Origin of the sequence: Actinokineospora guangxiensis (assembly GCF_042657845.1) — a bacterium.
GTDB classification, from domain to species: Bacteria; Actinomycetota; Actinomycetes; order Mycobacteriales; family Pseudonocardiaceae; genus Actinokineospora; species Actinokineospora guangxiensis.
Genome location: NZ_JBHSKF010000004.1, coordinates 56,475 through 110,421, shown reverse-complemented (window position 1 = coordinate 110,421; position 53,947 = coordinate 56,475). Strand labels below are relative to the sequence as shown.

Here is a 53,947-nt window from a genome sequence, read left to right as displayed (position 1 = left end):
GACCGAGCGCGCCGTTCCCTACCACTGCCCGTTCTGCGGCGAGGAAGACCTGCGCCCGCACGAGGAGCCGCACGGCTCCTGGGCCTGCATGGCGTGCAGGCGGGTCTTCACGGTGAAGTTCGCGGGCCTGTACGCGGGCGCCCCGGAGGTGACCGGATGACCAGCACGGCAGAAGACCTGCGGGCGCTGGCCGAGCAGGCCGGGCGCGACCTGGCGGACGCGAGCGCCGCCGAGGCGCTGGCGTGGACGGCGGCCACCTTCGGCGGCCGGTTCATCGTGGCCTCGAACATGCAGGACGCGGTGCTGATCGACGTGGCCTACCAGGCCGCGAAGGACTTCGACATCCTGTTCCTGGAGACCGGCTACCACTTCGCCGAGACGATCGGCGTGCGCGACGCGGTGGAGCTGGTGTACCCGGGCACGCGCATCGTGACCGCCGAGGCCGAGCAGTCGGTGGCCGAGCAGGAGGCCGAGTTCGGCCTGCTGAACAAGACCGACCCCACCCGCTGCTGCTTCCTGCGCAAGGTGGTGCCGCTGCAGCGGACGCTGGCAGGCTACGACGCGTGGGTCACCGGCGTGCGCCGGGTGGACGCGCCGACCCGGGCGGGCACGCCGATCGTGCAGTGGGACGAGCGCAACGGGCTGGTCAAGGTCAACCCGATCGCGCCGTGGACCGACGAGGAGTTCGACGCCTACATCACCGAGCGGGGCATCCTGCAGAACCCCCTGGTCGGCGAGGGCTACCTGTCCATCGGCTGCGCGCCCTGCACCACCAAGCCGCTGCCGGGGCAGGACGCCCGCAGCGGCCGGTGGGCGGGCCAGGCCAAGACCGAGTGCGGACTGCACGGGTAGGGACGGACACACATGACACTCACCGACATCCGCACCGGCGTCGCCACCGACGCCCTCGACCGCCTGGAATCCGAGGCCGTCCACATCTTCCGGGAGGTCGCGGGCGAGTTCGACCGGCCGGTGATCCTGTTCTCCGGCGGCAAGGACTCCACGGTGCTGCTGCACCTGGCGGTCAAGGCGTTCTGGCCCGCCCCGGTGCCGTTCCCGCTGCTGCACGTGGACACCGGGCACAACCTGGACGAGGTCATCGAGTTCCGCGACCGCACCGTCGAGCGCTACGGGCTGCGCCTGCACGTGGCCAGCGTGCAGGACTACATCGATGACGGTCGTCTCACCGAGCGCGCCGACGGTACCCGCAACCCGCTGCAGACGGTGCCGCTGCTGGACGCCATCACCGGCAACAAGTTCGACGCCGTCTTCGGCGGGGGCCGCCGCGACGAGGAGCGGGCCCGGGCCAAGGAGCGGATCTTCAGCCTGCGCAACGCCTTCGGCCAGTGGGAGCCGCGCCGTCAGCGCCCCGAGCTGTGGAACCTCTACAACGGACGCCACAAGCCCGGTGAGCACGTGCGCGTGTTCCCGCTGTCGAACTGGACCGAGCTGGACGTGTGGCGCTACATCGAGCGCGAGCGCATCGAGCTGCCCGACATCTACTACGCGCACCGCCGCGAGGTGTTCAAGCGCGACGGCATGTGGCTGACGCCCGGCCCGTGGTTCGGCCCGGCCGAGGGCGAGGAGCTGGTGGAGAAGACCGTGCGGTACCGCACGGTCGGCGACGGCTCGTGCACCGGAGCGGTGGAGTCCGAGGCCTCCGACATCGCCACGGTGATCGCCGAGGTCTCGGCCAGCAGGCTCACCGAGCGCGGCGCGACCCGCGCCGACGACCGGCTGTCCGAGGCGGCCATGGAAGACCGCAAGCGGGAAGGGTACTTCTGATGGGCGAGCAGCGAGACCTGCTGCGGCTGGCCACGGCGGGCAGCGTGGACGACGGCAAGTCGACGCTGGTCGGGCGCCTGCTCTACGACACCAAGTCGGTGCTGGCCGACCAGCTCGACGCGGTGCACCGCGCCAGCGTCGACAAGGGCCTGTCGACGCCGGACCTGTCGCTGCTGGTCGACGGCCTGCGCTCGGAGCGCGAGCAGGGCATCACCATCGACGTGGCCTACCGCTACTTCGCCACCCCGGCGCGCTCGTTCGTGCTGGCCGACACGCCGGGGCACGTGCAGTACACGCGCAACACCGTGACCGGCGCGTCCACGGCGCAGCTGGCGATCCTGCTGGTCGACGCGCGCAAGGGCGTCATCGAGCAGACCCGTCGCCACGCCGCGGTGCTGGCGCTGCTGGCCGTGCCCCGGCTGGTGCTGGCGGTCAACAAGATCGACCTGGTCGACTACGACGAGGACGTCTTCGCCGCCATCGCCGCGGAGTTCGAGGCGCACGCGCGCGCCCTGGGCTACCCGGCGGGGTCGGTCCGCTCGATCCCGGTCTCGGCGCTGGTGGGCGACAACGTGGTGGAGCGCTCGGCGAACATCGACTGGTACTCGGGGCCGACGCTGCTGGAGCACCTGGAGACGGTGCCGGTCGAGCCGGACCCGCACGACGCGCCGTTCCGCTTCCCGGTGCAGTACGTGATCCGCACCAACACCGCGGAGTTCCCCGACTACCGCGGCTACGCGGGCCAAGTCGCGGCGGGCACGGTCCGCCCCGGCGACGACGTCGTGGTGCTGCCGTCGGGCCGCCGCTCGGCGGTGACCGCGATCGACACCCCGGACGGGCCGCTGTCGGAGGCGGTGGCGGGCCAGTCGGTGACGCTGCTGCTGGCCGACGACATCGACATCACCCGCGGCGACCTGATCGCCCCGGCGGCCGCGGCCCCGGCGGTGGCCGACGAGTTCGACGCGACGCTGGCCTGGCTGGGCGACAAGCCGCTGCGACCGGGTGCGCGGGTGCTGCTCAAGCACGGCACGCGCACGGTCCAGGCGCTCGTCGGCGGGCTGGGCGCCCGGTTCGACGAGCAGACTTTGTCTATTGTGGATTCACCGGAGTCGCTGGAGCTGAACGAGATCGGCCGGGTCAGCCTGCGCACCGCGGAGCCGCTGCCGCTGGACGACTACGCGCAGGTGCCCCGCACGGGCGCCTTCCTGGTGATCGACCCCGCCGACGGCTCGACGCTGGCCGCGGGCCTCGTCGGCGCGGGCCTGCCCGGCCTGGTCCCCGCCTGATGCGCGTCGTGGTCGCGCTCCTCGCGCTGGTGCTGCTGGCCTCGGGGTGCACCCGGGTCCAGCGCACCGAGGCGTGGGAGCGCGGCCCGGTGCCCGACCTCGGGCCCGCGGCCCAGCTGCGGCTGGGCTACTTCCCGAACGTCACGCACGCCTCGGCGCTGGTCGGCCTGGAGAAGGGCTTCTTCGCCGGCGAGCTGGGCGGCACCGAGCTGGTGCCGACGAAGTTCACCGACGGCGCGACCGAGGTCTCGGCGTTCCTCGGCGGCTCGCTGGACGCCGGGTTCATCGGCTCCGGCCCCGCGCTCAACGCCTTCGCCCGCTCCGACGGCCGCGCGGTGCGGCTGGTGGCGGGCGCGACCTCCGGCGGCGCGCAGCTGGTCACCGCGCCGGGGATCGACTCCCCCGCCGACCTGGCCGGCCGGGTCGTGGTGACCCCGGCGCTGGGCAACACCCAGGACATCGCGCTCAAGGCGTGGCTGGCCGAGAACGGCCTGGCCGAGGCGGTGGAGGTGACCAACCGCGACCCGGCGCAGACCTTCGCCGCGTTCACCCAGGGCGAGGTGCAGGCCGCGTGGCTGCCCGAGCCCTGGGCGTCGCGGCTGGTGCTCGACGCGGGCGCGCGCGTGCTCGTCGACGAGGCGGACCTGTGGCCGGGTGGGCGCTTCCCGACCACGGTCCTGCTGGTGCGCACCCGGTTCCTCGCCGAGCACCCGCAGACGGTGCGCGCGCTGCTGCGCGGCCTGCTCGCCGCCGACGCGTGGGCCGGAGAGCACCCCGCCGAGGCCAAGGCCGCGGTGAACGCCCAGCTGGCCGAGCTGGTCGGCAAGCCGCTGAGCGGGCCGGTCATCGACCGGGCCTTCGCGGGCATCGAGCTGACCACCGACCCGATCGGGGCCGCCTTCCCGGCGCTGGCCCAGCACGCCGTCACCGCGGGCATCACCCGACGGCCGATGGACCTCACCGGGTTCATCGACCTGACCGCCCTCGACGCCGTGCTCGCCGAGGACCGCTCCACCGCACCGAACTGACCGCACCGCAACCGCTCTAGCCCGAAGAAGCCCGACCCGCACCGCGAACCCGAACACCGAGAGGCAGGACCCGATGACCGCCACGCTCGCGGCCACCCCCGCCCCCGTACCCCCCACCGCGACCGCCACGGGCACCGTCGTCGGCATGCGCGGGGTCCGCAAGGTGTTCGGCCACGGCCCGAACGCGGTCGTCGCGCTGGACGGCATCGATCTGTCGGTGGCGCCCGGTGAGTTCGTCTGCCTGCTGGGCGCTTCCGGGTGCGGCAAGACCACGGTGCTGAACCTGCTCGCCGGCCTGGACCGCCCGAGCGCGGGCGAGATCGAGCTGACCACGACCCGCCCCGCGGTGATGTTCCAGGAGGCCGCGCTGATGCCGTGGCTGACCGCCGCGCGCAACGTGGAGCTGCCGCTGCGCCTGGCCGGGGTCAAGCGCGACGCCCGCCGGGCCCGCACCCGCGAGCTGCTGGAGCTGGTGCGCCTGGGCGAGGTGGGCGACAAGCGCCCGCACGAGCTGTCCGGCGGCATGCGCCAGCGCGTCGCCCTGGCCCGCGCGCTGGCTTCGACGCTGGCGGGCAACGGCGGCGAGGCGTCCTCGCTGCTGCTCATGGACGAGCCGTTCTCGGCGCTGGACGCCATTACCCGCGACGTGCTCCAGGGCGAGCTGCTGCGCGTGTGGGAGACCACGGGCACCGCGGTCGTGTTCGTGACCCACGACGTGCGCGAAGCCGTCCGGCTCGGGCAGCGGGTGGTGCTGCTGTCCTCCAAGCCCGGCCGGGTGGTGCAGGAGTGGACGGTCGACGGGCACGACGAGGCCGCGCTGACCGACGAGGTCAACGCCCGTCTGCGTGAAGTGATCAGCAGCCATGCCGCGGCCTGACACCCTGTCGGCGGGCGGGCCGGGCACGCGGGAGGACCCCCGCGACCCCAACGACACCGTCGGGGCGGGTCTGGACGCCCTGGACACCCCGGTCGCGCCGAAGCGGCAGCGCCGCCTGCTGCGCGCGGTGCTCGCCCCGGTCGTGGCGCTGGCCGCGATCGTCGCGGTGTGGCAGTTCCTGTGGTCGCAGGCGTTCTGGCCGGAGTACCAGTTGCCCGCGCCGCTGGACGTGTGGGACCAGTTCACCGCGATCGTGGCGGGCGGGGACGTCTGGGAGTTCCTGTGGACCTCGGTGCACCGGGCGGTCATCGGCTTCCTGATCTCGGTCGCCGTGGCCACCCCGCTCGGCCTGCTGCTGGCCAAGGTGCCGATGGTGCGCGCCGCGATCGGGCCGCTGATCTCCGGCCTGCAGTCGCTGCCGTCGGTGGCCTGGGTGCCCGCCGCGGTGCTGTGGTTCGGGCTCAACGACGCGGCGATCTACACCGTCGTGCTGCTGGGCGCGGTCCCGTCGATCGCCAACGGGCTGGTCGCCGGGATCGATCAGATCCCGCCGATCCTGCCGAGGGTGGGCAAGGTGCTCGGCGCGGGGCCGCTGGACACCGCGCGCCACATCCTGCTGCCCGCCGCGCTGCCGGGCTACCTCGCCGGGCTCAAGCAGGGCTGGGCGTTCTCGTGGCGGTCGCTGATGGCCGCGGAGCTGATCGCGACCTCGCCGGCGCTGGGCTTCGGGCTCGGGCAGTACCTGCACAACGCGATGGCGCTGTCGGACATGTCGATGGTGATCACCGGCATCCTGCTGATCTTCTTCGTCGGAGTGGGCATCGAGCTGCTGGTGTTCCGTCCGCTGGAGCGCTCGGTGCTGCGGGCCCGCGGACTGGCGGGTGCGCTGTGATCCCGCTCGTCGCCGTGGCGCACGGCAGCCGCGACCCGCGCTCGGCCGCGACGGTGCGGGCGCTGGTGGACCTCGTGCGCGACCGCTCCGGCCTGGACGTGCGGGCGGCGTTCCTCGACCTGTCCGAGCCGCATCTTCTCGACGTGCTGCGGGAGCTGCACGGCGAGGGCCACCGGCGCGCGGTGGTCGCCCCGCTGTTGCTGGGCCGGGCCTTCCACGCCCGCGTCGACCTGCCCGCGCTGCTGGAGCAGGCCCGCGCCGAGCTGCCGATGTCGGTCTCGGTGGCCGACGTGCTGGGCGGCTCGCCGCTGCTGGAGGCCGCCGCGCTGCGCAGGCTCGCCGACGCGGGCGTGGAGCCGGGGATGTCCGACACCGGCGTGGTGCTGGCGGCCATCGGGTCCTCGCACGGGCCCGCCAACGACAAGGTGGTCGCCGTGGCGCGGCGCTGGGCGGGGCGCCACGGCTGGGCTGGGGTGGAGGCCGCGTTCGCGACCGCGGCGGCGCCGGACGTGCCCACGGCGGTGGCCCGGCTGCGGGCGCGCGGCGCGCGGCGGATCGCCGTGGCCTCGTGGTTCCTGGCGCCGGGTCTGCTGCCGGACCGGGTCACCGCGCTCGCCACGGCCGCCGACGAGCGCGCGATCATCGCCCCGCCGATGGGCGCCGCGGTGGAGATCGCGGACCTGGTGCTCCAGCGCTACACGGCCGCGCTCGACCTCGCCAAGATCGCCTGAAAGATCCTGACAAGTCCTGACAAGTCCTGGCAAGTACTGACAAGTACTGTGGCCAGTGTTGTGCGGTTGCGCACAGAACGGGGGCGGCCCTCTGCCCCCACCCCTAACCTACTAGGCAGTAGGTAATCGTGGGAGGGGCGCATGGCCGTGCTGGACGGGATGCTGGCCGCCGCGGGCAACGCGGCGCACCGGGTGCTCGGCGGCGGGTTCGCCGACCTGACCCCGTGGCCGAGGGAACTCGTCGACTCCGGCCGCGCCCGTCGCCTCTACCACTGCGACTCGGCCGAGACCGGCGCGCCGGTGCTGCTGGTGCCCCCGCTCGGCGTCCCCGACTCCCCCTATGACCTGCGCCGAGGGTGCAGCCTGGTCGAACACCTCGCGCCCCAGCGGCCGACCTACCTCCTCGACTACGGCCCCATGGGCTTCGCCGAGCGCGGCCTCGGCCTGGAGCACTGGGTGGACGAGGTCCTGCCCGCCGCCGTCGACGCGGTGCGCGAGCGCACCGGGCAGGCGCCGCACCTCGTCGGCTGGTGCTTCGGCGGCATCCTGTCGGTGCTGGCCGCCGCCCGGCTCGACGTCGACGCGATCGCGTCGCTGACCGTCGTGGCGAGCCCGTTCGACTTCACCAAAGTCCCGCTGCTGATGCCGCTGCGCCCAGTCGTGGCCGCCACCGGGGGCCACGTGTTCACCCCGGTCTACCGCGCCCTCGGCACGATCCCCGCGCCGCTGGTGCGCGCGGTGTTCCAGATCTCGGCGCTGGACCGGCAGCTGACCAAGCCCTTCGCCGTCGCCGCGCACCTGCACGACCGCGACTACCTCGCCCAGATCGAGGCCGTCGAGCGCTTCACCGCGACCATGACCGCCTACCCCGGCCGCACGATCGCCCAGATCTACCACCGCTTCTACCGCGAGAACGCCCTCGCCCAGGGCTCCATCGAGATCGGCGGCACGCGCGTGGACCTGGCCGCGGCCAAGCAGCGCACCCTGCTGATCGCGGGCCGCTCGGACACCATCGCCCCGCGCCGCTCGGTCGCCGCGCTCCTCGACGTGCTGCCCGACGCCGAGGTCGAGTTCACCACCGCCAAGGGCGGGCACCTGGGCGTGCTGACCGGCCGAGCGGCCAGGACCGAGGTCTGGCCGCTCATCGACCGGCACATCAGCGGGTGAAGACGATCTTTCCCGCGGTCTCGCCCGCCTGCATCGCCTCGAACCCCGCGCGCGCCTCCGCCATCGCCAGCTCGGTCCCGATGCGCGGCCTGATGCCCGCGGTGGCGCAGAAGGAGAGCAGGTCGGCCAGCTCGTCGCGGGTGCCCATGGTGGAGCCGATCACGCTGATCTGCAGGAAGAACAGCCGCTGCAGGTCGGCGCTGGGGTCGGGGCCGCTGGTCGAGCCGGACACCACGATCACGCCGCCGGGCTTGAGCGCGCGCATCGAGTGCGCCCAGGTCGCCTTGCCGACGGTCTCGAACACGCCGTCGACCTTCTCCGGCAGCCGCGCGCCGGACTCGAAGACCGCGTGCGCGCCCAGCTCGGTGGCCAGCGCCCGCTTCTCCTCGGTCCGCCCGGTCACCCACACCCGCAGGCCCGCCGCCCGGCCCAGCTCGATCAGCGCCGTCGACACCCCGCCGGAAGCGCCCTGCACCAGCATGGTCTGCCCCGGGCGCAGCCCGGACTTCACGAACAGCATGCGGTAGGCCGTCAGCCAGGCCGTGCCCATGCACGCGGCCTCGGCGAAGGACAGGTCGGCGGGCTTGGGCAGCACGTTGCGCGCGGGCACGACGACGGTGTCGGCGAAGGTGCCCTGGTGCAGCTCGGTGAGCAGCGTGCGCTTGGGGTCCAGGGTGTCGTCGCCGGTCCAGGCCGGGTCGGTGATGACCGAGTGCAGCACGACCTCGGTGCCGTCGGCGAGCACGCCCGCGCCGTCGCAGCCGAGGATCATCGGGAAGCGCTCGGCCTTGATGCCGACGCCCTTGAGCGTCCACAGGTCGTGCATGTTGAGGCTGGCGGCGCGCACCGAGACCGACACCCAGCCGTCGGGGGCCACCGGGTCGGGGCGCTCGCCCACGGTGAGGGCGGCCAGCGGATCGTCCGGGTTCGGCCCGGCGGCGTAGACGGCGAACATGTCCAGCAACATAGCCACGCTCGCGGCCGCCCGCCCCACGGAAGTGGCCGAGGTCTAGTCTCGGGACCGTGCAGGGGTTGACCGACTGGTGGAACGACGTCGAGCTGTGGCTGGCGACGACGCCCTTCGCACTGCAGTTCACCCTGGTGATGGTGGTGCTCCTGCCGCTGTGCCTGGGCGTGGCCTGGCTGATCGACCGCGCGGTCGACTACGCCTCGGCCCGCTTCGGCTCCCGGCACGAGCCCCCGATCGACGCGGAGTAGGCCGGTGGGTTCCCGCAAGCGCATCACGGTCGCGCTGATCTCCCTCGTCGCGCTCGTCGTCGTGGGCTGGCTGGTCGGCGATCTGGGCACGTCGTCAGAGCCGACGCCCCCGCCGGGCCAGAGCACCTACGCCCCGCGCAGCGACCTTCCGGTGGAGGCGCTGTCCGGGCTTCCCGCCGAGGCGGCCGACACCTGGGAGCTGGTCAAAGCGGGCGGCCCGTTCCCCCACCCCGACCGCGACGGCACCACCTTCCAGAACCGCGAGGGCCTGCTTCCCGACGAGGAACGCGGCTACTACAAGGAGTACACCGTGCCGACCCCCGGCAGCCGCGACCGCGGCGCGCGCCGGTTGGTGACGGGCGCGGAGTCCGAGGTGTACTACACCGCCGACCACTACGAGACCTTCGTCGAGGTGGACACGTCCCGATGACCGGAGCGCCGATGATCGACCACGCGATGGACGGCACCCGCGTGCGGACCAAGCCGGACTTCTACGAGGCCGTCGCCGAGGTCATGTCCTTCCCGGACTGGTTCGGCCACAACCTCGACGCGCTCTACGACTGCCTGACCGACCTGTCGTGGCTGCCGCCGGGCAAGCACGTGCTGGTGTGGTTCCGCCCCGACGTGCTCGCCGACGCCGACCCGGCGGGCTACCGCGCGGTGCAGGGCGTGCTGGCCGACGCCGTCGCCGACTTCACCGATCCCGAACGCGGCTTCTCCGTGGTCCTGATCGAGCCCTAGCTAGGGTGCCTGTCATGGCAGACGAGCTGGTGCACTACGAGATCTCGCGCGGCGTGGCGCGGATCACCCTGGACTCCCCGCACAACCGCAACGCGCTCTCGGCGCAGCTGCGCCGCGAACTGCGCGCGCACCTGGCTTCCGCGGTGGAGGACGACGCGGTCAGGGTGATCGTGCTCGACCACACCGGGCCGGTGTTCTGCGCGGGCATGGACCTCAAGGAGGCCGGTGGCGCCTCGGCCACCGAGCAGGGGGTCAACGAGTTCCCCGCGATCCTGGAGCAGATCTGGACCAGTCCCAAGCCGGTGGTGGCCAAGCTCGGCGGCCCGGCCCGCGCGGGCGGTGTCGGGATCGTCGCCGCCGCCGACATCGCGGTGGCCGCCGAGGACGCGACCTTCGCCTTCACCGAGGTCCGCATCGGCGTGGTCCCGGCCATCATCTCGGTGACCGTGCTGCCGCGGCTGCTGCCGCGCGCCGCGCACGAGCTGTTCCTGACCGGGGAGAAGTTCGACGCGCACCGCGCGGTGGAGATCGGCCTGCTCAACGCGGCGGTGCCCGCCAACAAGCTCGACGACCAGGTCGAGTACTACACCGACATGCTGGCTCTCGGCGGCCCGAACGCGCTGTCGGCGACCAAGGCGATGCTGCGCAGGCAGCGCCCGTCGGACATGTCCAGCGACTTCGCCGACATGCTCGCCCTGTCCGCGCGGCACTTCGCCAGCGAGGAGGGGCAGGAGGGCATCAGCTCCTTCGCCGAGAAGCGTCCCGCGCGATGGGTTCCCACCGACTGAGCAGTCCGGGGTCGGCCTCGGCGATCCGCTCGCGCATCGGCCTGCGGTCGAGCGCGGCGATCATCTCGTCCACCAGGGCGCTCAGCGGCCCCGACAGCTCGGCCTCCAGCTCCCGCGCCGCCGACGCGGTCGCCGCCCACTCCGCGTGCAGGACGGGCAGCAGCCGCTCGGCGGCCGGGGTGAGGGCGGCGATGCGCTCCCGCGCGTCCTGGCCGGGCTCCAGGGAGACCAGCCCGTCGCGGACCATGAGGGCGACGGTCTGGCTGGCCGCGGAGTGGGTCACCCCGACGGCCGTGGCCAGATCCTTGATGGAGCGCGGGCCGTCGGCGAGCACCCGCAGGTAGGCGGTGAAGCGGATGCGGAACCACTCCAGCCCGAGGTCGTCGTAGACGCCCGCGACGGCGGTGTCGAGGCGGTCGAGCAGGCTGCGCAGCCGGGTGCCGAGCAGCTCAGGCCCGTAACCCGGTGTCCCCGGAGACATCACCGCGCTACTGTAACAGCGCTAATACAACAGCACTGATACAACAGCGCTGACACAACGGCGCTGCCGCTTCCTGGGAGGACACCGCCATGCTGGACGTTTACCCGCCGATCGAGCCGCACGAGACCGGGATGCTCGATGTCGGGGACGGCAACCGGATCTACTGGGAAGCGGTCGGCAACCCCGACGGCAAGCCGCTGGTCTACCTGCACGGCGGCCCCGGCTCGGGCTGCTCGGTCGGCCAGCGCCGCTGGTTCGACCCGGAGAAGTTCCGGGCGGTCCTGTTCGACCAGCGCAACTGCGGCCGCAGCACGCCCAGCGCCGCCGACCCGGCCACGGACCTCTCGACCAACACCACCCAGCACCTCATCGCCGACATCGAGGCGCTGCGCGAGCACCTGGGGATCGAGCGCTGGCTGGTCAGCGGGGCGTCGTGGGGCGCGACGCTGGCCCAGGCCTACGCCCAGGCCCACCCGTCGCGGGTGACCGGGATGGTGCTGATCGCGGTGACCAGCACCCGGCTGAAGGAACTGGAGTGGCTCTACCGGGGCGTCGGGGACTTCTTCCCCGACCGCTGGCCGGACTTCCACGCCCCGGTCGCCGCCGAGGTCGCCGCGGACGCGCCGATCACCGAGATCATCCAGGCCTACTCGCGGCTGCTCGCCGACCCGGACGAGTCGGTCAGGGAAGCCGCGGCCAGGGCCTGGCTGCGCTGGGAGGACACCGCCGTGTCCCTGGAGCCCAGCGGCGTCAAGGACGCCTACAGCACCCGCCTCGACCTTCAGGCGGTCTGTTTCGTGCGCGTCTGCGCGCACTACTTCGGCAACGCGGGCTTCCTGGAGGACGGCGTCCTGGTGCGCGAGGCGGCCCGGCTCGCCGACATCCCCGCGGTGCTCATCCACGGCAGGCACGATCTGAGCGGACCCGCCATCACCGCCTGGGAGCTGGCCCAGAAGTGGACGAGCGCGCGGCTGGAGATCATCGAGGACAGCGGGCACACGGGGAGCCCGGCGTCGCGGCACGCGCTGCTGAGCGCCTTGGCCGAGTTCGCCTGACGGTCCCGCGCGGGAAGCCCGCGCGGGACCTCTCCCAGGGAGGGTCAGGCGATGGTGGTCGTGGTGATCACCGGGTTGGGGTCGGGGAAGCACTTGGTGGCGACGTTGATGTTGCCCAGGAACGAGGAGACGACAGCGGTGAAGGTCAGGCCGGGGTCGCTGTAGCTGGTCCCGGACAGCTTCGTCTCGATCGTGCCGGAGCTGCCCGCAGTGAGGTTCACCGTCACCGTGGGCAGCTCGAAGGCGGCGCCGCCGTTGATCGGGCCGCTGGCGGTGACGGTGGCGACCCCGCCGCTGACGCTGATGTTCGTCGTGCCCACATTGGACCCGCCCGCCAGGGAGGCGGAGACGTAGGTGGAGTTGGCCGGGATCGGCAGCTTCAGCGCGAAGGTCTGCACCCGCCGCACGGTGTAGCCGTTGACCGAGCCCGGGATCGTGTTGGGCGCGGGGTCGATCACCACGGTCAGCGCGCCGCCCGGGGCGACCGTGGCGGGCGCGGTGACCTCGGCGGCCTGGGCGAAGGCGAAGTTCTGCGGGCCGAGCGGAGTGCTGCCCTGACAGGCGAAGTTGACGTTCGCGGGCACGGCGGCGGCCGTCGGGGCGAAGGCGAGCAGGGCGGCGGCGGTGACCGCCATAACCGACAAGGACTTCATCAGGGACACCTCGGGTCGCTTGGGGGGACAGGGAGAGCGCCGCGGCGACCTGATCGTTACTTCCGAGTACCTTTCACGTCAATTGTTGCCGGAATGTGCCGGTCTTCCGGTTGGATACTGCCGGACACACTCGGTCGTGTTGATCATCCCGGGTTGCGCCTGACCGGTGAACGTCCCGCTCAACCACCCGGCCGACCGTTCTCGCCCGGTCGGCGGCCGAGCCGCGGATGACTCCGCACGGGTGGTTGTGTGTTACCCCCGTTTACCCCATAACTGTCTACTTGAGACGGTCTTGGAGTGCCGCCGCCGCCGTCCTGGCCTCCGAGTGCAGCCTCTCCAGCACCGCCGCGACCGGGTCGGCCGAGGCCAGGGCGTAGGACTGGCCCGCCCACAGCGACATCACCTCGGGGTCGCCCGCCGCGCGCACCGGGCGGGTCAGGTGGTGGATCTGCGGGTAGGCCGAGGGCGCCGAGGGGTTCTCGACCAGGAACCGGTTGACCAGCCCCCGCGCGGGCCTGCCGCTGAACGCCCTGGTCAGCGCGGTCTGCCTGCCCCCGGCGGCGAGCGCGGCGCGATGGGCCTCGGCGGTTCCGGCCTCCGGGCACCGCAGGAACGCCGTGCCGAGCTGCGCCGCCACCGCCCCGGCGGCGAGCACCGCGGCCACGTCCGCCCCGTGCACGAGCCCGCCCGCGGCGATGAGCGGCAGCCCGAGCCCGGCCATGAGGCGCAGGGCGGGCAGCAGGTCGTAGAGGGGCGCGCCACCGGGGTGCGCGGTGTCGTCGGCGAAGGTCCCTCGGTGTCCCCCCGCCGCGGCACCCTGCACGCACAGGGCGTCCACCCCGGCCGCGGTGGCCGCCTCGGCCTCGGCGGGCGTGGTGACGGTGGCGATCAGGTGGCTGCCGACCTCGCGAAGGCGGGTCAGCACATCGGCGGCGGGCAGGCCGAAGGTGAACGACACCGCCGGGACCGGGTCCTTGACCAGCAGGTCGACCTTGTCGGCGAACCGGTCGTCATCCCACACCGGCCGACCCGGTTGCACGCCCAGCCTGCGCGCCTCGGCCGCGACGGCGGCCGCGTGGCCGCCGAGCAGCACCTCGGTCCTCGGCCCGGGGACGAACAGGTTGACCCCGAACGCCCCGCCGGTCAGCTCCCGCACGGCCTCGATCCGGCCCGCGAGCGCGGCGGGCGAGAGGTACCCCGCCGCCAGGAACCCCGTCGCCCCCGCGTTGACCGCGGCGGCCACCAGTTCCGGAGTGCTCACGCCACCGGCCATGGGCGCGACGACAACGGGAATCCGCAGCTCGTTGAACACGGACCCACCCTAGGACCCGGCCCTGACGCGCCCGCGCCCAGCCGGAGCCGGGGTCTGTCAGCCGCCCCCGCCGCACCCGCCGCAGCCGCCCCCGCCGCCACCGCACGAACTGCCGCCGCCGCTGTCCCCGCCGGACCCGCCGGACCCGCTGTCCCCGCTGCTCGACGAGCTCGTCGCCCGCTCGTGCTCGGCGAACGCCTGGCTCATCTCCGGGTCCGGGTAGGCCACCAGCCCGGTGAAGGCCACCGGCAGCAGCACAGCCGCCCCTACCGCCATCCCCGCCCGGTGACCGCCGCGAGCGCGGACGTGGGCGAGGGACTCCCGGCCCCGGGGAGTCGGCTTCGGGGTGCGCCCGGCCGAGGCGATCCACGGCACGATGATGAACCAGGCGACCAGGGTGGCCACGAGCGAGCCGACGAGGTAGCCGACCGGGCGGTCGTTGGCGATGCCGGTGATCAGGCGCACGACGCCCGCGACGAGGATCAGGAAGAACACCCAGCCGAGCTTCTTGCCCCGGCGCGCGCGCTCCGGCCTGTGGACCAGGCCCGCGTCGGCCATCCGGCGGTGCAGGTCGAGGGCGGCCGGGCTGGTGGCCATGGCCGGGTAGGTCGTTCGCCTGCGGCCGCGCAGCTCCTGCAGGACGGCGTCCTCGAAGCCGTCGGCGGGCCGGGCCGTCGCGACCGGGGTGTAGCCGCTGGAGCGGCTGACGCGCACCTGTCCGCGCGATGCCAAGCCGGCCAGGGCCGTGTCGCCGACGCGCTTCCAGCCGCCGGAGAGCAGTGCGACGCCGTAGAGGTCGAGGTCGAGCGGGGGTCCGCTCGGGGACCTGCGCACCCAGATGATGAGCGCGATCCCGACGGCGATCGTCAACCCCAGCGCCGACCAGTACAGGGCCAGGAACTGCGGACCGGTCATGGCGGCCTCCTCCACGGTGGATCACCAACGTCGATCACCCGACGTCGAGCACCCGACGTCGGGCACAGTGTGCCGCACCGGCTCCCGCCTGCGAGGCACTTCCGTGGGCTTGGACGCGCGGATCAGGCCTGGCGTTCATCCAGGAGGGCGACGAGTTTCTTCGGCGCCACCGTCCGGTAGGCCTCCTGGACGATCTCGGCGATCTCGTCCCAGTCGACGTCCCCGTCGAGGTACACCCCGAGCCAGCCCCGGTGCCCGACGTAGGGCGGCCGGAAGAACCGGTCGGGGTCCTCGGCGACCATCTCCTCCTGCGCCCCCGGCGGGGCGGCGCACCAGAGGCCCAGCCGCGCCCCGTGGTGCTCGCCGACGAACATCACGAACGTCTTGCGGACGAACCACGTGGGCGAGCCGTGGCTGAGCTTCTCCGTCACCTCCGGGAAGGCGGTGCAGAGCGCGCGCAGCCGCGGCAGCGGGTCGGCCACTACTTCTTCTTCTTGTCCGAGGACTCGTCGGTGGACAGCGCGGCGACGAAGGCTTCCTGGGGGACCTCGACGCGGCCCACCATCTTCATCCGCTTCTTGCCTTCCTTCTGCTTCTCCAGCAGCTTGCGCTTGCGGGTGATGTCGCCGCCGTAGCACTTGGCGAGGACGTCCTTGCGGATGGCGCGGATGGTCTCGCGGGCGATGACGCGCGAGCCGATCGCGGCCTGGATGGGCACCTCGAACTGCTGGCGCGGGATCAGCTCGCGCAGCTTGGTGGCCATCCGGGTGCCGTAGCCGTAGGCGGACTCGCGGTGCACGATCGCGCTGAACGCGTCGACCGCCTCGCCCTGGAGCAGGATGTCGACCTTGACCAGCTCGGACTCCTGCTCGCCGGACTCCTCGTAGTCCAGCGAGGCGTAGCCGCGGGTGCGCGACTTCAGCGCGTCGAAGAAGTCGAAGATGATCTCGCCGAGCGGCATGGTGTAGCGCAGCTCGACGCGGTCCTCGGACAGGTAGTCCATGCCGAGCAGCTGCCCGCGCTTGCCCTGGCACAGCTCCATGATCGTGCCGATGTAGTCGGTCGGGGAGATGATCGTGCACTTGGTGACCGGCTCGAACACGCTGTCGATCTTGCCGACCGGCCAGTCCGACGGGTTGGTGACCGTCAGCTCCTTGCGGTCGTCGGTGATCACCCGGTAGACGACGTTCGGCGCGGTGGAGATCAGGTCGAGGCCGGACTCGCGCTCCAGCCGGTCGCGGGTGATCTCCAGGTGCAGCAGGCCGAGGAAGCCGCAGCGGAAGCCGAAGCCCAGCGCCGCGGAGGTCTCCGGCTCGAAGGTCAGCGCGGCGTCGTTGAGCTGGAGCTTCTCCAGGGCCTCGCGCAGGTCGGGGTAGTCCGAGCCGTCGACCGGGTAGAGTCCTGAGTAGACCATCGGCTGCGGCTCGCGGAAGCCCGCCAGCGGATCGGTCGCGCCCTTGCGCTCGGCGGTCACGGTGTCGCCGACCTTGGACTGGCGGACGTCCTTCACCCCGGTGATCAGGTAGCCGACCTCGCCGACGCCGAGGCCCTTGCACGGCTTGGGCTCGGGGGAGATGATCCCGACCTCCAGCAGCTCGTGCGTGGCGCCGGTGGACATCATCTTGATCCGCTCGCGCGGGGTGATCTTGCCGTCGACCACGCGGATGTAGGTGACCACGCCGCGGTAGGTGTCGTACACCGAGTCGAAGATCATCGCCCGGGACGGCGCGTCGGCCTGTCCGACCGGCGCGGGCACCTGCTTGACGACCTCGTCCAGCAGCTCCTTGACCCCGACGCCGGTCTTGGCCGAGACCCGCAGCACGTCGGTGGGCTCGCAGCCGATGATGTTCGCCAGCTCGGCGGAGTACTTCTCCGGGTCGGCGGCGGGCAGGTCGATCTTGTTCAGCACCGGGACGATGTGCAGGTCGCGGTCGAGGGCCATGTAGAGGTTGGCCAGCGTCTGCGCCTCGATGCCCTGGGCGGCGTCGACCAGCAGGATCGCGCCCTCGCAGGCGTCCAGGGCCCGGGAGACCTCGTAGGTGAAGTCCACGTGGCCCGGGGTGTCGATCATGTGGAGAACGTGGTCGGAGCCGTCGACCTGCCAGGGCAGGCGCACGTTCTGCGCCTTGATGGTGATGCCGCGCTCGCGCTCGATGTCCATGCGGTCGAGGTACTGGGCACGCATGGCGCGCTCCTCGACCACGCCGGTGATCTGCAGCATCCGGTCGGCCAGGGTCGACTTGCCGTGGTCGATGTGGGCGATGATGCAGAAGTTGCGGATCTGCTCCGGCGCCGTGAAGGTCGTGTCCGCGAACGTAGCCACTCAGGTCCCTCGCATGGTCAATGGGTCGTCCCTATCGTCCCATGCGGCCCGATACCGCATGTCACGGGACTTGGAGAGGGCCCCTGGCGACGAGCCCCCCTCCAAGCCCGCGGCGTGGAGCCGATCAGTCGACCCGGGCCACGAAGGCGTGCCACGAGGTGGCCGGGAAGCTCAACTCGCCACTCACAGGGCTCTTGGAATCCCGCACCCCAGCCTCGACAACCCCTAGCGCCACCTCGACGCACGCTTGATTCTCGTTGCTACGAGTGCTCTTACGCCAGCGCCGGGATGCGGCGTTACGTGCAGCCATATTCAGCTCCTCTGCTTCCAGGTGCTCGCGATCTCAGCGATCAGGCGAGCTGACGCCTCAGGATTGAGCGCAATATCAGTCAAGCGGTCGAAGTGGGAGCTGTACACCGCTAGCTCGGCCTCGTCCTCGACATAGGTCCCGTTCTCGATCCCTTCTTCGTAGGCGGCTCCAGGAGCGTCGTCGGTGAAGCTCATCAGGTGATATGCGGCTCCGATCCCTGAGAACTCGCCGAGGGACGACGGCAGAATCCGCACTGTGACGTTGTCTTGCTTGCCGCGCCGGATGAGATGGTCAAGCTGATCGGCCATTACCGCAGCTCCACCGATGGGTAGGTGCAGCGAGGGCTCATGCAGGATCGCGTGCAGGCGAAGCGGGGAGCCGATCTCGTCAAGGCGCGCTTGGCGGCGAAGCCGCAGAGCGCGGCGCTCGGTGATCACGTCTTGCGCCACACCGCGACGAGCCACCCCGAGCAGCGCATCCGCGTATCCTTCGGTCTGAAGCAGGCCGGTCACCAGGACCGTCTCCACCGTCCGGACCTCGCTGGCATCCGCCTCGGTCTCGACGAAATCCTTGAAGTTCCCTCGAAGGCTCTCCGGACCGAACGACCCGAGCAGGTCCTGGCCGGCAGTCGCGGAGATCGCCCAGCGGACAACCTCATCCCGCTCGTCGTCGCCGACGCCCAGGACCACGGCCAGCGCGATGATCTCGGCGGGCCCCACGACCGCGTCCGCGCGTTCGATCCGGCTCACCTTCGCGTCCGACCACCGCAGGCGCTTCGCCACGTCCTCCTGCGTGAGCTTGCGGTCGGTGCGCCACCGCCTGATGACGCGGGCCACCCGACGCTGACGAACGTTCGGGCCGTCCTTCTTGGGCACCAGTCCTCCTGGCCTTTCTGATCAACAGGACATATGGCAGTCGAACCCTAACCCGCAACCAATGCACCGTTCGGGTGAACCTGAGAATTCTCACCGGCTCGACTTGCTTTGAGCAAAGCTCTCACGCACGCTGACCATTGTAGCTTAGAGTGACGGTTGATCCTGCGATCCGACACCCCTGGAGCGAACCGCAGAAATCGGCTCTGAGCAGCAGATTCATAAAGGAAAAAGGGAGTCGCTTACCCGTCACGCAGACTGCCGGTCATCTGGCTTACCAGTACTGACAGTAACGATCGTGAGGAAAGAGCATGAATGTCACAGCAGACGACTTCCCGGCTGTCCCGTTCAACGAGGACGGCGAGCGGTTGCCGTTCAGCGAGCCGGAGATCGATCGGCTGGTTCCGCTCATGACCGAGCACTACGCGCCGAGAAGGTTCGCGTTGTGCCAGATCGATCGGGACGACGAGGGGCGGCCGTTCGACGTGTGCGTGATCGCCTGGGGGCTTCAGGTCGGGCAAGACGACGACTCGGTGGTGGTCTTCGGCTACCCGGACGGGAGCGACCGGGCAATGCACGGGACGTTCCAGTCCGCCGACAACGCCTTGCGCATCCTGCGTGGGCGCGACGACGTCCGCCTCGCCTGGGCGGACCCGGAGACCGCGTGAGGGCTCCGGTCGGTGTCAGGCCAGCCTGGTCACCTCGACGGTCACCTCGATCGCCGAGGCCGCTCCCCCGCTGTAGGTGCCCTTGACCGGGGAGACGTCGGCGTAGTCGCGGCCGATGGCCACCCAGATGTGGCGGGGGCCGATCTCGATGTCGTTGGTGGGGTCGAAGCCCCACCAGCCGCCGGTCCACGCCTCGATCCAGGCGTGGCTCTCGCCGGTGATCGTCTCGCCGATGCGGCCGTCGGGCTTGGGGTAGAGGTAGCCGGAGACGTAGCGGGCCGGGATGCCGATCGCGCGCAGCATCGCCAGGGTGACGTGGGCGTAATCCTGGCAGACGCCCTCGCCGTTGCGCCAGGCGTCGACCGCCGAGCTGCTCACCCCGGTGGTGCCGCGCTGGTAGGTCATGCGGTCGTGCACGGTCTCGGCGATGGCCAGGACCGCCTCGTGGGGCTTGCGGGTCTTGCGCAGCGAGGTGGCCAGCCTGGTCAGCTCGGTGTGCTTGGGGACGTAGCCGGTCCACTCCAGGTACTCGGCGTAGCGGTCGAGCACCGCGTCGCTCTTGAGGTCGGCCCAGGTGGCGGCGTCGACGGGCTCGACGACGTCGCCGGTCTCGACCACCGACGACGAGGTGATCTTCAGCTCGGTGTGCGGGGCGTGCAGGTCGAAGGAGGTGACCTCGGTGCCCCAGTAGTCGGTGTAGCGGTAGGAGCGGGTGGGCGGGGAGGTCTCGATGCGGCTGACCACGAGGTTCTGCCAGCGGTCGCTGCGCGGGGTGAGGCGGGCCTCGTTGTAGGACTGCACCACCGGGGCCCCGTACCGGTATCCGGTCGTGTGCACGACCCTGATCCGCCACGCCTGCTGGCCCGTCGACTCGCTCACAGGGAGACCTCCGCGTTCGTCCAGGCCACCCACGGCACCGAGTGGAAGTACTGCTGGGACACCGCCTCGCCGACCTCGCGGACCGTGGCCTGCAGGGTCAGCAGGCGGTCGGTGAGGTGCTCCAGGAGTTCGTCGGGGCGCAGGAACTCCAGGTCGGAGCGGGCCTTGCCGAGCAGCCGGATGGCCTCGGCCTTGGTGCCCACGCGCGCGGACGGGCGGTGGTCGAGCTGTTCCAGGCACGACTCGGCCTGGCGCAGCGCGTGGAACACCGAGCGCGGGAACAGCCGGTCCAGCAGCAGGAACTGCACGACCCGCCGGGCGTCGAGCGCGCCGCGGTAGGTGCGCAGGTAGGTGTCGTGCGCGCCCGCCGAGCGCAGGACCGTCACCCAGCCGGGAGAGGACGGCTTGTCGTTGACCCGCGACATCAGCAGCCGCACGATCATGTCGACGCGCTCGACGGAGCGGCCCAGGACCAGGAATCGCCAGCCGTCGTCGCGGCTCATGGTCGAGTCGGCCAAGCCCGCGAACATGGCGGCGCGCTCCTCCACGAAGGAGAAGAACGAGTGCGGGCCGGTGCGCTTGGCCTGCTTCTGCCGGTCCGGCAGCGCGTTCCACATCGCGTTGACGCACTCCCACAGCTCGGTGGAGACCACCTCGCGGGCGACGCGGGCGTTCTCCCTGGCGCTGGAGATCGAGGAGACGATCGAGCCGGAGTGCTCGCGGGAGAAGGCGACCAGGTCGGTCAGCGGGCGCACGTCGAGCAGGCCGCCGTCGGGGGCGGCCATGCCCAGCACGGCCAGCAGCTGGCGGCTGGTCGCGTCGGCGTCGACGGTCGCGTCCTCCAGCAGGTGGTGCACCGAGACGTCGAGGATGCGCGCGGTGTCGTCGGCGCGTTCGACGTAGCGGCCGATCCAGTACAGCGACTCGGCGTTGCGGGCCAGCATCGCGCCTCCCCTACTGCTGCTGTTGCTGCTGTTGCTGGGATGAGGTCAGCTCCGGGCCGCGCTCGGGCGCCAGCTCCTCGGCGGGCGCGCCCGCCAGGCCCGCGCCGCTGAGTTCGGCGTCCTCGCCCGAGGAGCGCGCGGCGAGCACCCAGGTGTCCTTGGAGCCGCCGCCCTGCGAGGAGTTGACGACCAGGCTGCCCTCCGGCAGCGCGACCCTGGTCAGGCCGCCGGGCAGCACGAACACCGACTTGCCGTCGTTGACCGCGAAGGGCCGCAGGTCGACGTGGCGGGGCTTGAGCCGCTGGCCGACCTTCGTCGGCACGGTCGAGAGCTGCACGACCGGCTGGGCGATCCACCCGCGCGGGTTGGCCCGCACGCGCTTGCGCAGCGCGGCCAGCTCCTTGGCCGTGCTGCTGGGCCCGAACACGATGCCGTAGCCTCCCGAGCCCTCCACCGGCTTGACGACCAGCTCCGCGATGCGGTCGAGCACCTGCTCCTGCTCATCGGGCAGCCAACACCGGAAGGTGTCCACATTGGGCAACAGCGGTGTTTCGCCCAGGTAATACTTGAGGATCTCGGGCAGGTAGGCGTAGACGAGCTTGTCGTCGCCGACGCCGTTGCCGACGGCGTTGGCGATGACGACGTTCCCCGCGCGGGCGGCGTTGAGCACGCCCGCGATGCCCAGCACCGAGTCCGGCCGGAACTGCACGGGGTCGAGGAACTCGTCATCGATGCGCCGGTAGATGACGTCGACCGGCCGCTCGCCCTCGGTGGTCCGCAGGTAGACGACGTTGTCGCGGCAGAACAGGTCGCGGCCCTCGACCAGCTCCACGCCCATCTGGCGGGCCAGCAGCGAGTGCTCGAAGTAGGCCGAGTTGTGCACGCCCGGGGTCAGCACCACGACGTTCGGATCGGCCACATTGGACGCCGCCGCGTCGCGCAGCGAGCGCAGCAGGTGCACGGCGTAGTCGCCGACCGCGCGCACCCGGTGCTTGGCGAAGAGGTCGGGGAAGACCCTGGCCATCGTGCGCCGGTTCTCCATCACGTACGACACGCCCGAGGGGTTGCGCAGGTTGTCCTCCAGCACCCGGAAGGTGCCCTCCTCGTCGCGCACGACGTCGATGCCGGAGACGTGGATGCGCACGCCGTTGGGCGGGACGATGCCCGCGGCCGAGCGGTGGAAGTGGTCGCAGGAGGTGATCAGCCGCCGGGGCAGCACCCCGTCGCGGATGATCTGCTGGTCGCCGTAGATGTCGGCGAGGAACGCCTCCAGCGCGCGGACCCGCTGCACGATGCCGCGCTCCAGGCGCACCCACTCGGCGGCGGCGATCACCCTCGGCACGAGGTCGAGCGGGAAGGGGCGCTCCTGGCCGGACAGCGAGAACGTGATGCCCTGGTCGACCAGCGCGCGGTCGAGCGCCTCGGAGCGGGCGGTCAGGTCGCCCGGCTGGAGTGTCCCCAGGTGCTCGCGCAGCCTGCGGTAGGCCGAGCGGACGCCGGAGTCGGCGGCGAACATCTCGTCGTAGGCGCCCGCGTGCGGGCGCCGGGGATCAAGGTAGCCGTCGAACAGCTCCCCGAGGTCCGGTCCGGTGTCCCTGCGCCCGCGTCGCTCCATCGTGGCATCTTCACCCACCGGGGCGGCGGCTGTCACGACGCATGGGGTGCTCGGCCGGGATCTCCACGAGCACGACCTTGATCCCGTCCGGGTCGGCCAGCCAGGATTCCCGCAGGCCCCAGGGCTCCAGCCGGGGCTCGCGGTCGATGGCCGCGCCCCGCTCGCGCAGCTGCGCGACGGCGGCGTCGAGGTCGCGCACCTGCAGCCAGATCGCCACGTCCGGGGCTGGTGGGCCATGCCCCCGGCCGGAGACCTCCAAGTGGCCGTTGCCCGCGAAGAACACGGTGCCGCCGGGGAACTCCCGGTAGACGGCCAGGCCGAGGACATCGCGGTAGAAGGCCAGCGACCGCTCCCGGTCGCGCGGGCGGACGATCAGCCTGCTGCTCAGGAACTCCATGTCCTCCGTCCTACCGGACCGGGCGCGCGACTACTGTCCGAGGGCATGCTGACTTCGGACGACCCGCGTCCCGCCCGCGGCGCGGTCTGGCAGGTGCCGACCGCCGACCGGCCCGACGCCATCGAGTACTCCCCCCGCCTCGACGGCGACGCCGACCCCGGCGAGATCGTCTGGGCCTGGGTGCCCTACGAGGACGACCCGACCCGGGGCAAGGACCGCCCGCTGCTGGTCGTCGGCCGGGCCGGGCACACCCTGCGGGCGCTACAGCTCACCTCGAAGGAGCCGCGCCGCGTCGACATCGACGACTGGGTGGAGCTGGGCTCGGGCGGCTGGGACCGCGACGGGCGGGTCTCCTGGGTGCGCGTCGACCGGCTCTTCGAGCTGGGCGAGGACGACATCCGCCGGGAGGGCGCCGTGCTGCCCCAGGACCGCTTCGCCGTGGTGGCGGCGGCGCTGCGGGAGCGCTACGGCTGGCGCTGACTCTGGAAAATGTGATATCACTTTGCTAGGCATCAGCTAGCAGAGGGGGTTCCCATGTCCACCGACACGGTTCCGGCCGTCCCACCACCGCACGTGCGGGAGAGGGTCGCGCTGACCACAGCGGGCATGCCGATGGTGGGCGTCGGCACGGTGCTCGCCCTCGGCGGGCTGGCGCTGATCGGCCTCGGCATCGCGGGGTTCGCGGGCGGCGTCTCCATGGCCAACGGGCTGGCCGGGACGGTCGTGGTGCTGGGGGTGGTGGCGGTCGTCGGCGCCGCGCTCGTCTTCGGCGGACTGACCATGGTCAACCCGAACGAGGCCAGGGTGCTGCAGTTCCTCGGCCGCTACACCGGCACGCTGCGCCTGGACGGGCTGCGCTGGGTGAACCCGTTCACCACGCGCAGGCGGGTCTCCACCCGCATCCGCAACCACGAGACCGCGGTCATGAAGGTCAACGACGCCGAGGGCAACCCGATCGAGATCGCCGCGGTCGTGGTCTGGCAGGTCGAGGACACCGCGCGCGCGGTCTTCGAGGTGGACGACTTCATCGAGTTCGTCGGCATCCAGACCGAGACGGCGGTGCGCCACATCGCCACGTCCTACCCCTACGACGAGCACAGCGACATCAACCGGCTCTCCTTGCGGGAGAACGCCGACGAGATCACCCACAAGCTCTCCGCCGAGGTCTCGGCCAGGGTGGAGGCCGCGGGCGTACACATCATCGAGTCGCGGATCACCCACCTCGCCTACGCTCCGGAGATCGCCATGGCCATGCTGCGCCGCCAGCAGGCGGGCGCCGTGGTCGCGGCGCGGGCGCGGATCGTGGAGGGCGCGGTGGGCATGGTGCAGATGGCCCTGGACGAGTTGGCCGCGCAGGACGTGGTCGAGCTGGACGAGGAGCGCAAGGCGGCGATGGTGTCCAACCTCCTGGTGGTCCTGTGCAGTGACCACGACGCACAGCCCGTGGTGAACACGGGGTCGCTCTACACCTGATGGCCGAGCGCAAGAAGGTCCTGCTCCGCCTGGACCCCGCGATCCACGACGCGGTGGCCCGGTGGGCCGGGGACGAGCTGCGCAGCGTCAACGCCCAGATCGAGTTCCTGCTGCGCCGGGCGCTGGCCGACGCGGGCCGCCTGCCCACCGACGCGGGCGGCCCACCCCGCCGGGGCCGACCGCCGAAGGCCGACTGACCCCTGCTAACCTGGCTCTTCGCGTCGTACGGCACTCCGCAGTGGAGGAGAACCGGGTCTCACCCGGAGCCACCTGATGTGCGCCGCGACACACCACACCGCGAAGGAAGGCGTCAGCCATGGCCAACATCAAGAGCCAGATGAAGCGCATCAAGACCGCTGAGAAGGCCCGTCAGCGCAACAAGGCCGTGAAGTCCGCCGTCAAGACCGCGGTGCGCAAGTTCCGCGAGGCCGCCGACGCAGGCGAGCGCGACCAGGCCCAGACCCTGCTCCGCGACGCCAGCCGCGCCCTCGACAAGGCGGCCAGCAAGGGCGTCCTGCACGCCAACCAGGCCGCCAACAAGAAGTCGGCCATGGCGTCGCGCTTCAACAAGCTGGGCTGAGCCCACCGGCCTTCCGACAGCGCCGTTCCCCACAGGGGAGCGGCGCTGTCGCGTTTCCAGGTTCGCCCATGAGGTCCGGTCGCGCGACCCCGGCTCCGATCGTGCGTGCGAGACTCGCGCAATGGACCCGAAACCCCCGTCGGCGGCGCGAACATCGCTGTCGCACATCATGACCGCCCTCGACACCAACCTCCTGGGCACCGTCCACGGCGGCGTGGTCATGAAACTCGTGGACGACGTCGCGGGCGCGGTCGCCCAGCGCCACTCCGGCGGCCCCGCGGTCACCGCGGCCATGGACGGCATGACCTTCCTGCACCCGGTGCGCGTCGGCGACCTGGTGCACGCCCACGCCCAGGTGAACTGGGCAGGCCGCTCGTCGATGGAGGTCGGCGTCCGCGTCCTGGCCGAGCCGTGGGACCGCGCCGGGGTACCCCCGCTGCGCGTGGCCTCCGCCTACCTGGTCTTCGTCGCCGTCGACGCCGACGGCAACCCCCGCCCGGTCCCCGCCGTCCTCCCGGAGACCGCCGAGGACCACCGCCGCCTCCGCGAGGCCGAGATCCGCCGCAAGCACCGCCTGGAACGCCGCACCGAGATCATGGCCAGCCGCGAGACCCAGCCCTGACCGACCGGCGAGCGCCGCCCGCCTCCGGCTCCCGTTGCGCCCCTGTCCACAAGCCCACCAAAACGCCTGGCAACCACCATGATCAGCCGGATAACCTGGCGGCGGGGGGCCGGATGCTCGGGCTGCCCGGCCGCCCGCGCTGCCAGATGCGCACCTTGGAGCGGGCCACACCGCGATCCCTGGCCTCCGCCGCGGTGGCCCGCGCGGTCGTGCCGCTGTGGCCGGCGGTGCTCGCCCTGTGGCCAGGTGGTGCGCCGCGGCTGCTCGGGGCGAACGACCTGAGCTGTCCGGACGCGCCGGACTGGGCTGTGAGTGGGGCGGCGCGCCAGTCACCATCGTGCCGGCGGTGGGCGTCGCGCCGGCCTGGTGGGACTGCCCCCGGCCGGGGTGCGGCCCGCGTGGCCGGTGGGCTACTCGGTCCGGTGCTCACCCTGCCCGCCGCTTGGGCGACCGAAGCCCTGCCGGGCCGTGGCGGCGCACTGCTCCGGGGGGGGCGGCGCGGGCTGAGCGGCACGTGGTCGCCGCTGGCGCCCGCCGCGATCGGCTACGCGCCGGCCGCACTCGTCACGACCCGGAGCCAACGGTCTACTTAGGCCCCTCGCGCCTTCGCCATGCGCAGGACGGCGCGCTCCAGGGCGTAGTCGGCGTCGACCGCGGCGCCCTTGACGTCGGCGTTGACCTCGGCGGCGATGTGCATCGCCTCGACAAGTCCCTCCGCGCGCCAGCCGCGCGACTGGGCGACGGCCTTCTTCACCTTCCACGGCGGCATGCCCAGCTGTTGGGCCAGCCGGAACGGGTCGGCGCGGCCCGCCCCCGCCACCCTGGCCACGGTACGTACGGCGTCGGCGAGGGCGTCGGCGACCAGGACGTGCGCGACGCCCAGTTGCAGCGCCCAGCGCAGCGCCTCCAGCGCGCCCGCGACGTCGCCGGTGATCGCCTTCTCGGCGACTGCGAAGCCGGTCACGTCGGCGCGGCCGCGGTGGTAGCGGCGCACCTCCTCCTCGGTGACGTCGCCACCGGAGTCCGAGACCAGCTGCGCGGCGGCGGCGGCCAGCTCGCGCAGGTCCGAGCCCACCGAGTCGATCAGCGCGGCGACCGCGCGCGGGTCGGCGCGCCCGCCCGCCCGCCGGATCTCCTCCTTGACGAAGGCGTCCCGTTCGGCGGGCTTGGTGATCTTCGGGCAGTCGGTGACGGCCGCTCCGAGCTTGCGCAGCAGGGCCACCAGGTCCTTGCCCGTCTTGCGCCCGCCGCCGTTGTGCACGACCACCAGGACGATCCCGTCGGCGGGTTCCTTGGCGTAGGCCGAGACGGCCGCCGCGATGTCCTGGGTGATCTCGTGGGCGGCGTCGAGGACAACCACCCTGCCCTCGGCGAACAGCGACGGCGAGACCAGCTCGGCCAGCTCCGGGGGTGTGAGGTCAGCCACCCGGACCCGGGTCAGGTCGGCGGCGGGGTCGGCGGCGCGGGCTTCGTCGAGTGCGGCGCGGAGCGCGCGTTCGACCAGCAGTTCCTCATCGCCGATGACCAAGCGCAGCGGGGCGGGGGCGTCCGCGGGCGGGTTCACACCGGCATCCTGCCATGCCCGCGGGAAGCGCAAGGTCTCTCGCATCGTGGACGCGGCCGTGGCCGCCGCCCGCACGGGTGCCGTACCGTGTCCGGCAGGTCGCATCGCGGCCCGCACAACTGAATACCGCTCATCCAGAGGGGCAGAGGGAACGGCCCGACGAAGCCCCGGCAACCGGCGTAAGTGCCATCTCGACCACGAGAAGGCCACGACCACGGTGCCAATTCCGACCCGCGCACGCGGGAGAGATGAGGAGTTGCCTCGCGATGACCGCTGTGGACACAACCCCAGTCACCACCTCCCTGAACCTCGGCCCGGCCCGCGCCCTTTCCTGTCGCGAGTGCGGCCATGAGGTCCCCCTCGCCGCCGAGTTCGCCTGCGCCGAGTGCTTCGGCCCCCTGGAAGTCGCCTACGAGTTCGGCGCGGTGACCAGGGAGAGCATCGAATCCGGCCCCAAGTCGATCTGGCGCTACCGCGACCTGCTCCCCGTGCCGCCGGACGTGCAGGCCCACCCCAACACCGACCCCGGCTTCACCCGGCTGGTGAAGGCCGACCGCCTCGCCGCCGCACTGGGCGTGAAGTCGTTGTGGGTCAAGGACGACACCGGCAACCCGACGCACTCCTTCAAGGACCGCGTCGTCGCCGTCGCCCTGGCGGCCGCGCGCTCGCTCGGGTTCACCGTCCTCGCCTGCCCGTCCACGGGCAACCTGGCCAACGCCGTCGCCGCCGCGGCGGCGCGCGCGGGCTGGGACTCGGTTGTCCTGATTCCCTCCTCCCTGGAGCGGGCCAAGATCCTCACCACCGCCGTGTACGACGGTTCGCTGATCGCCGTCGACGGCAACTACGACGACGTGAACCGACTGGCCACCGAACTGGCGGCGGAGTACGAGGACTGGGCGTTCGTCAACGTCAACGTGCGCCCGTACTACGCGGAGGGCTCCAAGACCCTCGGCTACGAGGTGGCCGAGCAGCTGGGCTGGCGGCTGCCCGGCCAGGTCGTCGTCCCGGTGGCCTCCGGCTCGCAGCTGACCAAGGTGGACAAGGCTTTCCGCGAGCTGGGCACGCTCGGCCTCGTGGAGGCGACCCCGTACCGGATCTTCGGCGCGCAGGCCACCGGATGCTCCCCGGTGGCCGCGGCCTACAAGGCGGGCCAGGACGTGATCAGCCCGGTCAAGCCCGACACCATCGCCCGGTCACTGGCCATCGGCGCGCCCGCCGACGGCCCGTACGTGCTCGACTCGGTGCGCCGCACGGGCGGCGCGGTCGAGGACGTGACCGACGAGGAGGTCGTGGAGGGCATCCGCCTGCTGGCCCGCACCGAGGGCATCTTCGCCGAGACCGCGGGCGGCGTGACCGTGGCCACGGCGAAGAAGCTCATCGAGTCGGGCCAGCTCGACCCGGACGCCGAGACCGTCCTGCTCATCACCGGCGACGGCCTCAAGACCCTCGACGCGGTCGAGGACCGCATCGGCCCCAAGGCGGTCGTCCCGCCGAGCAGCGCGGCGGTGCGCGCCGCCCTCGGGAAGTGACCCCGAGCGGCACCCCGCCCACCACGGCGACGTCTCCCCCGGTGTCGGTGCGCGCGGTGCGCGCGCCGAGCCGGGCGAGCACGTCCATCGTCGCCTGTGCCGGGTGGCCGTAGCGGTTGCGCCGCCCGACGCTGACCAGCGCCACCTCCGGGCCCACCGCCGCCAGGAACGCCTCATCGGTGTACCGGCTGCCGTGGTGGGGCACTTTGACCACGGCCGCGCCCAGGTCGACACCGCCTGCCACCAGCTCGGCCTGCGCGCCCAGCTCGATGTCGCCGGTGAGCAGGACCCGCCCCGCGGCCGTGTGCGCGAGCAGGACCAGCGAGGCGTTGTTGATCTCGCTGCCGTCGAGTTCCGCCGCTTGGGCGCCTCCTTCCTCCGGGTGCAGCACATCGATCGTCAGTCCGGGCCAGCCGAAGCGGCTGCCCGCGGTCACCTCCACCACCGGGACCGCGGCGTCGGCCGCGGCCCCGCGCACGCGCTCCCACGCCCAGCCGGGCGCGCGCCCCGGCCCGACCACGACCGCGGCGGGGTCGCGCTCCAGCCCGGCGGCCAGCCCGCCGATGTGGTCGGCGTGCAGGTGGCTGAAGACGACGGCGGCCAGGCTCCTCACACCGAGCCGGTCGAGGCAGTCCCCCACCGGCCCGGGTTCCGGCCCGGCGTCGACCAGCACGGCCCGCCCGGTGTCGGCGGTGGCCAGCACGACCGCGTCGCCCTGCCCGACGTCGCAGGCGACCACCGCCCACCCCGGCGGCGGCCACCCCGGCAGCACCACCCGCACCGGCACGACCACCAGCAGCACCCCGACGAGCCCGAGTGCGACCAGCGCCCGCACCTTCGGCAGCCGCACGGCCACCGCGAGCACCGCGATCGCCGCCGCCGCGGCCAACCCGCCCCACCACCCCGACGGCCAGTCCAGCGCCGCCCCCGGCACCCCGGCGGCGTGTTCGGCGACGGCGATCAGCCACCGCGTCTCCGGTCCGGCGACCGTGACGAGCGCCTGCCCACCCCACGTCCACACGGGAGTGACGAGCGCGGCCAGCACACCCAGCACCGTCGCGGGCGCGACGACCGGCGCGGCCACCAGGTTGGCGGCCACGGCGACCAGGCTGACCTGCCCGCTCATGCCCGCCACGACGGGCGCGGTGACCAGCTGCGCGGCCGCCGGGACGGCCAGCGCCTCGGCGATCCCGGGCGGCACCCGCCTGCGTTCCAGCGCCCTGGCCCACCTCGGGGCCAGCAGCACCAGCCCCGCCGTGGCGAGCACGGACAGCACGAACCCGAACGCGACCGCCATCCCGGGGTCGACCGCGACCAGCCCGAGCACCGCGACGGCGAGGGCGGGCAGTGCGGACTTCTCCCGCCCGAGCGCCAGCGCCAGCAGCCCGATCAGCCCCATGACGGCCGCCCGCAGCACGCTCGGCTCCGGCCCGGCCAGCACCACGAACCCGACCATCGCCGCCGCGGCCACCGCCGACGCCACCCACGGCCCAGCCCCGAACAGCCGCACCAGCAGCAGCGCGAAGAACCCGACGATCGCTAGGTTCGCCCCGCTGACGGCCAGCAGGTGCGTCATCCCCGCGGTGTCGAAGTCGGCCCGGACCTCCGGCAGCAGCCCGTCGGTGTCGCCCACGACGAGCGCGGGCAGCAGCCCGGCCGCCTCAGGCCCGAGCACCGCCCGCGCGGCGTCCCTGAGCCCCTGCCGCAGCTCCGCGGCGACGCGCTGCGCGGCGCCAGGAGGGTCCACATCGGAGGGAGGACCGCGGACCTTGACGACCGCCGTTGTCAGGCCGCCTTCCTCGGCCGGAGCCAGCCGCGCTGTCGCCGTCGCGTGCTGACCTGGCAGCAGGTCGACCCACTGGTCGGCTGGGGCGAAGACGACGACGGCGCCCCCACTGGGCTCTCCCACGGCCCTCCCGGCGATGACGACCCCGCTGACACCGGACGGCGTAGCCCCATAGCCAGCGGCCCGGATGGGCCGAGGCCGCTCGACCACCTCGAAGCGGAACTCCAGGACCGCCCCGGCGGCGGCCAGCTCCCGGAGCGGGTCCGTCGCGGCCTCGCGCAGCCGCTCGGACACCGGCAGCACGGCGAGCACCCCGGCGACGAGCAGCGGCCAGCCAGGGTGCACCCGCTGGGACGTGCGCGCCCGGACGAGGAGCACCACAGCCACGGCGGCAGCCGCCAGACCCACCGCCGCGGCGAGTGCCCAGTGGAGGAGGTAGCCGAGGAACGCCGCGAGCCAGAGCGCTGCCGCGGCGGGGACGAGACGCCAGTCGGGGCGGGGCATGGGGTGTCCTCGCGGGAGGTGGGGACGAGACGCAGGACAGGACGGCCGGGGGCGCTGGACGCGGTGTCGGGCCGCGAGCTGGGCGCGGCGTTCGCGCAGTACCTGGCCGCTTCCGGGGCGGGCGTGGTGGGCGATGTCGACGGTGGCGTGGTCGAGCGGATCAGGACCAGGGGCGGGGCCGCGTCGCCGTGGGTGGGGCAGGACGCCGCGACGGTGAGCACCCCGGCGGCAGCGGCCAGCGACTCGATGTCGGCGACAGGCCGAGCGCGCTTTCGGAACCACGTTCGGCGGTGAGCGCGGCCGGGTGACGGGAAGTGCGGCGGGCACTGCGCGGCAGGCGCGCACGCGCCGCGACCGGTGCAGCGCGCCTGGACGACGGGCAGGTGCGGGCGTGCGGCGGTGACGTCCGGAGGTCGGCGCGCGGGGCGCGCATCGGTCACCGGAGCTGCCGGGGTGCGAGTGTTGTCCACAGTGGTCAGAGAGAAGCGGCTGGCGGGCATTGGCTTCCTATCGTCGTCGGGGCGCTGGCATGCGGGCTAGTGAACGGTGACCAGGTCCTTGAGCTTGGCGAAGCGGCTGGGGCCGATGCCCTCGATCTCGCGGAGCTGGTCGACGCTGGTGAAGGTGCCGTTGCGGTTGCGGAACTCGACGATGCGCTGGGCGGTGACGATCCCCACGCCGGGGAGTGCGTCCAACTGGTGGACGGGGGCGGTGTTGAGATTGGTGCGGGGAGGCGCGGCGGGATCGGCGTCGGGCGGCGGGGTGCCCACGTGGATCTGCTCGCCGTCGGCGAGTGGGCGGGCCAGGTTCAGGGAGGAGGTGTTCGCGCCGCGGAGGGCGCCGCCGGCGGCTTCGATGGCGTCGATCACGCGGGAACCCGCGGGGAGGTCTCGGACTCCGGGCTTGGCGACCTTGCCTTGGATGTCGACGGTGATGGTGCGCGCGGGCTGCTCGACGGCAGGCGGGGCGGAGGCGGGCGGCTCGGCGGCGGTGGGTTTGCCGGGGAGCAGCAGCAGACCCGCGAGGAGTGCGCCCGCGACCACGGCGACGATGGCGGCCAAGCGGGGAACACGGGCGAACGGCGTGCGTGGTCGCTGCGGTTGGGGTGCGTCCATGTCGGACTCGGGGTCCAGGTCGAACTCGGGGTCGCGGGAGGTTCGATCGCCGGGCGCCCAGTCGCGGGAGGTGCTGGTTGCCGGGATGTGGCTTGGCGCGGGGTCGAGGTGGTCGAGGCGGTCGCCGTCGAAGGGATGAGGGGTTCGGGGGTGGTGGGTGTTCCCCGGGGAGGGCAGGCCGAGGTCGGCCGCGGTCAGGGCGGGGAAGCGGTCGGTGGGCACGGATGTGCTGGAGCTGTGGCGGGACCGGGAACTCGGTTCACCGGCGGGAGGTTCCGGTTGGCCGAGCGCGTCGGGGTCGCGGGTGGGGTATGCGGGCACCAGGTCCGGGGAGGTGTCGGTGGCGTCGGGCGAATGGGCCGCCACGGCGGCGCGGGCCTGTGCGGTGCCTGACAGGGCTGCTGGGGCGATGCTCCTCCGGGTCGGGCGGACGTCAGGGAGGACGCCGGTGAAGGCCGACGAGTCGCGTTCAGGACGACGGGTGGGGGACGGGGTGGGGGACGGGGCGGGGGACGGGGTGGTGACACGGGTGTACTCGGGACGGCCACCGGAATGCTGGTCGGCGGGTTTGGTCCAGCGGTTGAGGAATCGGGCCAGCGGCGGTTCTCGGTCCGCATAGGAGGGCAGGGTGCCGTTGTCCCACGGGCGATCGATGGCGCGGCCGAGGCGGGCGAGGGCTTCGTCGACGGTGGTCTTCGTCTTCATGAGATCGACGGTAGGAGGCCGCGATCCCCGGCGGCCACGGAGAAATCGCGGCCTGTGGACAACTCAGGTGCAGACGGCGATCCCCAGGACGCCGGGCCCGGTGTGGGCGCCGATGACCGCGCCGACCTCGCTCACGAAGCAGCCCGCCGAGCCGGGGATGCGTTCGTCCACCCTGGCGGCGAGCTCGGCGGCCCGGTCGGGGGCGCCGAGGTGGTGCACGGCCAGGCGGAGGGTGCCTGCGGGAAGTTCGCGGGACGCCGCTTCGGCCAGGTCGACCAGGCGGGCCAGGGCCCGGCTTGTGGTGCGGACCTTCTCCAGGGGCTGGATGCCGCCGTCGGAGACGTGGAGGATGGGTTTGACGGCCAGGGCCGTGCCGAGCAGGGCGGCGGCGGCGCCGATGCGACCGCCTCGGCGGAGGTAGTCGAGGGTCTCCACGACGAAGGTGCACCTGGTGCGGGCGGCGGCGGCCACGGCGGCGGCCTCCACCTCCTCGCCGCCCGCCCCCGACGAGGCGACGGCGGCGGCTTGGAGGGCGGCGAAGCCCAAGCCCATGGCGATGGTGCGGGAGTCCACGACGCGCACCCGCGCCGGGTCCACTTCGGCCGCCGCGAGCCTGGCCGACTCCCAGGTGCCGGACAGGTCCCTGGACAGGTGCACCGACACGATGCCGTCGCAGCCGGAGTCCAGCAGGTCGCGGTAGCGGGTGGCGAACTCCTCCGGGTTGGGGCGCGACGTCGTCACCGTGCGGTGTTCGCGCAGGGCTTTGGCCAGTTCGTCCGGGCCGATGTCGATGCCGTCGCGGCCGGTGCGGTCGTCGACGTGGACGGTGAGGGGGACGACGTGGACGTCGTGCCGGTCGGCGAAGCCCTCGGGGAGGTACGCGGTGGAGTCGGTGACTACGGCGAACGGCACGGTGGGTGAGCCTAACCGCTGGCGGTCAGTCCAGCAGAGGACCGATCAGCTCGGCGAAGGCCTTGCCGACCTGCTCGTGGCCGGTCCAGCCCCAGTGGATGCCGTCGGGATTGCCCTGGCCGCTGAGCACGTGGTCGCCCACCACCTCGGACAGGTCCAGCAGCGGCACCCCCGCCGAGGCCGACCAGCCGCGCAGCGCGCGCGCTGTGGCCTCCCGCCCGTGGTGGACGCCGCCGTAGCCTGCCGCGCGGTGCACCGACGGCAGCGCGGCCACAGCGGGGATGTCCGGGCGCAGCGCGCGGACGGCCGTCAGCGTCCTGTCCAGGTATCGGACGGTCTCGCCCGGGGGCAGCGCCACCCTGCGGCTGACCCCGGCGAGGGCGGGCACGGCACGCAGGTACGCGGCGCGCACGCGCCGCCGGACTGCGTCCGAGCGCAGGTAGCGGATGCCTTCGCGCAGGTAGGTCGGCAGCGGCGACGGCAGGCTGTCCATGCCGCCCACGCCCAGGACCAGCACGGACGCGCGCGGCAGCACCGGCCACAGGCGGGGGTCGCCGACCAGTGCCCAGTAAGCGTCGCGGGCGGTCCAGCCGAAGCCCGCGAACAGCTCCGCCTCGCCGCCGAGCGCGGCGGCGGCCAGGTTGGGCCAGAGGCGGGGATCGTCGGCGGGGCACGGGCCGTCCGGGCCGTGGAAGGCCAGCGAGTCGCCCAGCACCAGCAGGGTGGTCACCCGGTGATGCCCGCGTTGTAGTTGATCAGTCGCCAGGCGTCGCCGTTGGCCTCGCGGCGGGCCAGCACGGTCCAGTGGCAGTTCCCGACGCCGGCCAGCAGCGGCCAGCACTGCACCGGCAGGTTCAGCAGGTGGGCGGTCAGCGCGCTGATCAGGCCGCCGTGGGCGCACAGCAGCGCCGTCTCGTCCTCGCCCGCGTCCAGGTCGGCGACCACCTCGGCGGCGCGGGCGGCGACCTCGACCCTGGCCTCGCCGCCGGGCGGGGCCCAGGTCGGGTCGGTCTGCCAGGTCGTGCGGGCGCCCGGGTACTCGGCGTCGACCTCGGCGGACGTCTTGCCCTGCCAGAGGCCGAGGTGGGTCTCGCGCAAGCGCTTGTCCACCCGCATCGGCACACCGCTGGCCGTGCTGAAGACGGTGGCGGTGTCGGTGGCGCGGCGCAGGTCGGAGGTGACGACGACGTCGGGGGCGAACCGGATCAACGCGGGCACCGCGAAGCGCGCCTGGTTCCAGCCGACCTCGGTCAGGTTGGCATCCAGGTGGCCCTGCATGCGGCCGGTGGCGTTGTAGTCGGTCTCGCCGTGCCGCCACAGCACGATCCTGCGCAGCGTCACGTGGCGTCGTCCCCCTCGGCGGGCGGGCCCGCGTCGAACGGCACCCTCGGGCAGTCCTTCCACAGCCGCTCCAGGCTGTAGAACGAGCGCTCCTCGGCGTGCTGGACGTGCACGACGACGTCGACGAAGTCCAGCAGCACCCAGCGGCCCTCGCGGGCGCCTTCGCGGCGGACGGGCTTGGTGCCCGCCTCGCGCATCTTCTCCTCGACGCTGTCGACGATCGCGCCGACCTGGCGCTCGTTGGCCGCCGAGGCGATCACGAAGCAGTCGGTGATGACGAGCTGGGCGGACACGTCGAGCACGACGACGTCGGTCGCCTTCTTGTCAGCGGCCGCCGCCGCTGCGACGAGGGCCAACTCGCGGGCTTGCTCCGTGGCTGCCACGGCACTCCTTCTGCGGATCTCGCGGACGCAACCCGTCGAGGGTACCCGCAGGCCGGGCGTGTGCCCGCGCTGAGCCGTCCGTGCGGCCTCAGCCGGTGTAGAGCCCGCGCTTGGAGATGTACTGGACGACGCCGTCGGGCACCAGGTACCAGACGGGCTCGCCCTTGGCGACGCGCTCGCGGCAGGCCGTGGAGGAGATGGCCATGGCCGGGACCTCGATGAGGCTGACCGACCCGGTGGGCAGGTGCGTGTCGGCCAGGTCGTAGCCGGGTCGGGTGACCCCGACGAAGTGGGCGAGGGTGAACAGCTCCTCGGCGTCTCGCCAGGACAGGATCTGGGAGAGGGCGTCGGCGCCGGTGATGAAGAACAGCTCGGCGTCCGGCTCGACGGCGTGCAGGTCGCGCAGGGTGTCGACGGTGTAGGTGGCGCCGCTGCGCTCGATGTCGACGCGGCTGACCGAGAAGCGCGGGTTGGACGCGGTCGCCACGACCGTCATCAGGTAGCGGTCCTCGGCGGGGCTGACCTCGCGGTCGCTCTTCTGCCAGGGCTGGCCCGTGGGGACGAAGACGACCTCGTCCAGGGCGAAGCGGGCCTGGACCTCGCTGGCGGCGACGAGGTGGCCGTGGTGGATCGGGTCGAACGTGCCGCCCATGATCCCGATGCGCCGTGCCATAGCGCTGAAGCGTAGAGCCTGCGCCGCCGGGTTTCGGCGCGATCTCCCGCGGGGGGCGTCGGGAGATCGCGCCGTCGGCCGCTCCCCTGCGGCGGCCTCACCAGTGCGGACGTGCCACCGTTCGGTTCATGACGGCCGTCCTATGACCTTTCGGTATGAGCTGTCGCACCCGTCGGCTTGCGACACTCTGCCCATGGCTTGGGAACCGATGCACGATCAGCCCTACCGGCCGGTGCCGTACCGGCCGGAGCGCATGGGCACCGACGACTCGCTGCGCACCGCCGCCGACCTGCGGGCGCGCATGGACCAACGGCGCACGGTGCGCGCGTTCTCCCCCGACCCGGTCCCCGAGCAGGTCGTCGTGGACGCGATCGCCGTGGCCTCCACCGCGCCGTCGGGCGCCCACCAGCAGCCGTGGACGTTCGTGCTGGTCCAGGACCCGGACGTGCGCGCGCGCATCCGCGAGGCCGCCGAGAAGGAGGAGCAGGTCTCCTACGCGGGCCGCCTCGGCGAGGAGTGGATCTCGGCGCTGCGCCCGCTGGGCACCGACCAGAACAAGCCGCACCTGACCGACGCGCCGTACCTGATCGTGGTGTTCGAGCAGCGCTACTTCCTCGACGGCGAGGAGCAGCACAAGCACTACTACGTGGACGAGTCCGTGGGCATCGCCGTCGGGATGCTGCTGACCGCCCTGCACCTGGCCGGGCTGGCCGCGCTCACCCACACGCCCAGCCCGATGAGGTTCCTGTCCGAAGTGCTCAACCGCCCGCGCAACGAGAAGGCGTTCGCCGTCATCCCGGTCGGCTATCCGGCCGAGGACGCGACCGTCCCCGACCTGGTGCGCAAGGACCTGGAGCAGGTGCTCGTGCGCGTGTGAGGTATCAAGGGGGGCGTGGACGAGCAGGCACTGCGCGCGGCGGCAGAGGAACGGCTCCGCGCCCTGGCCGGTGACGGCGCCCGGCTGCGCGAGGACCAGTGGACGGCGATCAGGACGCTGGTCGCCGACCGCGGCCGGGCGCTGGTCGTGCAGCGCACCGGGTGGGGCAAGTCGGCGGTCTACTTCGTCGCCACGGCCCTGCTGAGGGAGTTGGGCCAGGGGCCGACGGTCATCGTCTCGCCGCTGCTGGCGCTGATGCGCAACCAGGTGGCGGCCGCGGCGCGCGCGGGGGTGCACGCCGCGACGATCAACTCGGCCAACATGGACGAGTGGGACGCGGTCCGCGCGCAGGTCTCCGCGGGCGACGTGGACGTCCTGCTGGTGTCACCCGAGAGGCTGAACAACCCGGACTTCCGGGACACGGTCCTGCCGTCGCTGACGGCCTCGGCCGGGATGCTCGTGGTGGACGAGGCGCACTGCATCTCCGACTGGGGCCACGACTTCCGCCCCGACTACCGGCGCCTGCGCACCCTGCTGACCGAGCTGCCCGCCGGGGTGCCGGTGCTGGCGACCACGGCCACCGCCAACGACCGGGTCGTGCGCGACGTGTCCGCCCAGCTCGGCTCGTCGGCGGTGCTGCGGGGCGCGCTGGACCGGGAGAGCCTGCACCTGGCCGTGCTGAAGCTGCCGACCGCGCAGGCCCGGCTGGCGTGGCTGGCCGAGAACCTGGAAACCCTGACCGGCTCGGGGATCATCTACACGCTCACCGTCGCCGCCGCCGACGAACTGGCCGCCTTCCTGCGCGATCGCGGCTTCGCCGTCGCCTCCTACACCGGCCGCACCGACACCGAGGAGCGGGTGCGCGCCGAGGAGGACCTGCTCGCCAACCGGGTCAAGGCGCTGGTGGCGACCTCGGCGCTGGGCATGGGCTTCGACAAGCCGGACCTGGGTTTCGTCGTGCACGTCGGCGCCCCGCAGTCGCCGATCGCCTACTACCAGCAGATCGGCCGCGCGGGCCGTGGCGTGGAGCGCGCGGACGTGGTCCTGCTGCCGGGCGTTGAGGACAAGGACATCTGGTCCTACTTCGCCTCCCTGGCGTTCCCGCCGGAACCGGTGGTGCGGCAGGTGCTGGCGGCGCTGGCCGACGAGGAGAAGCCGCTGTCGACGCCCGCGCTGGAGCCCAGGGTGGAGCTCTCGCGCAACCGGCTGGAGATGGTGCTGAAGGTGCTCGACGTCGACGGGGCCGTGCGCCGGGTCAAGGGCGGGTGGATCTCGACCGGCGAGCCGTGGGCCTACGACGAGTCCCGCTACGGCCGCATCTCCGGCGCCCGTGCCGACGAGCAGCAGGCCATGATCGACTACCAGCGCACCGACGGCTGCCGCATGGAGTTCCTCCTGCGCACCCTGGATGACCCACACGCCGCGCCGTGCGGGCGGTGCGACAACTGCACCGGCAAGCGCTGGAGCGCCGAGGTCTCGGCCGACGGGGTGGCGGCGGCGCGCGAGCGGCTGCGGCGGCCCGGGGTGGAGATCCCGCCGAAGAAGCTGTGGCCGACCGGGATGGCGGCGTTGGGGGTGCCGCTGTCGGGGAAGATCAAGCAGCCGCTGGAGGTCGGGCGGGCGCTGGGGCGGCTGACCGACATCGGGTGGGGCAACCGGCTGCGCGAGCTGTTCGCGGGCGGGGACGGCGTCGTGCCGGACGAGGTCGTGGACGGCTGCGTGAAGGTGCTGGCGGCCTGGGGGTGGTCGCGCCGGCCGGTGGGGGTGGTGACGGTGTCCTCGGAGTCGCGGCCGCGGCTGGTCGAGGACCTGGGGGCGCGGATCTCGGGGATCGGGCGGTTGCCGCTGTTGGGCGAGGTCGTGGTGGGGCGGGCCGTGCGGGCCAACAGCGCCCAGCGGCTGGCGGGGCTGTGGAATGGGGCGACGGTGCGGGGGGCGGTGTCCGGGCCGGTGCTGCTGGTGGACGACCAGGTGGACACCGGCTGGACCATGACCGTCGCGGGGACTCTGCTGCTGGAGGCCGGGGCGGACGCCGTCCTGCCGTTCGCGCTGGCGACGACCACGTGAACCTCTCCGACCTCGACCGCATCGAGGAGCTGCCCGGCATGGCCGAGGCGCGGGCGAGGGTGCGGGAGATGCTGGCCCTGCCCGCCGGGTCGGCGGTCGTGGACGTCGGGTGCGGGGCGGGGCACGCCGCCGCGGAACTGGCGGCCGAGGGGCACCGGGTGATCGGGGTGGACCTGGACGAGGCCACCATCGCGGCAGCGCGTTCGCGTCATCCGGGGATCGAGTTCCATGTGGGGGCGGCCGACGCTCTGCCGGTGGGGGACGGCGAAGTCCACGGGTACCGCGCGTCCCGGGTGCTGCACCTGGTGCCCGACATCGTGGCCGCGCTCGCCGAGGCGCGACGGGTCCTGGCGCCGGGCGGACAGGCGGTTCTCGTCGGCCAGGACTACGGGATGGTCGGGGTGGACGGCCCGCAGGAGATCCCGCGGGCGGTGGTGTCGGTGGTGCGGGAAGGGCACGCGGGTCGCCGGTTCCGCGCGCTGCTGCTCGACGCGGGCTTCCGGGACGTCGATGTCGAGGTGCGGACGGTGGTGAGCACCGACCACGAGGCGATGGTCCCGTCGTTGGACGCGCTGGCGTCGGCGGCGGTGAAGTCCGGCGAGGTGACGCGGGAGGCGGCCGACGCGTGGCTGGCCGATCAGCAGCTGCGCGGGCGGGAGGGACGGTTCCTGATCGCCTGGCCGTCGTTCTTCGTCAGCGCGGTGCGGTGATTCAGCGGGCGGCCAAGGCCACCAGGTCGTCGGCGTGGACCACTTCGCGGCGGTGTTCGGCGGGGAGGTCGCGGGTTGAGCGGCCGATGATGGTGGGGAGTTCGGCGGAGTCGTAGGCGACCAGGCCGCGGGCGACCACCCGGGCGGCCGGGTCGGTGAGGTCCACGACGTCGCCTGCGTGGAACTCGCCCGCGACGGCGGTGATTCCGGCCGCCAGCAGGGAGCGGCGGCGGCCCACCACCGCGGCGACGGCGCCGTCGTCCAAGGTGAGGGTGCCGGTGGAGTCCGCGGCGTAGGCGAGCCAGAAGCGGCGGGCGGTGAGCCTGCGGCCGGAGGCGGCGAAGGCGGTGCCGACGTCGGCGGCGGTGAGGGCTCGGGACGCGTCGGCGGCGGAGGCCAACAGGACCGGGACGCCCGCGACGGAGGCCAGGCGGGCGGCGGCGAGCTTGGAGGCCATGCCGCCGGTGCCCAGGCCGGAGCCGGATTCGCCCGCGGTCACGCCCGCCACGTCGGCGGCGTCGGCGACCTCGCGGACCGGGGTCGCGGCGCCCAGGCGGGGGTCGCCGTCGTACAGGGCGTCCACATCGGACAGCAGGACCAGGGCGTCGGCGCCGATGAGGTGGGCCACCAGGGCGGCCAAGCGGTCGTTGTCGCCGAAGCGGATCTCGTCGGTGGCGACGGTGTCGTTCTCGTTGACCACCGGGACCACTCCCAGGGCCAGTAGGCGGGAGAGGGTGCGCTGGGCGTTGCGGTAGTGCGCGCGGCGCACGACGTCGTCGGCGGTGAGCAGGACCTGGCCGACGCGCAGGCCGAAACGGGCGAAGGAGGAGACGTAGGCGTGGCCGAGTGCCAGCTGGCCCACGCTGGCCGCGGCCTGCTGGGTCGCCAGATCGCTCGGACGCCGGGACAGGCCCAGCGGGGCCAGGCCCGCGGCGATCGCACCCGAGGACACCAGGACGACCGCGCTCGCCTCGCGGCGGGCGGCCAGGGCGTCCACCAAGGCGTCGAGGCGGGCCGGATCGAGGCCGCCGGAGGCCGTCGTCAGCGACGACGAGCCCACCTTGACCACGACGAGCCGGGCGGCGGCGACCGAGGAGCGCGTCGCCGACTCCAGCCGGGTCATTCCCCGTCCGCGGTATCCAGGCCGCGCCGAGCCCGCCGGGCGCGCTTGCGCTCGGCCGCGCCGACGCGGTCGTCCTGCTCCAGGCGCGGGTCGCTGCCGCGGGAGAACATCGTCATCGCGATGCCCGCCGGGGTCGAGGGCTCCCAGTCGAAGGTCATGTTCCCGATCGTGACCGGGCAGCCGGGCCGGGCGCCCGCCTTGGCCAGCGCCTCCTCGACGCCCAGGCGGGCGAGGCGGTCGGCGAGGTAGCCGATGGCCTCGGCGTTGTCGAAGTTGGTCTGGCGGACCCAGCGCTCGGGGCGCTCGCCGCGCACGGTGAACGCGCCCTCGGTCGAGCGGTCCTCCTCGATGGTGAAGCCGGCGTCGTCGACGGCGACCGGGCGCAGCACCGCGCGGGTGGCTTCCACGATCGGGCGGTTCGCGCGGTCGTCGGCGACAACCTTGGCCAGGGCGAAGGTGAGTTCGCGCAGCCCCTCGCGGGTGGCGGTGGACACCTCGAACACCGGCAGCCCGCGCTCCTCGATGTCCGGCCGGATCAGCTCGGCCAGCTCGCGCGCCTCGGGCACATCGATCTTGTTCAGCACCACGATGCGGGGGCGGTCGGCCAGGGTGCCGCCGAGGGCCGGGGTGTAGCGGGCCAGCTCCTCCTCCAGCGCGTCGATGTCGGAGAGCGGGTCGCGACCGGGCTCCTCGGTGGCGCAGTCGATGACGTGCACCAGCACCGAGCACCGCTCGATGTGGCGCAGGAAGTCCAGGCCGAGGCCCTTGCCCTGGGAGGCGCCCGGGATGAGGCCGGGCACGTCGGCCATGGTGAAGACCGTCTCGCCCGCGGTGATCACGCCGAGGTTCGGCACCAGCGTGGTGAACGGGTAGTCGGCGATCTTCGGCTTGGCCGCCGAGAGCACCGCGATCAGCGACGACTTGCCCGCCGACGGGAACCCGACCAGGCCGGCGTCGGCCATCGACCGCAGCTCCAGCACCAGGTCGCGGGTGTCGCCGGGCTCACCGAGCAGGGCGAACCCGGGCGCCCGGCGGGCCTTGGAGGCCAGCGCGGCGTTGCCGAGCCCGCCCCGGCCGCCCTGGGCGGCGACGAACCGGGTGCCGTGGCCCACCAGATCGATGATGATCTCGCCGTCGGCGTCCATCACCACGGTGCCCTCGGGGACCATCAGCTCAAGGTCCTGGCCGGTGGCGCCGTCGCGGTTGGCGCCCTGCCCCTGCTTGCCGTGGGTGGCCACGGCGTGCGGGCGGAAGTGGAAGTCCAGCAGCGTGTGCACGTTGGAGTCCACGACCAGCACGACGTTGCCGCCGTTGCCGCCGTTGCCGCCGTCCGGACCGCCCAGCGGCTTGAACTTCTCCCGGTGCACCGAGGCGCACCCGTTGCCGCCGTTGCCACCGGAGACATGGATGACGACCCGGTCGACGAATCGGGACATGACTTCCTCTCGCACACGACGAAGGGCGGGCCGATGACCCGGCCCGCCCTCGTCAGAAGATCCCTACAGCCGGGCCTCAGGCCTCGACCGGGACGATGTTGACGGTCTTGCGACCGCGCCGCTGGCCGAACTGCACCGAGCCCGCGGCGAGCGCGAACAGGGTGTCGTCCTTGCCGCGGCCGACGTTGACGCCCGGGTGGAACTTGGTGCCGCGCTGGCGGATCAGGATCTCACCCGACTTGACGACCTGGCCGCCGAAGCGCTTCACGCCGAGGTACTGGGGGTTCGAGTCGCGCCCGTTGCGGGAGCTGGAAGCACCCTTTTTGTGTGCCATGGCTGCTCAGATCCTCACTTCACCGTGATGCCGGTGACCTCGACGCGGGTCAGCTTCTGCCGGTGACCCTGCCGCTTGTGGTAGCCGGTCTTGTTCTTGAACTTGTGGATACGGATCTTCGGGCCCTTGGTGTGCTCGACGACCTTCCCGGTCACCGAAACCTTCGCCAGGGCGTCCGCGTCCGTGGTGACGTCGGTGCCGTCTACGACGAGTACCGCGGCAAGGCTGAGTTCGGTGCCCGGCGTGCCAACGAGCTTCTCGACCTCGACGACGTCGCCGACAGCCACCTTGTACTGCTTGCCGCCGGTCTTGACGATCGCGTACATCGGACGGAAGTCTCCTGCTGCTAGACAGTGGGGGTTGTGCGGGGGATCACTCGCCCTCGGGGCCTGACCTACCAGGTGCACAACACGGCCCACCAGTGGGCGGGCCGTGTTACAGCGTACGTGCCCCGTGAAACGAGGGTCAAACCGGGTCCGCAATCAGCTCTCGGCGTCGGCGCCGACGGGCGGGCCCGCGGGCCGCGACACCGCCCTGCGCCTGCGCCGAGGGGCCGCGGCGACGCGTCCGTTGCCGTTGCGGGCCTGCTCGGGCACCTCGGGTGCGTCGTCGGCGGGCGCGGCGTCCGGGTCGTCCTCGCCCGCGCGCACGGTGGCGCGGACGATCTCGGCGACGGCCTTCTTGGCCGCGGCGCGCTCGGGCTCGGGCGTCGGCTCCGCCTGGGGAACGTCGACCTCCTTCGCCCGTTCGTCCTTGCCCTTCTCGTCGCGGCCCTTCTCGTCGCGGCTCTTGTCCTCGCGGCTCTTGTCGTCACCGCCGCGGTTGCGGGAGCGGCGGGACTCCTTCTGCGACTCCTTCTGCCCGCCGCTCTGCTGGCCGTTCTGCTGCTGGCCGTTCTGCTGCCCACCGCCGCCGGACTTGACGATCGGCTCGGTGGAGACGTGCACGCCGCGGCCCTTGCAGTGCTCGCAGGTGGTGCTGAACGCCTCGAACAGCCCGGTGCCGACCCGCTTGCGGGTCATCTGCACCAGGCCCAGCGATGTGACCTCCGCCACCTGGTGGCGGGTGCGGTCGCGGCCCAGGCACTCGGTCAGCCTGCGCAGCACCAGGTCGCGGTTGGACTCCAGCACCATGTCGATGAAGTCGATCACGATGATGCCGCCGACGTCGCGCAGCCGCAGCTGGCGGACGATCTCCTCGGCCGCCTCCAGGTTGTTGCGAGTGACCGTCTCCTCCAGGTTGCCACCCGACCCGGTGAACTTGCCGGTGTTGACGTCGATGACGGTCATCGCCTCGGTGCGGTCGATCACCAGGTAGCCGCCGGAGGGCAGCCAGACCTTGCGGTCGAGCGCCTTGAGCAGCTGCTCATCGATGCGGTGCGCGGCGAAGACGTCCTTGGTTCCGGCGTGCTTGCGCACGCGCTCGGCCAGCTCGGGGGCCACGTGGCGCACGTAGGCGTCGATGGTCTCCCAGGCGGTGTCGCCCTGGACGACCAGGCCGGTGAAGTCCTCGGTGAACAGGTCGCGGACGACCTTCACCAGCAGGTCGGGCTCCTCGTAGAGCAGGGTCGGCGCGTTGCCCTTGCCGCCCTTGCGCCCGGTGTTGCCGTCGGACTTCTCCTTGATGACCTCCCACGACGCCTGCAGACGGCGCACGTCGCGGCCCAGCTCCTCCTCGCTGATGCCCTCCGACGCGGTGCGGATGATGACGCCCGCGTCCTCGGGGACCACGCGCTTGAGGACGTCCTTGAGCCTGCGGCGCTCGTTCTCCGGCAGCTTGCGGGAGATGCCGGTCGCGCCGCCGCCGGGCACGTAGACCAGGAAGCGGCCGGGCAGCGAGATCTGGGTGGTCAGCCGGGCGCCCTTGTGCCCGACCGGGTCCTTGGTGACCTGCACGAGGACGCTGTCGCCGGTGGACAGCGCCTGCTCGATCTTGCGGGCTTTGCCCTCCAGACCGGCGGCGTCCCAGTCGACCTCGCCCGCGTAGAGCACGGCGTTGCGGCCGCGGCCGATGTCGACGAACGCGGCTTCCATGCTGGGCAGCACGTTCTGCACGCGGCCCAGGTAGACGTTGCCGACCAGCGACCCGCTGCCCGACGAGGTCACGAAGTGCTCGACCAGCACCCCGTCCTCCAGGACGCCGATCTGGGTGCGGTCGGGGAACTCGCGCACGACCATGGTGCGGTCGACGGCCTCGCGCCGGGCCAGGAACTCGGCCTCGGACAGGATCGGGGCGCGCCTGCGGCCCGCCTCGCGGCCGTCGCGGCGGCGCTGGCGCTTGGCCTCCAGCCGGGTCGAGCCGCGCACGCTGCGCACCTCGTCGCGGCTGGAGTCCCGGCCGGAATCGCGACCCGAGTCCCGGCCGGAGTCCCGGCCGCTCTCCCGGGTGTTGTCGCGGGCCTCGCGGACGTGCGTGACCGTGTTCGGCGGGTCGTCGGAGTCGCTGGCGTCGGTGTCGCCGTCCTCCCCGCCCTTGCGGCGGCGGCGACGGCGGCGGCGCTTGCTGCCCGGGTCGTCGTCGGACTCCGGCTGCTCGGCGGCTTCCGGCTCGGCGTCGGCCGACTCGGCCTCCTCGGCGCCGTCCTCCCCGCCCTTGCCCCGGCCACGGCCGCGGCGGCCGCGCCTGCGGCGGCGGCTGGTGGCCTCGTCGCCGTCGGCGTCACCGTCGTCGTCGACGTCGGCCTGGTCCTCCGGCTCCTCGACCTCGGGCTCGGGCTCCGGCTCGACCTTGGGCCTGCCCGCGCGCTTGGCGGGCGCGGTCAGGTCCGGTGCCTGGAACAGCGGCGACGCCGAGGCGAACACCGGCGTGGGGGGCACCCGGGTGGCGCGGGCGGGAGGCTGCTCGACCTCGTCCGGCTCGGTTTCCGGCTCGACCGCCTGCGGGCTGTCCACCGAGTCGACGCTGTCGGCCGACTCGGGGCTGTCCTGCTCGGACTCCCCGGTGAGCGCCGCGCCGACCTTGACGGCCAGTTCCTTGGCCACGCTGGACTGCGCGCCGCGGGCGGGTTCGCCCAGCTCCTCAAGCGTGGCGAGCACCTCGCGGCTGCTCACGCCCAGCAGCTTGGCCAGGGCGTGCACCCTGACCTTCGCGGGCAGATCTGCCAGCGCGGGTGCGGTGGCGGCCCCGCCGGTCTGACCGGCAGGGTTCGACTTCTCCGACATGTAGCTCCTCCGCCCCCGGGCGCGCTGGGTGCGCGGCCGCTCAGGGGCCCTAGTTGTCCAGTCCACCGCGCTGGGCGGCGGGAATCCTCGCCTCTCGCCGGTTCGCTTCCGCAGATGGCACGGCGGGCGGACACGGCGGCAGGTCGTGCGACGACACCCCTCAGGTGCTCCGGTGCGCTATCCGGCGGACGCGGCCCTGTCCTGGGCCAGCGGGTCGGACAGCGCGCCGACGGCCTCACCGTCGTCCAGCCGCCCCTGCGCCAGCCTGGTCGCCTTCGCGGGCACCGGCAGGTCCAAAGCGGCGGCGACACGGAGCGCGCTCAGTACGTCGTCGGGTCGAACGGCCGGTGTTGTCTGCCGGACGACCATCGTCAGTATCCCACACGGACCCGCTCCGGGGGGCATGTCGATGCCCACAGCGGGTCGCCCGACTGCCGGTTCGCCGACCTCGACGCGGATAAGCGCAGGTCGGACGTCGATTTCCCGGCTTCCGTCCTTGGTCTTGCGGGAGACCATGACCGACTCGGCCGCCAGCAGCCGCCCGACGGCCTCGCGCAGCCGCTCCTCGGTGATGCCCGGCAGCTCGACCAGCCACTCGGCGGCGTCCACCCGCTCGGCGAGCGAGCCGTGCCCGGCGACCACGACCTCCAGCACGTCCAGGCCCGGCGGCAGCGCCTCGTCCAGCGCGGCGGCCAGCGCGGCGGGCTCCACGGCGGTGACGAGCTGCACCTCGACGTACTCGGCCTCGCTGGCCACGCCGGTCGGCGCCGCCCCGATCCAGGAGATCTTCGGGTGCGGGCTGAAGCCCTGCGAGTAGGCCATCGGCACCCCGGCGCGGCGCAGCGCCCGCTCGAAGGCGCGGGCGACGTCGCGGTGGGAGGTGAAGCGGAGCCGCCCGCGCTTGGCGTAGCGCACGCGCAGCTTCTGCACGGGCGGCGCCGACGGGTTGGGCTGGTCCTTCCGGCTCAGGGGTTGCTCCTATCGGTGGGACGTGGTCTGCTCCGGTGGTGAGCACGCTGTGCGGTTGAGACCGTACAGCCAGGGCAAAACGCGCCTCCGCGCTTGTTTCCCGAACGCGTCGTGGCTACCGTCCGCGATGGAGAGGACAGCTTGCGCCGTGTACCGAACCGGCGGACTCAGCACTTGGAGGTCGCCCCGTGCCACTGCCGCGCCGGACCTTGGCGGCAGCAGTCAGCGTCGCGGTTGTCGCGACGCTGCACGCGGCCCAAGCCGACGCCGCACCGAGTCCTGGCTGTTCAACGAGCGGACCGGCGTTGCGGTACGTCGTGCTCTTCGACGCCGGTGACTCGCGCGAGGACGCCAAGCTCGACACCACCGTGGCCTGCGGCTCGCTGACCGGTTACTACCCCCAGATCGCCGTCGGGATCGCCGTGTCCACCGACCCCGCGTTCGCCGACCGGATAGGCCGCGACCGCGCCTTCAGCGCCCGAACGGCGGTCAACCGCGAGCCTGCGATCCCGCCGCTGGAGCCCGGCGGCGAGGTCGCGGCGGCCGACCGGTCCGGCGAGCAGTGGAACCTGGACGTGATCGGCGCCCGACCCGGCCGCGAGGTCGCCGAGGACGTGCTGGTCGGCGTGCTGGACTCCGGCGTCGACGCCGAGCACCCGGACCTGGCGGGCGCGGTCGACCCCGAACTCTCGGCGGGCTGCCTGAGCGGCTTGGCCGACCCGCGCCCCGAGGCGTGGGCGCCCACGACCTCGGCGCACGGCACGCACGTCGCGGGCGTCATCGCGGCGGCCGACGACGGCAAGGGCGTCACCGGCGTCGCGCCGGGCGTGCGGATCGCGTCGGTGAAGGTCGTGGACGACGCGGGCTTCGTCTTCCCCGAGGCCGTGGTCTGCGGGCTGATGTGGGCCGCGGCGAAGCGGATGACCGTGACGAACAACTCCTACTTCGTGGACCCGTGGCTGCTGACCTGCGACCGCGACTCCGAGCACGTGGTCTACGAGGCCGTGCGCCGGGCGGTGGACTACGCCTCGATCCGGGGTGTGCTGACCGTGGCGGCGGCGTCGAACGAGAACACCGACCTGGCGACCCCGAGCGGCGAGACCGCCGACAGCCGGGGACGGCGCGCGCTGAACGACTCCTGCAAGCTCCTGCCGGGCGGTCTGCGCGGCGTCCTGGCGGTGTCGGCGGTCGGTCCCGACCAGGTGAAATCGGGCTACAGCTCCTATGGCCTCGGTGTGGTGGACATCACTGCCCCGGGCGGCGACGGCGACCGCTGCGTGCTGTCGACGGTCCCCGGCGGCTACGGCACGGCCTGCGGCACGTCGATGGCGGCCCCGCACGTCACCGGGGTCGCCGCGCTGCTGGCGGGCGAGCACCCGACCGCGACGCCGCAGGACCTGGCCAAGCTGCTCACCGACGGCGCCCGGTCGCTGCCCTGCCCGGCCGACTACGACCTCGACGGCGTGGCCGGGCAGGACGCGTTCTGCACCGGCTATGACCGCTTCAACAGCTTCTACGGCCACGGCCTGGTGCAGGTCCCCTAACTGGGGCCGGAGAGCGCGGGGTTGCGGACCGGGGTGCCCTTGCCGACCGGGCTGATCGGCAGGAGGGTGCGGCCGGTGGGGCCGATCTCGATGTCGGTGCCCATGGCCGGGCAGACGCCGCAGTCGAAGCAAGGGGTCCAGCGGCAGTCGTCGAGCTCGCGCTCATCGATGGCGTCCTGCCAGTCGTCCCACAGCCACTGCTTGTCCAGGCCGGAGTCGAGGTGGTCCCAGGGCAGGACCTCGTCCTCGGTGCGCTCGCGGGTGGTGTACCAGTCCAGCGAGACGCCGAGGCCGGGCAGCTCGGACTCGCAGGCGGCGACCCAGCGCTCGTAGGAGAAGTGCTCGCTCCAGCCGTCGAAGCGGCCGCCCTCGCGCCACACCCGCTCGATGACGCGGCCGACGCGGCGGTCGCCCCGCGACAGCAGTCCTTCGATGTGGCTGGGCTTGCCGTCGTGGTAGCGCATGCCGATCGCGCGGCCAATGCGCCGGTCGGAGTTGACGGCCTCGCGCAGCTTGCGCAGGCGGTCGTCAATGGTCTGCGGGTCCGTCTGGGCGGCCCACTGGAACGGGGTGTGCGGCTTGGGGACGAACCCACCGATGGAGATCGTGCAGCGGACGTCCTTCTGCCCGCTGGACTCCCGCCCCGCGCGGATGACGTTGCGCGCCATCTCGGCGATCTGCAGGACGTCCTCGTCGGTCTCGGTGGGCAGCCCGCACATGAAGTACAGCTTCACCTGGCGCCAACCGTTGGCGTAGGCGGCGCTGACGGTCTTGATGAGGTCCTCTTCGGACACCGTCTTGTTGATGACGCGGCGGATGCGCTCGCTGCCGCCCTCGGGGGCGAAGGTCAGACCCGAGCGGCGGCCGTTGCGGGAGAGCTCGTTGGCCAGGTCGATGTTGAACGCGTCGACCCGGGTCGAGGGCAGCGACAGGCCGGTGTTGGTGCCGGTGTAGCGGTCGGCGAGCTGCTTGGTGACCTCGCCGATCTCGGAGTGGTCGGCGCTGGAGAGCGAGAGCAGGCCGACCTCCTCGAAGCCGGTGGCCTCCAGGCCCTTCTGGACCATCGCGCCGATGCCCTCGATGCTGCGCTCGCGCACCGGGCGGGTGATCATGCCCGCCTGGCAGAACCGGCAGCCGCGGGTACAGCCGCGGAAGATCTCCACCGACATGCGCTCGTGGACGGACTCGGCCAGCGGGACCAGCGGCTGCTTGGGGTAGGGCCAGGCGTCGAGGTCCATCGTGGTGCGCTTGGCGACGATGGCGGGGACGCGCTCGCGGTTGGGGGCCACGCGCGCGATGCAGCCGTCCTCGGCGTAGTCGACGTCGTAGAAGCGCGGGATGTAGACGGTGCCGGTCTCGGCGAGGCGGGTCAGCAGCTCGTCGCGGCCACCGGGGCGGCCATCGGCCTTCCAGGCGCGGATGACGTCGGTGATCTCGCCGACGGCCTCCTCGCCGTCGCCGAGCACGGCGGCGTCGATGAAGTCGGCGATGGGCTCGGGGTTGAACGCGGCGTGCCCGCCCGCCAGGACGACGGGGTCCTCGGTGGTGCGCTCGGCGGCGTGCAGCGGGATGCCCGCGAGGTCCAGGGCGTTGAGCAGGTTGGTGTAGCCCAGCTCGGTGGCGAAGCTGACGCCGAGGACGTCGAAGGCCTTGACCGGGCGGTGGCCGTCCACGGTGAACTGCGGGACGCCGTGCTCGCGCATGAGGGCTTCGAGGTCGGACCAGACCGCGTAGGTGCGCTCGGCGAGCGCGTCCGGGATCTCGTTGATGACCTCGTAGAGGATCATGATGCCCTGGTTGGGCAGGCCGACCTCGTAGGCGTCGGGGTACATCAGCGCCCACCGCACCGCGGCGGAGTCCCACGGCTTGAGGGTGGCGTTCAGCTCGCCGCCCACGTACTGGACCGGCTTGGACACCCTCGGCAGCAGGGGCTCCAACCGGGGGAAAACAGACTCGGCGCTCATAGTGGCACCAGGGTAACCCCCTGGCTCAGGACAGCAGGAGCTTGCCCAGCCTGCGCGCGGCCACGACGGTGCCGACGGCGATCATCACCAGGAAGTACGACAGGTGCGCCAGGATCGACAAGTCGACAAAGCCGCCGCAGAGTGCCCGCATGATCTCGATCGCGTGGTAGAGCGGGAAGCACTTCACGACGAACTGCAGGAACCCCGGGTACACGGTGATCGGGAAGAACGTCGTGGAGAACAGGAACATCGGCAGCAGGGCCAGCTGCACCAGGTCGAAGTCCTGCCAGGAGCGCATGAACGTCGTGCAGGCCATGCCGACGGCGGCGAAGGCGAAGGCGATCAGCACCGCGGCGGGCAGCGCGAGCAGCGCCCACGGCGAGGCCAGCAGGCCCGCGCCGAGCATGACCGCCAGGAAGCCGCCCGCGTACATCGCGCCGCGGATCAGCGCCCAGGAGATCTCGCCGATGGCCACGTCCAGCGGACCCAGCGGGGTGGCCAGCATGGCGTCGTAGAGCTTGGCGTACTTGAACTTGAAGAAGATGTTGAATGTGGCGTCGTAGACCGCGCCGTTCATGGCCGCGGCGGCCAGCAGCGCGGGGGCGACGAAGGCCACGTAGCTGATCGGCTCGCCGGTCGGGCCGACGACGTCGCCGACCAGGCGGCCGAAGCCGTAGCCGAGGCCGAAGAGGTAGAACAGCGGCTCGGTGAAGCCGGAGACCACGGCCAGCCACGCCTTGCGCTGCACGAGCACGGAGCGCTCGACCAGCACGCGGGCGCGCCCGGCGTAGGTGCCCGCGGGCAGCAGCCGCAGCAGGAAGCCGGTGCGCGGCGGGATCGGCGGGGTCTCCCGGCGGACCGGGGCATCAGTCGACATCTAGACCGCCAGCCTGCGGGTGAAGGTGCGGGTGCAGAGGTAGGCGCCCACCGCGATGAGCACCAGCAGGTAGGCGGCGTGCCCGAGCAGCGGCAGCGCGTCGGCGGTGCCGAAGGACAGGCCGCGCGACAGCTCGGTGCCGTGCCACAGCGGGGTGATCCAGACCAGCGGCTGGACCCAGCCGGGCAGCTGCTCCACCGGGAAGAACGTGCCGGAGAACATCATCATCGGGATGATGATGAACCGGAAGATGGCGTTGAACTGCTGGCCCTCGGACTCGATGGTCGATGAGTAGGCCACGACCGGCGCGGCGATCGCCATGCCGGTCAGGATCGCCGCGGGCAGCGCCCACGCCGTCGCGGGCCCGGCCAGCGCGCCCAGCGGCGCGGCGATCACCAGGAAGATCGCCGCGGACACCGACAGGCGCACGGCGATCCACGCCAGCACGCCGCCGACCAGCGGTTTCGGCCCGATCGGCGTCGCAGTGATGGCGATGTAGTTCCGCTGCCACTTGAACGAGGACAGGATCGGGAAGGTGGACTCGAAGGCGGCCGTCTGCATCGCCGCCGCGCACACCAGCGCGGGCGCGAGGTACTGCACGTAGGGCAGGCCGAGGGTGGCCTCGCTGGGCCGCACCTGCGAGCCGAAGCCGAAGCCCAGCGCGACGAGGAACAGCAGCGGCTGCAGGATGCTGGAGACGGCCGAGGAGCGCCAGTTGCGCTTGTACCAGACCCAGGCCGACTCGATGACCATGAGCGCGGAGCGGGCTGGACCGATCGCGGTGCCGGTTGCGGTGCGCATCAGTCGACCAGCGTCCGGCCGGTGAGCCGCAGGAACACGTCCTCCAGCGAGCTGCGCCGCACCAGGCTCGACAGCGGGGCGACGCCGCGGTTGTGCGCGGACTTGAGCGCGGCCTCGCCGTCGTGGACGTAGAGCAGCAGGCGATCGGGCAGGATCTCGACGCGCTCGGCGAGGTCGGCGACGTCGGGCTCGGCGGCGGCCTGGGTGCCGGGGGCGAAGCGCAGCTCCAGCACCTCGCGGGTGGAGTACTGGGCGATCAGGCCCGCCGGGCTGCCCTCGGCGACGATCTTGCCGCCGTCCATGACGACGAGGCGGTCGCAGAGCTGCTCGGCCTCGTCCATGTAGTGGGTGGTGATGATGAGGGTGACGCCCTCCTGCTTGAGCCGGAACAGCCGGTCCCAGAGCAGGTGCCGGGCCTGCGGGTCCAGGCCGGTGGTGGGCTCGTCGAGCAGCAGCAGCTCGGGGTCGTTGATCAGCGAGCGGGCGATGGTGAGACGCCGCTTCATGCCGCCGGAGAGGGGCTCGACCTCGTCGTCGGCGCGCTCGGCGAGCTGGGCGAACTCCAGCAGCTCCTTGGCCTTCTCGCGGACGTGGGCCCGGGAGAGGCCGAAGTAGCGGCCGTAAACATGCAGGTTCTGGCGGACCGTCAGCTCGTTGTCGAGGTTGTCCAGCTGCGGGCAGACGCCGATACGGGCGCGGATCTGCGGGCCGTGGGTGTCGGGGTCCATGCCGAGGACGGAGAGGTCTCCGCCGGAGCGCGGGGAGACGCAGGCGACCATCCGCATGGTGGAGGACTTGCCCGCGCCGTTGGGCCCGAGGAAGCCGAAGGACTCCCCCGGCTCCACGTGGAGATCGATGCCGTCCACCGCGGCGAAGCTGCCGAACCGCTTGGTCAGCGCGCCGGCATGGACCAGCGCCCCAGAGTTGTCCACCACGAGCGGCACCTTAACCGGGAGCACCGACAGGGCACAGCGATTAAGCCCACGGCGATGAAGCCCGCCATCAAAAGTACGCTACGGTACTTCTGCATTTCCCGCTGTCACACCGGAGGATGACCGCATGAGCCAGGCGAACCGCGCCCTGATCGAGCGCTTCTACGCCGCCTTCGGGCGGGGCGACAGCGCCGGGATGGCCGCCTGCTATGCCCCGGACGTCGTCTTCGGCGACCCGGTCTTCCCCGACCTGCGCGGCGAGCGTGCCGGAGCGATGTGGCGGATGCTGCTCAGCGCGCCGGGCGACATCGAGATCACGCTGCTGGAGCACGACGCCGACGAGACCACCGGGCGCGCGCACTGGCAGGCGCGGTACGTCTTCAGCGGCACGGGCCGGCCGGTGCTCAACGACGTGCGCGCCGAGTTCCGCTTCTCCGGCGGGCTGATCAGCGAGCACCGCGACCGCTTCGGCTTCCACCGCTGGTCGCGCCAGGCGCTGGGGCCGGTCGGGCTGCTGCTGGGCTGGACTCCCCTGCTGCGCGCGTCCGTGCGCCGCAAGGCCGCGGGCAGGCTGGCGAAGGTCGCTTAGGACCAGCCGCGCACCAGCGCACGGTGCACTCGCACGGCGGTGTCCTCCAGGGCCGTCGGGTCTCCCCCGGCGCGCACGCGGGTGGCGATCAGTTCGTGGATGGCCCCGACCAGCGCGGTGAAGACCTCCTCGGGCACGGCGGGCCACGTCGGGTCGGCGGCGCGGTGCTGCTCGTGCCAGCGGCGGATGAGGTCGGCGAAGTGGGCGTGCGCGGCGGCGAAGCGCTCGCGCGCGCGGGGTCCGGCGGCCTGCATCTCGATGAGGAAGACGCGGGCGAACTCGGGTTCGTCGGCGAGGAAGCGCAGGTAGGCGCTGATTCCCCCGCGGAACCCGGCCGCGGCGGTGATGCGCTGGAAGACGGTCTGGGCGCCGAAGTCGACCGCCGCCAGGAAGCACTCCTCCTTGTCGGCGAAGTGCGCGTAGAAGGCGTTGCGGGACA

60 protein-coding genes and 1 riboswitch (3 of these 61 cut by a window edge) are annotated in these 53,947 nt (G+C 72.6%); of the genes, 28 read left to right on the top strand and 32 right to left on the bottom strand.

Going from position 1 to position 53,947, the window contains the following annotated elements; genetic code table 11:
- Positions 1-2, top strand: a 2-nt sliver of a protein-coding gene (locus tag ACFPM7_RS10730) for a nitrite/sulfite reductase (RefSeq protein WP_378246593.1). The gene continues 1,681 nt to the left of window position 1, outside the view; only 2 of the gene's 1,683 nt are visible here; its start codon lies off the left edge, out of view; only part of the stop codon is in view: it crosses the left edge, with 2 bases visible at positions 1-2.
- A protein-coding gene (locus ACFPM7_RS10725) for an Insertion element protein (protein WP_378246591.1) crosses the window boundary here: on the top strand, positions 1-160 show its 3' portion. 2 nt of this gene lie to the left of the window's left edge; the window shows 160 of its 162 coding nt (coding positions 3-162); only part of the start codon is in view: it crosses the left edge, with 1 base visible at position 1; its stop codon occupies positions 158-160. The genes ACFPM7_RS10730 and ACFPM7_RS10725 overlap by 4 nt, the downstream gene beginning before the upstream one ends.
- Entirely contained in the window at positions 157-852 is a 696-nt protein-coding gene (locus tag ACFPM7_RS10720) for a phosphoadenylyl-sulfate reductase (RefSeq protein ID WP_378246589.1), read from the top strand. The genes ACFPM7_RS10725 and ACFPM7_RS10720 overlap by 4 nt, the downstream gene beginning before the upstream one ends.
- A 12-nt stretch (positions 853-864) precedes the next feature.
- Entirely contained in the window at positions 865-1,785 is a 921-nt protein-coding gene (gene cysD / locus ACFPM7_RS10715; protein ID WP_378246587.1) for a sulfate adenylyltransferase subunit CysD, read from the top strand.
- Complete coding sequence (locus ACFPM7_RS10710; RefSeq protein WP_378246585.1) at positions 1,785-3,071, top strand: sulfate adenylyltransferase subunit 1; 1,287 nt, start codon at positions 1,785-1,787, stop codon at positions 3,069-3,071. Before cysD ends, ACFPM7_RS10710 begins: the two co-directional genes overlap by 1 nt.
- Entirely contained in the window at positions 3,071-4,099 is a 1,029-nt protein-coding gene (locus ACFPM7_RS10705; RefSeq protein WP_378246583.1) for an ABC transporter substrate-binding protein, read from the top strand. Before ACFPM7_RS10710 ends, ACFPM7_RS10705 begins: the two co-directional genes overlap by 1 nt.
- Before the next feature lie 73 nt (positions 4,100-4,172).
- Positions 4,173-4,976 carry an ABC transporter ATP-binding protein gene (locus ACFPM7_RS10700; RefSeq protein WP_378246581.1) on the top strand — a complete coding sequence of 268 codons (804 nt, stop codon included), beginning with the start codon at positions 4,173-4,175 and terminating at the stop codon, positions 4,974-4,976.
- On the top strand, positions 4,963-5,868 hold the full coding sequence (locus ACFPM7_RS10695) for an ABC transporter permease (RefSeq protein WP_378246579.1): 906 nt from the start codon (positions 4,963-4,965) through the stop codon (positions 5,866-5,868). The genes ACFPM7_RS10700 and ACFPM7_RS10695 overlap by 14 nt, the downstream gene beginning before the upstream one ends.
- Positions 5,865-6,599 carry a sirohydrochlorin chelatase gene (locus ACFPM7_RS10690; protein ID WP_378246577.1) on the top strand — a complete coding sequence of 245 codons (735 nt, stop codon included), beginning with the start codon at positions 5,865-5,867 and terminating at the stop codon, positions 6,597-6,599. The genes ACFPM7_RS10695 and ACFPM7_RS10690 overlap by 4 nt, the downstream gene beginning before the upstream one ends.
- A 141-nt stretch (positions 6,600-6,740) precedes the next feature.
- Positions 6,741-7,766, top strand: a complete 1,026-nt coding sequence (locus tag ACFPM7_RS10685) for an alpha/beta fold hydrolase (protein ID WP_378246575.1) — start codon at positions 6,741-6,743, stop codon at positions 7,764-7,766.
- Here the strand turns inward: ACFPM7_RS10685 and ACFPM7_RS10680 are convergent.
- A complete protein-coding gene (locus tag ACFPM7_RS10680; protein ID WP_378246573.1) occupies positions 7,756-8,721 on the bottom strand; it encodes a zinc-binding dehydrogenase in 966 nt (321 codons plus the stop codon). The genes ACFPM7_RS10685 and ACFPM7_RS10680 overlap by 11 nt on opposite strands.
- Positions 8,722-8,789: 68 nt before the next feature.
- Between ACFPM7_RS10680 and ACFPM7_RS10675 the strand changes: the two genes are divergently transcribed.
- The 4 genes from ACFPM7_RS10675 to ACFPM7_RS10660 are packed head-to-tail and all read left to right on the top strand — an operon-like array spanning position 8,790 to position 10,513.
- Positions 8,790-8,984 (top strand): hypothetical protein, encoded by a 195-nt coding sequence (locus tag ACFPM7_RS10675; protein ID WP_378246571.1) that lies wholly within the window; start codon positions 8,790-8,792, stop codon positions 8,982-8,984.
- Positions 8,985-8,988: 4 nt separating this feature from the next.
- On the top strand, positions 8,989-9,414 hold the full coding sequence (locus ACFPM7_RS10670) for a guanyl-specific ribonuclease (RefSeq protein ID WP_378246569.1): 426 nt from the start codon (positions 8,989-8,991) through the stop codon (positions 9,412-9,414).
- Positions 9,411-9,725, top strand: a complete 315-nt coding sequence (locus tag ACFPM7_RS10665) for a barstar family protein (RefSeq protein ID WP_378246567.1) — start codon at positions 9,411-9,413, stop codon at positions 9,723-9,725. The genes ACFPM7_RS10670 and ACFPM7_RS10665 overlap by 4 nt, the downstream gene beginning before the upstream one ends.
- 14 nt (positions 9,726-9,739) lie before the next feature.
- On the top strand, positions 9,740-10,513 hold the full coding sequence (locus ACFPM7_RS10660; RefSeq protein WP_378246565.1) for an enoyl-CoA hydratase-related protein: 774 nt from the start codon (positions 9,740-9,742) through the stop codon (positions 10,511-10,513).
- Here ACFPM7_RS10660 and ACFPM7_RS10655 read toward each other — a convergent pair.
- Entirely contained in the window at positions 10,464-10,994 is a 531-nt protein-coding gene (locus ACFPM7_RS10655) for a MarR family winged helix-turn-helix transcriptional regulator (RefSeq protein ID WP_378247213.1), read from the bottom strand. The two genes, ACFPM7_RS10660 and ACFPM7_RS10655, sit on opposite strands and share 50 nt — an antisense overlap.
- Before the next feature lie 89 nt (positions 10,995-11,083).
- Here ACFPM7_RS10655 and pip point away from each other — a divergent pair, with 89 nt between their 5' ends.
- Positions 11,084-12,049 carry a prolyl aminopeptidase gene (gene pip, locus ACFPM7_RS10650; protein ID WP_378246563.1) on the top strand — a complete coding sequence of 322 codons (966 nt, stop codon included), beginning with the start codon at positions 11,084-11,086 and terminating at the stop codon, positions 12,047-12,049.
- A 44-nt stretch (positions 12,050-12,093) separates the two neighbouring features.
- Here pip and ACFPM7_RS10645 read toward each other — a convergent pair whose 3' ends face one another.
- The 7 genes from ACFPM7_RS10645 to ACFPM7_RS10615 form a co-directional block, all read right to left on the bottom strand.
- Positions 12,094-12,702 (bottom strand): cyclase, encoded by a 609-nt coding sequence (locus tag ACFPM7_RS10645; protein WP_378246561.1) that lies wholly within the window; start codon positions 12,700-12,702, stop codon positions 12,094-12,096.
- Positions 12,703-12,979: 277 nt separating this feature from the next.
- A complete protein-coding gene (locus tag ACFPM7_RS10640; RefSeq protein ID WP_378246559.1) occupies positions 12,980-14,014 on the bottom strand; it encodes an NAD(P)H-dependent flavin oxidoreductase in 1,035 nt (344 codons plus the stop codon).
- A 57-nt stretch (positions 14,015-14,071) separates the two neighbouring features.
- Positions 14,072-14,929, bottom strand: a complete 858-nt coding sequence (locus ACFPM7_RS10635; RefSeq protein ID WP_378246557.1) for a TIGR04222 domain-containing membrane protein — start codon at positions 14,927-14,929, stop codon at positions 14,072-14,074.
- A 122-nt stretch (positions 14,930-15,051) separates the two neighbouring features.
- Positions 15,052-15,411 (bottom strand): MmcQ/YjbR family DNA-binding protein, encoded by a 360-nt coding sequence (locus ACFPM7_RS10630; RefSeq protein ID WP_378246555.1) that lies wholly within the window; start codon positions 15,409-15,411, stop codon positions 15,052-15,054.
- Positions 15,411-17,252 carry a translation elongation factor 4 gene (lepA, locus tag ACFPM7_RS10625; protein ID WP_378246553.1) on the bottom strand — a complete coding sequence of 614 codons (1,842 nt, stop codon included), beginning with the start codon at positions 17,250-17,252 and terminating at the stop codon, positions 15,411-15,413. Before lepA ends, ACFPM7_RS10630 begins: the two co-directional genes overlap by 1 nt.
- A gap of 124 nt (positions 17,253-17,376) precedes the next feature.
- Entirely contained in the window at positions 17,377-17,562 is a 186-nt protein-coding gene (locus tag ACFPM7_RS10620) for a DUF397 domain-containing protein (RefSeq protein WP_378246551.1), read from the bottom strand.
- A 2-nt stretch (positions 17,563-17,564) separates the two neighbouring features.
- Positions 17,565-18,437 carry a helix-turn-helix domain-containing protein gene (locus tag ACFPM7_RS10615; RefSeq protein WP_378246549.1) on the bottom strand — a complete coding sequence of 291 codons (873 nt, stop codon included), beginning with the start codon at positions 18,435-18,437 and terminating at the stop codon, positions 17,565-17,567.
- Between the two features lie 308 nt (positions 18,438-18,745).
- On the opposite strand from ACFPM7_RS10615, the gene ACFPM7_RS10610 reads away from it, so the two are divergent.
- Positions 18,746-19,102 (top strand): hypothetical protein, encoded by a 357-nt coding sequence (locus ACFPM7_RS10610; RefSeq protein WP_378246547.1) that lies wholly within the window; start codon positions 18,746-18,748, stop codon positions 19,100-19,102.
- A gap of 15 nt (positions 19,103-19,117) precedes the next feature.
- Here the strand turns inward: ACFPM7_RS10610 and ACFPM7_RS10605 are convergent, their stop codons facing one another.
- The 4 genes from ACFPM7_RS10605 to ACFPM7_RS10590 are packed head-to-tail and all read right to left on the bottom strand — an operon-like array spanning position 19,118 to position 22,937.
- Positions 19,118-19,981, bottom strand: a complete 864-nt coding sequence (locus tag ACFPM7_RS10605; RefSeq protein ID WP_378246545.1) for a transglutaminase family protein — start codon at positions 19,979-19,981, stop codon at positions 19,118-19,120.
- Entirely contained in the window at positions 19,978-20,925 is a 948-nt protein-coding gene (locus tag ACFPM7_RS10600; protein ID WP_378246543.1) for an alpha-E domain-containing protein, read from the bottom strand. Before ACFPM7_RS10600 ends, ACFPM7_RS10605 begins: the two co-directional genes overlap by 4 nt.
- A gap of 10 nt (positions 20,926-20,935) precedes the next feature.
- Complete coding sequence (locus ACFPM7_RS10595; RefSeq protein ID WP_378246541.1) at positions 20,936-22,540, bottom strand: circularly permuted type 2 ATP-grasp protein; 1,605 nt, start codon at positions 22,538-22,540, stop codon at positions 20,936-20,938.
- Between the two features lie 10 nt (positions 22,541-22,550).
- Positions 22,551-22,937 carry a VOC family protein gene (locus tag ACFPM7_RS10590; protein ID WP_378246539.1) on the bottom strand — a complete coding sequence of 129 codons (387 nt, stop codon included), beginning with the start codon at positions 22,935-22,937 and terminating at the stop codon, positions 22,551-22,553.
- 45 nt (positions 22,938-22,982) lie between these two features.
- Between ACFPM7_RS10590 and ACFPM7_RS10585 the strand changes: the two genes are divergently transcribed.
- The 5 genes from ACFPM7_RS10585 to ACFPM7_RS10565 all read left to right on the top strand — a co-directional run bounded on the left by ACFPM7_RS10585 (position 22,983) and on the right by ACFPM7_RS10565 (position 25,612).
- Entirely contained in the window at positions 22,983-23,417 is a 435-nt protein-coding gene (locus ACFPM7_RS10585; protein ID WP_378246537.1) for a type II toxin-antitoxin system PemK/MazF family toxin, read from the top strand.
- A gap of 54 nt (positions 23,418-23,471) precedes the next feature.
- Positions 23,472-24,410, top strand: coding sequence for an SPFH domain-containing protein (locus tag ACFPM7_RS10580; protein WP_378246535.1), 939 nt, complete (start codon positions 23,472-23,474; stop codon positions 24,408-24,410).
- The gene (locus ACFPM7_RS10575; RefSeq protein WP_378246533.1) at positions 24,410-24,607 is read left to right on the top strand and encodes a type II toxin-antitoxin system antitoxin; all 198 of its coding nucleotides are present in this window, start codon (positions 24,410-24,412) and stop codon (positions 24,605-24,607) included. The genes ACFPM7_RS10580 and ACFPM7_RS10575 overlap by 1 nt, the downstream gene beginning before the upstream one ends.
- 119 nt (positions 24,608-24,726) lie before the next feature.
- Positions 24,727-24,990: a 30S ribosomal protein S20 gene (rpsT, locus tag ACFPM7_RS10570; protein WP_378246532.1), complete on the top strand. Its 264-nt coding sequence runs from the start codon at positions 24,727-24,729 to the stop codon at positions 24,988-24,990.
- 121 nt (positions 24,991-25,111) lie between these two features.
- The gene (locus tag ACFPM7_RS10565; protein WP_378246530.1) at positions 25,112-25,612 is read left to right on the top strand and encodes an acyl-CoA thioesterase; all 501 of its coding nucleotides are present in this window, start codon (positions 25,112-25,114) and stop codon (positions 25,610-25,612) included.
- 589 nt (positions 25,613-26,201) lie between these two features.
- On the opposite strand, the gene holA is transcribed toward ACFPM7_RS10565, so the two are convergent.
- Positions 26,202-27,176 carry a DNA polymerase III subunit delta gene (gene holA, locus ACFPM7_RS10560; protein WP_378246528.1) on the bottom strand — a complete coding sequence of 325 codons (975 nt, stop codon included), beginning with the start codon at positions 27,174-27,176 and terminating at the stop codon, positions 26,202-26,204.
- Positions 27,177-27,303: 127 nt separating this feature from the next.
- A riboswitch (SAM riboswitch) is annotated at positions 27,304-27,431 on the top strand.
- 11 nt (positions 27,432-27,442) lie between these two features.
- Here holA and thrC point away from each other — a divergent pair.
- Positions 27,443-28,705, top strand: coding sequence for a threonine synthase (gene thrC / locus ACFPM7_RS10555; protein WP_378246526.1), 1,263 nt, complete (start codon positions 27,443-27,445; stop codon positions 28,703-28,705).
- Here the strand turns inward: thrC and ACFPM7_RS10550 are convergent.
- Entirely contained in the window at positions 28,614-30,995 is a 2,382-nt protein-coding gene (locus tag ACFPM7_RS10550; RefSeq protein WP_378246524.1) for a DNA internalization-related competence protein ComEC/Rec2, read from the bottom strand. The two genes, thrC and ACFPM7_RS10550, sit on opposite strands and share 92 nt — an antisense overlap.
- 18 nt (positions 30,996-31,013) lie before the next feature.
- Here ACFPM7_RS10550 and ACFPM7_RS10545 point away from each other — a divergent pair, with 18 nt between their 5' ends.
- Positions 31,014-31,289, top strand: a complete 276-nt coding sequence (locus ACFPM7_RS10545) for a hypothetical protein (RefSeq protein WP_378246522.1) — start codon at positions 31,014-31,016, stop codon at positions 31,287-31,289.
- A 242-nt stretch (positions 31,290-31,531) separates the two neighbouring features.
- Here ACFPM7_RS10545 and ACFPM7_RS10540 read toward each other — a convergent pair whose 3' ends face one another.
- The 6 genes from ACFPM7_RS10540 to nadD form a co-directional block, all read right to left on the bottom strand.
- Positions 31,532-32,815, bottom strand: a complete 1,284-nt coding sequence (locus ACFPM7_RS10540; RefSeq protein WP_378246520.1) for a ComEA family DNA-binding protein — start codon at positions 32,813-32,815, stop codon at positions 31,532-31,534.
- A gap of 63 nt (positions 32,816-32,878) precedes the next feature.
- On the bottom strand, positions 32,879-33,727 hold the full coding sequence (locus ACFPM7_RS10535) for a DegV family protein (protein WP_378246518.1): 849 nt from the start codon (positions 33,725-33,727) through the stop codon (positions 32,879-32,881).
- 25 nt (positions 33,728-33,752) lie between these two features.
- Entirely contained in the window at positions 33,753-34,457 is a 705-nt protein-coding gene (octT, locus tag ACFPM7_RS10530; protein WP_378246516.1) for a diglucosylglycerate octanoyltransferase, read from the bottom strand.
- Entirely contained in the window at positions 34,454-35,068 is a 615-nt protein-coding gene (locus tag ACFPM7_RS10525) for a histidine phosphatase family protein (RefSeq protein WP_378246514.1), read from the bottom strand. The genes octT and ACFPM7_RS10525 overlap by 4 nt, the downstream gene beginning before the upstream one ends.
- A complete protein-coding gene (gene rsfS / locus ACFPM7_RS10520; protein WP_378246512.1) occupies positions 35,065-35,451 on the bottom strand; it encodes a ribosome silencing factor in 387 nt (128 codons plus the stop codon). Before rsfS ends, ACFPM7_RS10525 begins: the two co-directional genes overlap by 4 nt.
- Before the next feature lie 88 nt (positions 35,452-35,539).
- Positions 35,540-36,124, bottom strand: coding sequence for a nicotinate-nucleotide adenylyltransferase (nadD, locus tag ACFPM7_RS10515; RefSeq protein ID WP_378246510.1), 585 nt, complete (start codon positions 36,122-36,124; stop codon positions 35,540-35,542).
- A 193-nt stretch (positions 36,125-36,317) separates the two neighbouring features.
- Here nadD and ACFPM7_RS10510 point away from each other — a divergent pair, with 193 nt between their 5' ends.
- The 3 genes from ACFPM7_RS10510 to ACFPM7_RS10500 are packed head-to-tail and all read left to right on the top strand — an operon-like array spanning position 36,318 to position 39,778.
- The gene (locus ACFPM7_RS10510) at positions 36,318-37,001 is read left to right on the top strand and encodes a nitroreductase family protein (RefSeq protein ID WP_378246508.1); all 684 of its coding nucleotides are present in this window, start codon (positions 36,318-36,320) and stop codon (positions 36,999-37,001) included.
- A gap of 15 nt (positions 37,002-37,016) precedes the next feature.
- Entirely contained in the window at positions 37,017-39,068 is a 2,052-nt protein-coding gene (locus ACFPM7_RS10505; RefSeq protein ID WP_378246506.1) for a RecQ family ATP-dependent DNA helicase, read from the top strand.
- Positions 39,065-39,778 carry a methyltransferase domain-containing protein gene (locus ACFPM7_RS10500; RefSeq protein ID WP_378246504.1) on the top strand — a complete coding sequence of 238 codons (714 nt, stop codon included), beginning with the start codon at positions 39,065-39,067 and terminating at the stop codon, positions 39,776-39,778. The genes ACFPM7_RS10505 and ACFPM7_RS10500 overlap by 4 nt, the downstream gene beginning before the upstream one ends.
- Position 39,779: 1 nt before the next feature.
- Here ACFPM7_RS10500 and proB read toward each other — a convergent pair whose 3' ends face one another.
- The 6 genes from proB to ACFPM7_RS10470 form a co-directional block, all read right to left on the bottom strand.
- On the bottom strand, positions 39,780-40,901 hold the full coding sequence (gene proB, locus ACFPM7_RS10495; RefSeq protein ID WP_378246502.1) for a glutamate 5-kinase: 1,122 nt from the start codon (positions 40,899-40,901) through the stop codon (positions 39,780-39,782).
- Entirely contained in the window at positions 40,898-42,337 is a 1,440-nt protein-coding gene (gene obgE / locus ACFPM7_RS10490) for a GTPase ObgE (protein WP_378246500.1), read from the bottom strand. Before obgE ends, proB begins: the two co-directional genes overlap by 4 nt.
- A 76-nt stretch (positions 42,338-42,413) precedes the next feature.
- Complete coding sequence (rpmA, locus tag ACFPM7_RS10485; RefSeq protein ID WP_378246498.1) at positions 42,414-42,671, bottom strand: 50S ribosomal protein L27; 258 nt, start codon at positions 42,669-42,671, stop codon at positions 42,414-42,416.
- A gap of 14 nt (positions 42,672-42,685) precedes the next feature.
- Complete coding sequence (gene rplU, locus ACFPM7_RS10480) at positions 42,686-42,997, bottom strand: 50S ribosomal protein L21 (RefSeq protein WP_378246496.1); 312 nt, start codon at positions 42,995-42,997, stop codon at positions 42,686-42,688.
- Between the two features lie 156 nt (positions 42,998-43,153).
- Positions 43,154-45,832 carry a translation initiation factor IF-2 N-terminal domain-containing protein gene (locus tag ACFPM7_RS10475; protein ID WP_378246494.1) on the bottom strand — a complete coding sequence of 893 codons (2,679 nt, stop codon included), beginning with the start codon at positions 45,830-45,832 and terminating at the stop codon, positions 43,154-43,156.
- A 177-nt stretch (positions 45,833-46,009) separates the two neighbouring features.
- Positions 46,010-46,762, bottom strand: coding sequence for a TIGR03936 family radical SAM-associated protein (locus ACFPM7_RS10470; protein ID WP_378246492.1), 753 nt, complete (start codon positions 46,760-46,762; stop codon positions 46,010-46,012).
- 344 nt (positions 46,763-47,106) lie between these two features.
- Between ACFPM7_RS10470 and ACFPM7_RS10465 the strand changes: the two genes are divergently transcribed.
- Positions 47,107-48,345, top strand: coding sequence for a S8 family peptidase (locus ACFPM7_RS10465; RefSeq protein WP_378246490.1), 1,239 nt, complete (start codon positions 47,107-47,109; stop codon positions 48,343-48,345).
- Here ACFPM7_RS10465 and ACFPM7_RS10460 read toward each other — a convergent pair.
- Genes ACFPM7_RS10460 through ACFPM7_RS10445 form a run of 4 tightly spaced genes read right to left on the bottom strand, consistent with a single transcriptional unit; the run spans position 48,342 to position 52,922 of the window.
- Complete coding sequence (locus ACFPM7_RS10460) at positions 48,342-50,309, bottom strand: TIGR03960 family B12-binding radical SAM protein (protein WP_378246488.1); 1,968 nt, start codon at positions 50,307-50,309, stop codon at positions 48,342-48,344. The genes ACFPM7_RS10465 and ACFPM7_RS10460 overlap by 4 nt on opposite strands.
- Before the next feature lie 25 nt (positions 50,310-50,334).
- Positions 50,335-51,186 carry an ABC transporter permease gene (locus ACFPM7_RS10455; RefSeq protein WP_378246486.1) on the bottom strand — a complete coding sequence of 284 codons (852 nt, stop codon included), beginning with the start codon at positions 51,184-51,186 and terminating at the stop codon, positions 50,335-50,337.
- The gene (locus ACFPM7_RS10450; RefSeq protein ID WP_378246484.1) at positions 51,187-51,987 is read right to left on the bottom strand and encodes an ABC transporter permease; all 801 of its coding nucleotides are present in this window, start codon (positions 51,985-51,987) and stop codon (positions 51,187-51,189) included.
- The gene (locus ACFPM7_RS10445) at positions 51,987-52,922 is read right to left on the bottom strand and encodes an ABC transporter ATP-binding protein (protein WP_378246482.1); all 936 of its coding nucleotides are present in this window, start codon (positions 52,920-52,922) and stop codon (positions 51,987-51,989) included. Before ACFPM7_RS10445 ends, ACFPM7_RS10450 begins: the two co-directional genes overlap by 1 nt.
- A gap of 124 nt (positions 52,923-53,046) precedes the next feature.
- Here ACFPM7_RS10445 and ACFPM7_RS10440 point away from each other — a divergent pair, with 124 nt between their 5' ends.
- Positions 53,047-53,508, top strand: coding sequence for a nuclear transport factor 2 family protein (locus ACFPM7_RS10440; protein ID WP_378246480.1), 462 nt, complete (start codon positions 53,047-53,049; stop codon positions 53,506-53,508).
- Here the strand turns inward: ACFPM7_RS10440 and ACFPM7_RS10435 are convergent.
- Positions 53,505-53,947, bottom strand: the 3' portion of a protein-coding gene (locus ACFPM7_RS10435; RefSeq protein WP_378246478.1) for a TetR/AcrR family transcriptional regulator. Its footprint extends 211 nt past the window's final position; only the last 443 of its 654 coding nucleotides appear in the window; the start codon falls outside the window, past its right edge; the stop codon is at positions 53,505-53,507. The two genes, ACFPM7_RS10440 and ACFPM7_RS10435, sit on opposite strands and share 4 nt — an antisense overlap.

Bases quoted from the DNA above. Each gene is read 5' to 3' on its own strand.
- ACFPM7_RS10720 (WP_378246589.1), top strand. From the start codon at position 157: ATGACCAGCACGGCAGAAGACCTGCGGGCGCTGGCCGAGCAGGCCGGG.
- cysD (WP_378246587.1), top strand. From the start codon at position 865: ATGACACTCACCGACATCCGCACCGGCGTCGCCACCGACGCCCTCGAC.
- ACFPM7_RS10710 (WP_378246585.1), top strand. From the start codon at position 1,785: ATGGGCGAGCAGCGAGACCTGCTGCGGCTGGCCACGGCGGGCAGCGTG.
- ACFPM7_RS10705 (WP_378246583.1), top strand. From the start codon at position 3,071: ATGCGCGTCGTGGTCGCGCTCCTCGCGCTGGTGCTGCTGGCCTCGGGG.
- ACFPM7_RS10700 (WP_378246581.1), top strand. From the start codon at position 4,173: ATGACCGCCACGCTCGCGGCCACCCCCGCCCCCGTACCCCCCACCGCG.
- ACFPM7_RS10695 (WP_378246579.1), top strand. From the start codon at position 4,963: ATGCCGCGGCCTGACACCCTGTCGGCGGGCGGGCCGGGCACGCGGGAG.
- ACFPM7_RS10685 (WP_378246575.1), top strand. From the start codon at position 6,741: ATGGCCGTGCTGGACGGGATGCTGGCCGCCGCGGGCAACGCGGCGCAC.
- ACFPM7_RS10680 (WP_378246573.1), bottom strand. From the start codon at position 8,721: ATGTTCGCCGTCTACGCCGCCGGGCCGAACCCGGACGATCCGCTGGCC.
- ACFPM7_RS10665 (WP_378246567.1), top strand. From the start codon at position 9,411: ATGACCGGAGCGCCGATGATCGACCACGCGATGGACGGCACCCGCGTG.
- ACFPM7_RS10660 (WP_378246565.1), top strand. From the start codon at position 9,740: ATGGCAGACGAGCTGGTGCACTACGAGATCTCGCGCGGCGTGGCGCGG.
- ACFPM7_RS10655 (WP_378247213.1), bottom strand. From the start codon at position 10,994: ATGTCTCCGGGGACACCGGGTTACGGGCCTGAGCTGCTCGGCACCCGG.
- pip (WP_378246563.1), top strand. From the start codon at position 11,084: ATGCTGGACGTTTACCCGCCGATCGAGCCGCACGAGACCGGGATGCTC.
- ACFPM7_RS10645 (WP_378246561.1), bottom strand. From the start codon at position 12,702: ATGAAGTCCTTGTCGGTTATGGCGGTCACCGCCGCCGCCCTGCTCGCC.
- ACFPM7_RS10635 (WP_378246557.1), bottom strand. From the start codon at position 14,929: ATGACCGGTCCGCAGTTCCTGGCCCTGTACTGGTCGGCGCTGGGGTTG.
- ACFPM7_RS10620 (WP_378246551.1), bottom strand. From the start codon at position 17,562: ATGGCTGCACGTAACGCCGCATCCCGGCGCTGGCGTAAGAGCACTCGT.
- ACFPM7_RS10610 (WP_378246547.1), top strand. From the start codon at position 18,746: ATGAATGTCACAGCAGACGACTTCCCGGCTGTCCCGTTCAACGAGGAC.
- ACFPM7_RS10600 (WP_378246543.1), bottom strand. From the start codon at position 20,925: ATGCTGGCCCGCAACGCCGAGTCGCTGTACTGGATCGGCCGCTACGTC.
- ACFPM7_RS10595 (WP_378246541.1), bottom strand. From the start codon at position 22,540: ATGGAGCGACGCGGGCGCAGGGACACCGGACCGGACCTCGGGGAGCTG.
- ACFPM7_RS10590 (WP_378246539.1), bottom strand. From the start codon at position 22,937: ATGGAGTTCCTGAGCAGCAGGCTGATCGTCCGCCCGCGCGACCGGGAG.
- ACFPM7_RS10585 (WP_378246537.1), top strand. From the start codon at position 22,983: ATGCTGACTTCGGACGACCCGCGTCCCGCCCGCGGCGCGGTCTGGCAG.
- ACFPM7_RS10580 (WP_378246535.1), top strand. From the start codon at position 23,472: ATGTCCACCGACACGGTTCCGGCCGTCCCACCACCGCACGTGCGGGAG.
- ACFPM7_RS10575 (WP_378246533.1), top strand. From the start codon at position 24,410: ATGGCCGAGCGCAAGAAGGTCCTGCTCCGCCTGGACCCCGCGATCCAC.
- rpsT (WP_378246532.1), top strand. From the start codon at position 24,727: ATGGCCAACATCAAGAGCCAGATGAAGCGCATCAAGACCGCTGAGAAG.
- ACFPM7_RS10565 (WP_378246530.1), top strand. From the start codon at position 25,112: ATGGACCCGAAACCCCCGTCGGCGGCGCGAACATCGCTGTCGCACATC.
- thrC (WP_378246526.1), top strand. From the start codon at position 27,443: ATGACCGCTGTGGACACAACCCCAGTCACCACCTCCCTGAACCTCGGC.
- ACFPM7_RS10550 (WP_378246524.1), bottom strand. From the start codon at position 30,995: ATGCCCCGCCCCGACTGGCGTCTCGTCCCCGCCGCGGCAGCGCTCTGG.
- ACFPM7_RS10540 (WP_378246520.1), bottom strand. From the start codon at position 32,815: ATGAAGACGAAGACCACCGTCGACGAAGCCCTCGCCCGCCTCGGCCGC.
- nadD (WP_378246510.1), bottom strand. From the start codon at position 36,124: ATGGCACGGCGCATCGGGATCATGGGCGGCACGTTCGACCCGATCCAC.
- ACFPM7_RS10510 (WP_378246508.1), top strand. From the start codon at position 36,318: ATGGCTTGGGAACCGATGCACGATCAGCCCTACCGGCCGGTGCCGTAC.
- proB (WP_378246502.1), bottom strand. From the start codon at position 40,901: ATGACCCGGCTGGAGTCGGCGACGCGCTCCTCGGTCGCCGCCGCCCGG.
- obgE (WP_378246500.1), bottom strand. From the start codon at position 42,337: ATGTCCCGATTCGTCGACCGGGTCGTCATCCATGTCTCCGGTGGCAAC.
- rpmA (WP_378246498.1), bottom strand. From the start codon at position 42,671: ATGGCACACAAAAAGGGTGCTTCCAGCTCCCGCAACGGGCGCGACTCG.
- rplU (WP_378246496.1), bottom strand. From the start codon at position 42,997: ATGTACGCGATCGTCAAGACCGGCGGCAAGCAGTACAAGGTGGCTGTC.
- ACFPM7_RS10475 (WP_378246494.1), bottom strand. From the start codon at position 45,832: ATGTCGGAGAAGTCGAACCCTGCCGGTCAGACCGGCGGGGCCGCCACC.
- ACFPM7_RS10460 (WP_378246488.1), bottom strand. From the start codon at position 50,309: ATGAGCGCCGAGTCTGTTTTCCCCCGGTTGGAGCCCCTGCTGCCGAGG.
- ACFPM7_RS10455 (WP_378246486.1), bottom strand. From the start codon at position 51,186: ATGTCGACTGATGCCCCGGTCCGCCGGGAGACCCCGCCGATCCCGCCG.
- ACFPM7_RS10450 (WP_378246484.1), bottom strand. From the start codon at position 51,987: ATGCGCACCGCAACCGGCACCGCGATCGGTCCAGCCCGCTCCGCGCTC.
- ACFPM7_RS10440 (WP_378246480.1), top strand. From the start codon at position 53,047: ATGAGCCAGGCGAACCGCGCCCTGATCGAGCGCTTCTACGCCGCCTTC.